Origin of the sequence: Kribbella solani, assembly GCF_014205295.1 — a bacterium.
In the GTDB taxonomy this organism is placed as follows: Bacteria; Actinomycetota; Actinomycetes; order Propionibacteriales; family Kribbellaceae; genus Kribbella; species Kribbella solani.
In genome coordinates, this window is sequence record NZ_JACHNF010000001.1 from 4,011,215 (window position 1) to 4,066,048 (window position 54,834).

Consider the following 54,834-nt stretch of genomic DNA (forward strand, 5'->3'; position numbering starts at 1 on the left):
GGCGGGTACATCTGGCGCGGTTGGCAACTCGCTCGGTGCGGTTGGTACGCCTGCTGGGACACCCGCGGCGAGTTCTGACGGTTCTGCGAACTCTTCAGCATCCGAAGCCCCGGCGGCTGAACCTTCCGATGAGGCAGTCGCGCCTTCTGCCCCGTACAAGCCATCGCCACCCCACGAGTCGCCAGCCGGGCACGAGCCGCCGGCCGCGTACGAAGGTTCTGCCGCATACGAGTCAGCTGCCGCGTACGAAGATCCTGCTGGGCATGAGTCACCCGCTGCGTACAAGGGTCCTGCCGCGCATGAGTCGCCCGCTGCGTACGAAGGTCCTGCCGGGTATGCGGGTTCTGCGTACGAGGCCGAGCAGGTCGCGAGTGACGGGCGGATGGGGGCCGCGGGGCTGGTTCCTGGCTTTGACGCACCTGGTGCCGGGGCTGATGTACCCGGTGCCGAGGTTGGGCGGCGGTTGTCGGGCGCGGATGCGCCCGGAGACAGCGGCCTTCGCGGACGCGCGGAAGTACGCGGAGATGCAAGCGCTCGCGGGGATGTCGGTACTCCGCCGGACGCGGGTCGGTTTGCGGACGGGGCTCGTGTCGGTGCGCCTGCGGGCGGTGGGGCTCGTGGGTCGGCTAACAGCCGCATCATCGAGCCGGCGGGTGTGGGGGACCGCGGGGATGACGTGGTGGGGGATGTGCGGTTGGTTCGGGTGCTGGCGGTGGCCGGTGCGATTGTGGGGGTTGGGTTGATTGTGAACCTGATCATCACGTTCGGGTCGGGTGGGCCTGGGGGTGTGTTGCGGTGGTTGGTGCCGCCAGGGATCGCGTTGGTGGTGGGGATGGTGCTGGCGCTGCTCGACGCGGCGGCGCCGGTCTCGTCGGTGGCGCGCGGGGTTCCGGGTGCGGCGGGAGAAACAAGCAGCGAGGGCGACGTAGGCGTCCGAGGTGCGACCGACCACGGTGCCGGCGTTCGCGGTGTGGGCGACGGTGCCAGCGGTCAAAGCGCTGGCAGTCGCGGTGCGGGCGACGAGGGCGCCGACGGTCAACGTGCGGGCGGTCGCGGTGTGGGTGGCGGTGACGGCGGTCCCGGTGTTGTTGGGCGTGGTGCGGGTGGTCGGGGGGTGGGGCGGTTTGAGGTTTCGGTATTGGTGGCTGTGGGGGTGGTGCTGGCGGGGGTTGGTGTAGGTGGGTTCGCGTTGAGTGCAGGTGTCGAGTACGTCGCCGGCTACATGAGTGGCAATGAGTCTGGCGAGGATCGGCTGGTGAAGCCGGTTTCGCGGACCTCTTCGGGTATCACGGTCACGGTCGAGAACGTCACGTACACGAGTCATTTCACCCGGGTCGAGGTGCGGCTGAAGAATGCGGCCAAGCAGGCGGTGACGATTCCGATCGACGGTACGGCGCTGACCGCGGCCGGTGGTGCGGGGCTGCGTGCCGACAGTGGGCGGAGCAGTTGGCCGGGGAAGGTCGCGGCGAGTGGTACGGAGCACGGCACGATCACGTTCAAGGGCAAACTGCCCGACAGCGCGACGTCAGCCGTACTGACGTTCAAGTCCGGCAGCACCACCTTCTCCGTACCGGGTATCGCAGTCACCAACTAATCACCACCAAGCAGCAGCCGTCACCAGCTGATCACTAGTTGAGGGCCGCGCCCGGCGCGGAGCGGTTAGTTGTCGGTTTGGAGGCGGCCGTGGATGTGCCAGTCGTGCCAGCCGTCGGTGTGTTTGATTGCTTGCCGTAGCGTGCCTTCCAGGCGGTAGCCGGAGCGTTCCGCTACCCGGCAGGATGCGGCGTTCGCGATGGAGTGTGAGACGTTCAGCCGGTTGAAGCCGATGACGTGGAAAGCCCAATCGGACAAGGCGTTCACCGACCGCGTGGCGACCGAGCGTCCGCGTGCGGCGGGGGTGACCCAGTACGAGACCGAGGCTGAGCCTTCCGCGAGTGAGATGCCGCGCAGGCCGACCTGGGCGAGTGGCTGGTCGTCCGCGTCGGCGACTGCCCAGCTCGCGGCGGTTTCGGCGTCCCAGCCGTCGGCCCACTGGCCTACCCATTCGGTGGCTTCGTCGAGGGTGTCGAGGCGGCGTACGTGCCAGCGCTGGATGTCCGCGCAGCCGAACGCGGTCCGTACCGCGGCGGCGTCACCGCGGCGCCACGACCGGAGGACGAGACCGTCGGCGGCCAGTCGCGGCTGGGCGGCGTCGCGCAGCGTTCCCGGTGGGAGGGCCGGTTCCACGAGCAAAGGCATCCCGTGATGCTAGTGCGGATCGATATACATCGAAATTTGATATAGCTCTCCGGACCGGGCGGACCGGGCGGACCGGGCGGACCGGGCGGACCGGGCGGACCGGGCGGACCGGGCGGACCGGGCGGACCGGGCGGACCGGGCGGACCGGGCGGACCGGGCGGACCGGGCGGACCGGGCGGACCGGGCGGACCGGAGGTGGAGGATGGGCGAGTTGGACGTCGATCGATTGACGACGGTGATCGAGGACTTCAACACGATCTTCATTCGGCTGCCGGCGGTGCGCCGGCTCAACTTCTCCGCGTTGTCGGTGTTACACACCCTCGATCGCAACGGCCCGCTCCGGTTGACGGATCTGCTGGCGACCGAGCAGCTCAAGCAGCCCGCACTGACCAGCCTGATCGCGAAGCTGGAGCAGGACGGTCTGCTCGAGCGCCGAGCCGACCCAACCGACGGGCGCGCCAGCCTCATTTCACTGACCGCCGCCGGCGCCGAGATCGTCAACTCCCGGCACGCCCACCGCGTCAGCAAACTCGCTCACCTCGTCGACCAGCTCACCCCGGACGAGCGCGCCGTACTCGCCAGCTCCGTCGACGTACTCCACAGACTGACTGAAATCTCCCGAGAGGACGCAGAGTGATCCCGACCCCGATCCACGTTCCCGACGAGGTCCTGGACGACCTGCGCCGCCGGCTGCGCGCCACCAAATGGCAGCTCGACGCCGGCAACGAGGACGGCTTCTACGGCGTACCGCGGTCCCGCCTGCAACCACTGGTCGAGTACTGGGCCGACGGGTACGACTGGCGCGCCACCGAGCGTGCGATGAACGTGTACGCCAACTATCGCGTCGATGTCAGTGGTATACCAGTGCACTTCCTGCATCGCCCCGGCGTCGGCCCGCGCCCGATTCCGCTGATCCTGAGTCACGGCTGGCCGTGGACGTTCTGGCACTGGTCGAAGGTGATCGACCGGCTCGCGGACCCGGCGGCGTACGGCGGTGATCCGGCCGACGCGTTCGACGTGATCGTGCCGTCGCTGCCAGGGTTCGGTTTCTCGACCCCGACCCGGCCGGACATGAACTTCTGGAAGATCGCCGACGTCTGGCACGAGTTGATGACCGACGTCCTCGGCCACCAGAAGTACGCGGCGGCCGGTTGCGATGTCGGTGCGCTGGTGACTGGGCAACTGGCACACAAGTACGCCGGCGAGCTGTACGGAATCCACATCGGATCGGCGCTGAAGCTGTCGTTCTTCAACGGCGACCGCGGTTGGGACCTGAGCGGCGGCCGGCCGATCCCGCCCGAGCTACCGACGGATCTGCGCGAAGGCCTGGTCGCGTTCGAGCGCCGCTTCGCCGGCCACCTCGCCGCGCACGTGCTGCACCCAGGCACCCTCGGGTACGGCCTGGCCGATTCCCCCGTCGGCATGCTCGCGTGGATCATGGAGCGCTGGCTGAGCTGGTCGGAAGGCGAGCCGTTCAGTGACGACGACCTGCTCACGCACGCGACGATCTACTGGGCCGGCAACGGGATCGACACCTCGATCCGTACGTACGCGAACAACAACCGCTACCCGTGGACACCGTCACACGACCGCAAACCGGTGATCGAGGCCCCGACCGGAATCACCTTCGTCGGCTACGAGAACCCGCCTGGCGTGCGTACGCCGGAGGAACGCGTGCAGAACTTCCTCGGCGGCGATCGCGCCGAGTGGTACAACCACGTGAATGTCAACGCCCACCCGCGCGGCGGCCACTTCATCCCGTGGGAGGTTCCGAACGAGTGGACCGAGGATCTGCGGCGTACGTTCCGTGGGCGGCGCTGAGGGCGTACCAAGGACAGGTAGTGGTCCTCGGCTAGGTGGATTGGTGCGGTGCCTGGCGGTGCGGTCCCGCGTGAGCTCTTGCCGGGCGCGCTACCACTACCCGTTGTTCGGTACGCGGCGGAGGTAGGCGGCGGTCTGCTGGTCGGCCGGAAGGTAGGTTTCGATCGCGATCTCGTCGAGGGTGATGTCGAACGCGGTACCGAACGTGGTGACGGTGGTGAGAAACGTCAGCTCGGCACCCCGATGACGAATCCGAATCGGCAACGCAATCTCAGCCGGGTCGGGCACCCCCAGGTTCACCGCGTCCGCGCCGGATGCGGGACGGTCGGGTTCCGTCGTGTCGAAGGGGCTGTTGGCAACCAGTTCGTCGTGGAGGTGGTGTAGCTCGGGGTCGCCGCTTACGGCTGCCTGGTGAGCGAGTCTCGGCAGTAGGTAGGCGCGTACCTGCGCGAGGTTGCTGATTCGCGAAGCCAGTCCCCCGTCCGGGTGCAGGCCGAGGCGCATCAGGTTGATTGGTGCCTTGCGCAACTTCGGGTCGAGACTGTCCAGAAACCGATTGAACGGATCGTTGGCCAGCAGCAGATTCCAGCGCCGATCGACGGCCAGCGCCGGGTACGGCGAATGCGCTTGGAGGACCTGTTCCAGCGCGGCCCGGACCCCTGACATGTCCGGGTCGTCGAGCGGGGTCTGCCGGAAGACCGGCGCATGCCCGGCGGCGACGAGCAGCCGATTGCGTTCCCGGAGCGGTACGGCGAGGTGCTCCGCTAGGTGCAGCACCATCGCGGCGCTCGGCGTCGTACGCCCCGTCTCCACGAAGCTCACGTGGCGCGACGACACCTCCGCCCGGATCGCAAGCTCAAGCTGACTCAACTTCCGCCGCCGCCGCCACTCCCGAAGCAACCCACCAACCGACCCATCACTCACCACTCACCACCACCCAAGATCCACTCGCCAACCGACCCCACTGCTCACCACCCCCACCCACAAACAACTCACCACCCGACCCGACCACACACCACCCCCGCCCCACAAGCAATTCGCCAACCGACCCGGCCGTACCGCCGCGCTCACGACCAACTCGCCAACCGGCCCGACCGCTCACCACTCACCACGCATCGCCATCCCAGAGCAACTCGCCGACCAGCGGCTCCTCACCGCCGCCACCCTGCGGAGCGGCTCGCCGGCACTCATTCGGTGCTTGAGTATCGGGGGTGGCGTTCGCCGCGGACGAGGTAGCGGCGGATTTGTTCCGCGATTGTGTCGGGGGCATTCTCGTCCGGGGCGTTGTGGTCGAGGCCGGGCAGGATCGTGTAGTCCGCGTCGGGCAGGAGTCCGGCCAGCCGTGGGAGTACGCCGGTCAGGTACGTGGGCGACTTCGCCCCGCCGAGCAGCAGGGTCCGCGACGCGATCGCGGCGTACCGGCTGCCGTCCGAGTCCAGCCGCACGATCTCGCCGAGCTCGGCCGGGGTGAGCGGCATCATCTCCCGGGCCTCGTGGCTGCCCGGTCCGCGCAGCATCAGCCAGGAGATTGCCCACAGCAACGGCCGGGTCTTGAACGGCAGCAGCCCGGTCTCGCGCAGGAACGTCGTCATCGCCGCGACCTGCCGCCCGTCCTCGACCTGCCGGTTGAATTCGGGCATCCAGCTCGCGCCGAACGATCCGTCCAGGCTCACGCCCGGCTCGTACACGATCAGCCCGTCCACCGGCTGCCGCAACCCGGCGTGCAGCGCGACCAACCCACCGTAACTGTGCCCGAACAGCACCCGCGAACCGGTGTGTTCCAGCACCGCGAGCACATCGTCGGCGTCACTCTCCACGGTGTACGCCGGGTCGCGGCCCGCGCTTTCCCCACGCCCGCGCCGCTCGATCACATGAACCTCATGCGCCCCTGAAAGCGCCCGTGCCAACCGCCCGTAGTGATGCGCTCGCCGATTGTTCCCCGGCACCACGACCATCCCCGGCCCGGACCCGATCGTCTCGACCGCGACCCCACCCACACGCGCCATCCCGGCACCTCCCTCGTCAGCCCTACTCTCCCCAACGCCGCTGACATGCCGCTGCCTTCCCGCTGACATGAATCGCGATCAGAACGATCGCCAGCACAGCGGTGACCGTCGCGGCCAGGAGAGCGGCAACGACGAGACCACGGGTGTACGCGGCGAAGGCCGCGTCGAGAAGGCCGATCGCGTTGCCGCCGGCAGCGACCGCGCCGGTGACCGACTCGAGAGCGGCGGGAGGTACGCCGTCACCCATCGTGTTGCGATAGACGGTACTGGCGATGGTGCCGAGCGTCGCGATCCCGACGGCCGCACCGAGCATCGTCGCGGTTTCGGAGATTCCGGATGCGGCGCCGGCGCGGTCGGGTGGAGCACTGGTGAGTACGAGCGAGTTGGCGATCGTAGCGGTCAGCCCGACGCCGTACGTGAGGACGACGTACCCGGCCAGGAAGACCCAGAGGCCCGTTCGCGAGTCGAGCGTGACGATCACCACGAAGCCGGCGGTCGCGGCGAGCATTCCGGTGATCAGCAAGGCGGCCGACGTGAACCGTTCCGCGAGCGCGGCAGCGGAGGCGGTACCAACGAACGAGCCCACCAACGTTGGCAACGCCCACAATGCGGAGTCGAGCGGCGTGAGGCCATGCACGTTCTGCATAAAGGGAAACGCGAGTACGCCCAGCCCTGCCGTCACGAGCGCGACGACCGTGTTCGTCGCGACCGCCGTGGAGAAGCCAGGGCTGCGGAACAGACTGAGGTCGATCAGCGGATGCGATGCCCGGACCTGCCGGATGCCGAAGACCGTCCCGGCCGCGATCCCGGCACCGGCCCCGGCGATCGCGGCGGGAGTGAGACCGTCTCGCGGGATCTGGGTCGCGGCGAAGACCAGACCGAGGATCGCAACCAGCGATGTCCCGGCACCGACCAGATCGAAGCGAACCGGCTCCGCACTCTTCCGCTCGTCGATCAGGAACGGCGCCACGATGAGCAGTACGAGCATGACCGGAACATTGATCAGGAACACCGCTCCCCACCAGAAATGGTTGAGCAGTACCCCGCCGACGATCGGGCCCGCGACCGCGCCGCCGGTGAAGGCGGCGGTCCACGCGCCGACCGCCATGCGACGCTGACGTTCCACGTCGAACATGCCCCTGATCAGCGACAACGTCGACGGCGCGAGCGTGGCACCGCCGATCGCCATCAGCGCGCGGGCGAGGATCAGCAGCTCCGGGTTTGGCGCGTACGCGACCAGAACCGAGACACCGCCGAATACTGCCGCGCCGATCAGCAACAACCGCTTGCGGCCGATCCGGTCGCCGAGGCTGCCCACGGTCATCAGCAGGCCGGCCATCACGAAGTGGTAGATGTCCATGGCCCACAGCCACTGCTCGGAGGTCGGATGGAGCGCTGCCGAGATCGCGGGTCCGGCGACGAAGAGCAGTGACGCGTCCATCGAGGTCAGCAGCGCCGGGCAGAGCAGCACCAGCAAACCGCACCAGGTGCGTACGTGGTTCCGATCGGGTCGCATGGTCGCGATCGTACGTACGTACAGATTTGATTGGCAATATGTACGTACGTCCAAATTGGTATCGTGCTGGGTATGGGACAACGGGAAGACCTGATGGCGGGGGCGCGGACGTGTCTGGTCGAGAAGGGGTACCACCGGACCACGGCGCGGGATATCGCGACCGCGTCCGGCGCGCATCTGGCGTCGATCGGATACCACTACGGGTCGAAGGACGGCCTGATGAGCGCGGCCGTGCTGGAAGCGCAGGGCGAGTGGGGCGACGCGGTTGACGCGGCGGTGCTGGCGGCGGGGAAGGTGAGTCCGTCGCGGCGGCTGCAGGTCTGTATCGATGAGCTGATCAAGGCGATGGACGGGCAGCGGGCGGTGCTGATCGCGAGCGTGCAGGCGTACGCGCAGGCTGCTTTCGCAGCGGAGATCCGGTCGATGATCGCTGCTGCGACCGCGGGTGCGCGGAGGGACCTGGCCGCGATGGTGCTCGGGCGACCGGTTGAGGAGATCGACGACGCCACCGCGCAAGGGCTGGGCGGCGTCGTCCATTCGATCATCGTCGGCCTGTCGATGCAGGCCCTGCTCGACCCGGACTCCCTGCCGACCGGCGGGCAGGTGACCGACGCCCTCCGCGTCCTCGGGTAGGCCGGACGTGCAGCACTCACCAACCTCGCGTACGGCCGGGCATCGAGCCTCGAGTGAGCGCGGCACCCGCCGACCGGCGCGAGTTCGTGAGTGGCACAGGTCCGCGACCCGGCCAGCCGGCGTGGGTGGTGCAGGTCCGCGACCCCGTCAGCCGGCGTGGGTTGGGTGCGGGTTTCGCGGTTAGTTGGTGGTGTCCAGGCGGGTGTCGATCGTGGTGATCGGCTCGCCTTGGCCGTGGGCGCGGAAGGTGGCGCCGATCAGGCCGGATGCGGCGGTGACGATGACCATCAGCACGACCAGCGTGCTGAAGCCGCCGTGCAGCAGCGTCGGGACGAAGACCAGGACGATCGCGGAGACGATCCGCGCCGCGCCGAAACTCAACCCGGTCGCCGTGCCGCGGAGCGTTGTCGGGAAGTTCTCCTGCGTCCACAGCTTGTAATGCGCCTCGCCCGCCAGCACGTTCGCGAACCCGTACAGCACGAAGACGCCGACCAGCGTTCCGGCCGTGACCGGCAGTACCAACAGACTCAGCCAAGCGACCACCTGCAACACGGCACCCATCGTGAAGATCGGCCCGTCGCGCCCGCGTGTCCATCACGAACATCATCACCGCGACCGTGATCACGATGATCGGAACCGCGATCAGCGACGCCAGCAGCGCCCGATCCGGAGCCAGTCCGCCGACGGTCTCCAGCGCGTACAAACCGAAGGAGCCATAGAAGTTCGTCCCGATGGTCAGCAGACCGTAGAACGCGATCATGGCCACGGTCGTACGCAGCAAGGCCGGACTGAACAGGTCCTGTACGCGGGTCCGGCGCCCGCTGGACTGTTGCCAGCTGACCGATTCGCGCATCCGGCGGCGGAGCGCCCACGTGACGATCGCCAGCAGCAGGAACTGCCCGAAGATCAACCTCGGCATCAAGTCGCCGTACTTCGTGGTCAGCAGGACCAGCACGATCACCACCAGCGGCCCGAGCCCCCACAAGAACCCGGTGAACGTTACGAACTTGCCCCGCTGCGCGGCCGGCGAGCTCTCGCCGACCAGCGCGAGCGCGGTGGGTACGTCGGCGCCGATCGCCAGCCCGACCACGATCACGCCGATGAAGAGCATTGGTATACCAGACGCAAACACCAACCACAGCAGGCCGAAAGCGTAGAGCAGCAGGTCGGCCGCGTACACCTTCTTCCGTCCGTACCGGTCCCCGATCCGTCCACCGACGATCGCGCCGATGCCGATACACACGGTCAGCGCGGCGGACAGGAAGCCGAGCTGCCAGGACGTCAATCCGAACTGCGATTCCCAGCGGCTGAGGCTCGCGGACACGCCGACGATCGTTCCGGCATCGAGGTACGACGCCATGCCCGCGAGCGCCGCCAGCCGCCATGGGCTGACGGCGGTGATCTCGGACTTGATCGCGGTCACTGGATGGCCTTCCAGGCAACGGTTTGAGCGGCCAGGAGCTCGGACAGGTTGCCTAGCGCAAGGTTGTAGTCGGCAACATGGAGCCCGAGCGCCGAGGTCGACGCGCTAGCAGGAAGGATGTTGGCACCGCCATCGATCTGCAGCCAACTGGCATTCGCGGTACGCCGGCACTGCCCGGTGAGCGTCGACGCATAATGCGCGAATCCGGTGCTGAAGCTGGTCAGGTCGTAGCCGAGCAACTCCAGCCAGAGGTGGCCGTTCGGGTTCAGAATGTTGCCTTGAACAAGCGTCCTGGTCGGCATGTAAGTGTTCAGCGAAGTCACTGCACCAGGATCCGCACCAGCCACGAGCGCCGCCGGATTGACGCACGCGATCTGATGGTTCGGGTCGTTGCTCCAGGCAAGACTTCCGCTGCCAGGTGCAGTGCCTTCCGCCTGCTGGTACGAGGAGTACGCCACAACGCACCCGACCGGCACCGACGTACCACGTTGGCAGAGTGGCAGATGCTGGAAGGTCGATCCTGGGTCAGCTCCCCCGCCGGCGACGCCTCCGGTCGGTACCGTCACCGCGCCGCCCAGCAGCACGGCACTCACCAGTTGCCGGGTCACCTCCGGGTTGCCGTCGATCGACGCCTGGATCATCCGCTCCAGCGCGACGCTGCCCTGCGAATGACCGAGCAGGATCACGCCGCGACGCTTGCCCGTCGCCGGGTCGAGGTTGTCGTGGTTCCAGTAGTAGTTCCAGGCCTGTTGAACATCGGCGAATCCTTCACCCAGGTACGGGTCGGCGCCGGTCAGCACGCCGACCGCAAGATCCGGCAGCGTCGCCTGGCGGTACAGCGGCGCGAACATCCGGCATCCGCTGGTGAACCGGGCGGCCTGGGTGAGCATCACCGCGGCCTCTTCCGGGCGAGCGACCGGCGGGTTCGAACCCAGGTTCAGCAAGGGATTCGCGAGCAGGTCGACGGTCGGGTACACGTAGAAGCAGTCGACCGGCGGATCGGCCTGCGCCGTGAACCGTTCGACACCGGCCGGCGCACCGCCGACCACATTCGTCGTGTCCAGCGTGACGAGACTTCCGTCTGGGTACCGAGCGGTTCCGGCGGACTCGACCGGGTTGCCGTTCGCGTCCTGGTTGCACGGGTTCGCCGGCATCCCCGGCCGGCACAACCACACCGGTGTGACCAGCGGATCGGCCGCGGCAGTCGATGCGCCGACGACGGCTTGTGCTGGCACGAGCGCGACGCTGGCCGCGCAGGCAATCAACCTTCTCCGGAACGACGTCATGGCTCAACTCCTGTCGAGTATGCGAACGGATCAGATCTCGGCGTCGAAGCGCCCGGCCGGATGGCGGGTGGTGCGGCCCGATCGGCTCACGAGCTCGACGGGGAGCGGCGAATCCACCTCGACCCGCTGCCCGGTGACGGCGACCGAGATCACGCCGTACGGGGTCGGCGCGGCGCCCTTCGCGTGGGTCAGGTGACCGAGCCGAGGCGCGACGCGGACCGTGGTGAAGCCAGGTTCGGCCGGGCTGATGCCGAGGGTGTAGCGGACCAGGTCACGGGTGGGCGTCGCCGACCAGCCGTGACAGTACGAGCCGCCTTCCCAGCATTCGCGAAAGGCAGTCGGAGCGTCCTTGAGCAGCGCGATCCAGTCCAGGCACAGCGGCGCGATCTCGTCTGCGGCACCGAGCAGGGCAAGCGCGTCGTGGACGACGTACCGGAAGAACGGCTGGGCGCCGACCACGAGGCGTTTGGTATCCCATTCCGGGTCGGGGCGCGCGGAGACCGGCTGACCGTCGACCGGACCGCGGGCGTCGCCGCCGTGGTCGGCCAGCGGGCTGTCGGTGAACATCGCGTCGCGGTCGAGCAGCAGGCGGCGGACATCGTCTTTCCGCTCCGCCGGAACCAGATCGCCGCAGATCGCCGCGGCCGCGACGTGCTCGCTGACCGACGAGCCGATCCGCCCGGCGACGAGATTGTCGCGGTACGCGCGTCGGTCCGCGTCCCAGAAAGCTTCGAAACCTGTTCGCAGCCGATCGTGGAAAGTACGCGCCCACTCTGCGCGGCCGGTGTCTCCGAGCCAGTCCGACATTTCGGCGAAGTCCAGTAGGCCGCGCGCTACCAGTGCGTTCAGGGCCGCGCTCGCGCCTCGTACCTGAACTGGCGACCAGTCGATCAGGACCCAGCCTGGTACGTTGCTGATCACCTCGCGCTCGTCGACGTACGGTTCGAACCAGCGCAGGATGCCCTCCGCCGTACCGAGGAGGCTCGCGACGAGAGCGCGGTCGCCGGTGTGCGTGTACAGGTTGTGCACCGAACGGATCCAGTGCAGTGACCAGTCCGGGATGGTCGGGATGTTCGGGGTCGCGAAGTCGCCGGCCACCACCATCGGCAGCAGGCCGTCCACCCGGGGTTGAGCGAGCAGCCGCGGGTTCCAGCGCGCCAAACTCCAGTCCTGGTTGGCGATCAGGTCGACTGACTGGTGTACGACGGCATCGCCCGTCCAGGCGCGCTGCTCCCGCGTTGGGCAATCGACGTACGCGTCGTGTGCGGTGAGATCGACGGTACGAAGACCGATGCGGTAGATCTCGTCGAGGCGCTCGTCGCTGGAGCTGAACGGGGGGACGGGTACGCGCGGGCGCAACTGCTCCTTCAGCTGGATCTCCGTGATTTCGGTGCCTTCAGCAACTACAAGCACCAGGTACCGACCGCCGACCGAGTCGGTCGAGTTGTAGCGATCGTTCGATCCGCGGATGGTATACCGAAACACCGGGCTGCTGTCGAGCGCCGCAACCGTTGGCACTTCCAGCAAGGCACCGTCGATCACGGAGCCTTCCGGCGCCACGACCTCCAGGTCGATCCGCCCACTGACCACCATTCCGAAGTCCGCCACCACCAAGCGATTCCTGCCATGGTCGATCGGCGTGGAGTCCAACGCGGTACGCAAGTTGGTGCGCGGGTCATCCTCAGCGGACTGGGTGCAGGGGTGACTCGAGAGGATGGTTGCGGTGCGGGTCTCGCCGTCCAGGTGCGGGATCGGCCGGGCGCTCAGTACGCCCCACGGCTCGGTCGGCGGACGAGTCGCTCCGCTCGCGCCGACGATCGAATGCTCAGCCAGGACAGTTGCCTGCAGCCACTGACTGTCATCGAACCCGGCCTCGGTCCACGCCGGATCGAGCAGCCGCGCGTCGAGCACCTCGGGTAGCTGAGTGACCAGAACGCCCATCGGCTCGCCCGGCTGCCAAGCATCACCCGGCTGGTAGCGCCAGCTCTCGTCCGACCCGATGACCTCGTCATCCAGCGCCAGCTCGGCGACCAGTCCGCCACCACCCATCGTGAAGCTCGGCGGTGACGGCTCCCACCACGGGACCGGATGCCCGTAGAAGCGTGCCAGTACTGCGATCACGTTGCGCCCTTGCTGGAGTGCGGGCAGTACGTCGTACGCGTCGTACGACAACTGGCGGGGGCCGTGGCGTACCGGGCCGGTGCCGATCTCCTGCCCGTTGAGGTACAGGAGGTAGCGCGCGTCCGCGCTGATCCGCAGCGCGGCGGCATCCGGCAGCGTTGCCAGGTCGAACGTCTTACGGAACAGCACCCGCCGATCGAACCGCGACCGATCAAGCGCCCCGTACGGCTGCGCCGCCGTCGGCCCACCCAACGCCGTCTCCCCCGCCCAAACCCACTGCCCAACCCACCGCGCCCGCCCGGTCCGGTCGCCCAGCCCATTCCAGTCGCCCTGCCCGGTCCACTGCCCAGCCGGGTGCCCGTCTGCTGGCTCCGTCGACCCCATCCGCCTCACATCCTCCTGCTCGGTGGACAGGAATTCTACTTACCACTAGGTAGAATTCAAGAGGATGCGATAGGAAGGATCCATGGCAACCAACCGCGCCGGCCGCAAAGTACAACCCCGGGGCGAGTCCCGGCGCGAGGAGCTGCTGAAGGCGGCCGCCACGCTGTTCGCCGAGCGCGGGTACGCGAGCACCAGCATCAGCGACGTCGCGTCCGCCGTCGGCGTCACCCAGCAGGCGCTGCTGTACTACTTCGGCAACAAGGCCGGCCTGCTCCACGCGGTGATCGACCAGCGCGACGGCATCAGCCTCGAGTTCGCCCGCGAGCTGGCCGAGCTCGGCGGGGTGGCGGCGCTCGAACAGCTCCCCCGGTACGCCCATCGCAATGTCGCCGACCCGGACCTGGCCCGCCTCTTCACCGTCCTGGTCACCGAAAACCTGCAGCCCGGCGACGTCGCCCACGACCATTTCGTCACCCGCTACCGCAACCTACGGGCCCTGATCGAACAAATGATCACCACCGGCCAGCAAACCGGCGACTTCTCCGCCGCCGTCGACCCACGACTGAAAGCCACCGAAATCCTCGCCTTCATCGAAGGCCTGAACACCCAATGGCTCCTCGACCCAGCCTCGGTAGACCTGGTCGCCACCACCGAAAACTTCGTCACCGACCTGATCCAAACCCTCACCAAACCAGCCTGACCCACGGGCGCGGTTACCCAACCGCCCCCAGACAGCAAAACGCGCGGGCCAGCCGAGGCCTGCTGGCCGTGCCTCCTATCGCCGGCCTCTACTGCTGGTTCGGTGCAGCAACCTGCGATGACATGGGAAACGACAGGACACACACGCTTCGGTCGACCAGTCGTGGGCCGATACCGCATTCCGATGCCGACACCCGACTGGCGGGAGGACTGGCCACAGGTCAAGAAGTAGGGAGCTGGTACTGGCCGAGCGTGCGGGTGAGAAGTGCGCGTGCTTCGCCGCCGTAGACGGCGGCGTTGGCTAGGTGTCCGAAGGAACGTTCGTACGCTCCGATCTCGCCGGCTTGGCTGACGTTGAGCACCGCGGTGAATAGCTCGACGAGGACCAGTTTGTCGTCGTAGAGATAGAAGCCGTGAATTGGTGCGACGGCGAGCGGAGCGCCGAATGGAATAACCCCGACACGGATCGTCGGCAGAGTCGTCATCGAGATGAGGTGACCGATCTGGCCGGTCATGACGTCCGGCGGACAGACTTGATATCTGAGTACAGCCTCGGTCATGACGAAGTGGAACTTCTTGTCGCCGCGGTGCAGAATTCGCTGGCGGTCCATACGGGCGGCGATCGCCTCGTCGAGCTCGGCTTCGCTCTTCGGAACTCCACGTTCGGACTCGTCGGGGTCGCCTTCCGCGAAGCGGTACCGGGCGTACTCCGCCGTCTGTAGTAGCCCCGGGACGAAGCACGGCTCGAAGTTGCGGGTCACGGTGGTACTGGCTTCGATGTCGGCGATCGACTTCTGCCGAGACGGTAACCCGGTCCTGAACATCCGGCGGAACTCGACGTACTGCTGCTCGAGCGAGCGAAGCGAAGCGGTCAGTTCAGGCACGACTTCGTCGCGATCGCAGATCCGTGCCCAGGCTGTCAGATCGGCGTCGGACGGTGTCTGCCGGCCAGCCTCGATCTTGGACACCTTCGACGGTCCCCAGCCAGCCGCGCCGGCAAGATCCCGGCCGGTGAGTTGGGCATCCAGCCTCATCTCCCGAAGGCGATTGCCGAGCGACTCTCGCGCTCGCTGGAAGCTGGACACCCACACCCGCTTACTTGTTGATCTGGTTCTTGCGAAGGAACTCGTCGTCAAACTGGTTGAGGTACGCGGCTCGCGGTACAGCGAACCGACGTGCGAGGTCACGGTAGCGCGCGTGCTCGACGACAACGGCGGGGTCCTGCACGACATCGGCGCCGAGCAACACGTCCTGATCGTCGAAGCGCAGAATTCCCATCGTGCTGGAGTCGAGAAGCCAGTAGTCGTACGTCGGCAGGCCGAGTTCGTCGGCGCGTTCGCGCGACAGGTACCGGATGTCCTCGCCGGCCGCGGTATTGAGCCTTGAAAGGTTCAGGCCAAATCGGGTGTAGTCCGACCAGGGCTCTGTGATCACCCGGACTCGCTCGATCCGCATGCCTTCGAGGGTCCGGCGGAGGACGAGGCCCATCCAGTCCTCCATCCACGCGCCGTCATCGGGTTCGCCGGCGAGGAACTTCTGAACGTGCTCGGCCTCGCCCTGGTCGGCGTAGTTGTCTCGCACCTCCAGCCGGTATGCCGTGTGCTCGTAACTGCGAGCGAACCGTATGAATTCAGGACCAACGGCAGCGAAGCTCGATTCGCTCACGCCGTCGTGCCGGTGTGATGCGCGACGATCAGGTCGGCAAGGGCCTTGGTGATGATGACCGCGTCCTCACCCTCCGGAAAGTTGACCAGCTGACCGCGGGCGTCCGCGCTCGTGAGCTTGTAGCCCTGCACGATGAACCGATCGCCGTCCTCGGTCGCATAGTACGACGGGCATCCGTCCTTCCCGCTGTTGCCGTCGGTAGCGAGGTGCTGGAGGTGTTCGGGCTGCTTGTGATCCATGAGTCGTTCTCCTGGCTGATTCTGATCGAGAGGGGATCTGCGTTGCTCACCCAGAGTGCGGACAGGACTACGCAAGAGTCAATGGATTCGCGAGAAATCTCAAGCAACTTTCTTCTACTGTCGGTGATTGCCTCCTAGCGTTGTGCTCACTCGGTCAGGGCGGTGGGCGAGCCAGTCGAGGCGCCGCAGGCTATGCGTGGCTCCCCCTGCCCTGTCGCCCTGGCCGTTCCAAGTCGGCGGTCCCTTCGAATGAGCGTTTCGAGGGACCGCCCCGCAGAGACGGAGGACGGGGCATGGAACAGGAAGCGCAGGGGACGCGGCCGTGGCCGGTGCTGCGGTCGGCGCAAGAAATCGAGTGCGACGGCTGGAATCCGTCGACCGGCCGGTCCTGTGTGCTGGGCTATCACCGGGGCTGCCATCGCGATGCCGACGGCGTCGAGTGGCTGGACAGGTAGCCCGTGGAGGTCCGGATCGGCCGGCATCGTCCCGGCGCGAACGTGGCGCCCGCCTTCATCCAGTACCGGAGCAGAACCGATCGGCACTGCGAGCACGGCTGCGGCCGCGGCATCGCGAAGGGCGACACCTACCGGCAGGTGAAGAGCAACGGGCAGCGGATCTGCCTGCCCTGCTGGGCCGAGTCCTGGCCCCGGACGTAGAGCGACGGAGCGTGTGGGTCGATCCCTGCATCCGCACGCGTTCGCTCACCAACTCTCCCGAAGCAGTAGCTGACGATGGACGTGAACTTTGGACGGGCGTGGCGTGCGCGGCGGTACTCAACCGCGGCGGCGCACGGCGATCGTTCATGGCCTCAGACAGCAAAACGCGCAGGTCAGACGGGGCTGACCTGCGCGTTTTCAAGGGGTGGAGGTGGCGGGAATCGAACCCGCGTCCTTCGGCGTTGCTTCAAGGCTTCTCCGGGCGCAGTCTGAATGGCGCTTTTCTCAGCCCCAGCGTTTGTACAGACATCTCGCTGACAGGCTCAGTCACTGTAAATGTCCCGAACTAACCCCGTGACCGGGCTAGCACAGCAAGCTCTCTGAATGAGGCCAGGAACCGGGGCGAGAGCATCCCCGGGCTGACCACCTCTTTAAGTGCTCAGGCCGTCAGGCGGCGAGAGCGAGGTCAGTGCGCTTTGTATTGGCACTTATTGGTTTCCAGGGATCGTTTACGAGATAACCCTGGATCCTCGGCCCGCTTCCCTTGGAACATACGTCCAAAGTCGAAACCGTTCACCCCCTGTTGAGTTTTCAAACTCCCACCGGCCCCGGAGGGTTGGTGGAAGGTCCACAGTACCAAGTCCAACCGGCGAACCGCATCCCACATTCCCGCGGCGGGCCTACTTGATCAGGCGCAGCGTGAACGGGTACCGGAACTTGCCGCTGGCCGCGGTGGCGAGGCCGCCGATGCCGGTGAGCATGAACCAGAGGATGCCGAGGATCGGGAACAGGAACCCGGTGAACCCGTGGGTGAAACCGGAGATGACGCCGAGCAGCGCGAACGCGCCGGTCGCGGTGAGCTGGAAGTTCAGCGCCTCGACCGCGTGTTTGCGTACGGCCGGGTTCTTCTGGCCGGCGGTGGCGACGACGAGGGCCGGGCCGACGAAGAACGTCGGGTACCCGAGCCAGTGCGCGATCGTGCCCATGCCGCGGCCGTCACCCTGGTACTGCTGCAACGGCGCGGGCCGGGTGAACGCGGCCGGGGCGAAGGTCGGTACCGGGCGCGCGACCAGGCCGTCGAACGTGCTGTTCAGCTCGGCGCGGGTGCGGGCGTTGAGGGCCTTGTCCAGCCGGAGGTCGAACTCCGTGTGGTCGAGGCGGCCGTCGGCGTACATCTCTTTGAGGATCTCGACGGCCCGATCCCGCTGCGCCGAGGTCACCAGCAACTCTGAAGTGGACATACCTCTACTGTGCGCGCCCCAGCCCGCCCACCCCATCCGGTTCAGCCCGGACCAGCCCCTGACCCGACCCCAACCCCGCCACGGGCACCGTCCCGGCGGGGTTCTCCACCGTTGTTGTGGGTTCTCCACCCGCACAAGAGTGGAGAACCCACAACACAAGTGGATATCCCACTGCGGGAGAGACGGTTATCGGCTGTCAGTGGCGGTTTCGGTCGGAGAGGGCTCGTTGGGCTTCTCGGTTGGCTTGGCGTTCGGCCAGGGCGTGGCGTTTGTCGTAGTCCTTCTTGCCGCGGCCGGTGGCCAGTTCGACCTTGGCGTAGCCGTCCTTGAAGTACAGGGACAGCGGGATCAGCGAGACACCCTGCGCCTCGACTGCGCGGATGAGTTTCTGCACCTCGTCCTTGTGCAGCAGCAGCTTCCGGGTACGCCGTGGCTCGTGGTTGGTCCAGGTCCCGTGTTTGTACTCGGGGATGTGCATGCCCTGCAGCCAGAGCTCGTTCCCGCGGACCGCAGCGAACGCGTCGACGAGGGAGGCCCGGCCTTGCCGCAGGGACTTGACCTCGGTCCCGGTCAGCACCAGCCCGGCCTCCACCACGTCCTCGATGTGGTAGTCGTGTCGCGCCTTACGGTTCTGCGCGATCGGCTTGTCCCGGCCGGTCTGTTTCACCATCCGACCAGTATCGCAGGTAGCCAGCGGTCGTCGCCTCCATTTCCTTCAGCACCAGCGGCGTCCAGGTGGGTGCATCGCAAGGCGGAAGGCGAGCCTCGATGCGGTGTTCATCGTGGCTCGCCTTCCAACGCGGCGAGGTGCCCGCCTGGGCGTCGCTGGTGCGAAGGAAATGGAGGCGGCGACCGCTTAGAGCCACCCCATCGGATTAACGACGTTGCCGTCCTTGTAGACCATGAAGTGGAGGTGGCAGCCGGTCGAGTAGCCGGTGGTGCCGGACCAGGCGATGATTTCGCCCTTGCGTACGCGCTCGCCGACCCGGGCCTTGTACTTGGACAGGTGGTTGTACACCGTGGTGATCGACGACCCGCTCATCACGCCGTGTGAAATGAACAACCGGTTCCCGTAACCGCCGTTGAAGTACTTGTCGGTCACGACCCCGTCGGCCGCGGCACGGACCGGCGTACCGCAGGGTGCGCGGAAGTCGGTGCCGTCGTGCAGCTTCCAGTAGTGCAGTACGGGGTGGAAGCGCATCCCGTACGGCGACGTGATGTAACTGCTGACCGGATACCCCAGCCGCCCGCCACCGTTCGACACCGGGTCCGGGACGTGCCGCGGCGGCCGGTTCTCCTTGCGCGCCTTCTCGGCCTCGGCCTTCTGGGCAGCCGCCTTCCGACGCGCCGCGGCCGCCTTCTCCGCCTTCGCGCGGGCGGCCAGCATCGCCTCGACCCGGCCCCGCTCCCGCAGCAGTGAGTTGTACTGCGCGAGCTCGCTGTTCTTCTCCTTCTCGGCCGCCTTGTACGCGACCAGCTTCACCTTCGCCACCGTCGCCGCCTCGGCCTTGTCGGCCGCGACCTGCTTGGTCAGCTCGGTGACCTTGCGTACCGTCGCCGCCGAGGCCGCCCGCGCGGCCGCGGCGTCCTTCTCCGCGGCGGCGACCTTGACCCGCCTGCTGGCGAGCTGCGCCTGGGCGTTGTTCAGGTTCGTGATCGCGTTGCTCTGGATGCCGAACACGTTCCGCTGGACCTGCATACCGGTGGCGATGTCGGCCGGCGCGGCGCCGCGGAGCGCGATCGACAACCCGACCAGCGTGTTCTGCTGCTGGTACGCCGAGCGGACCGCGCGACCGGCGACCGCGCGCTTCTCGGCGATCTGCTTCTCACCGGCCTCGACGTCGGCGATCGCGGTCTTCAGCGCCGCCTCGGCGGCCGCGAGCTTGCCCGCGGCAACGGCATCGGCGGCCTTCGCGGCGGCCAGCTGACCCTGCGCGGCGGCATACCGGGCCTGGACGGCCTGGTACTTCGTCTCGGCCTGGTTGTACGCGGCAACGGATTTGCCGAGCTGGTCGGACGCGTCGTCGAGATCAGCCTTCTGCTGGTTGATCTTCGAGTCGAGTTGCTTCTTCTTGGCGGCTGGATCCGGCGGTTTCGCTTCCGCGAACGGCGCGGACGGAACCGCCGCCAGAACTCCGGCGGACAGGGACAGGACAAGGCAGCAGGCGGCAACCACCGTTGGCCGGCCCTGCGGTCGCAAACGTGATCGCGGGTACGGCGCGGCGGGGGTACCGGTGCTGTCGTCTCGCTGGATGCGCTCCCGCTCAGGCGGGTTCGCACCGGGGAAGTGCGGGACCACAGGTCGACCCCTTGCTGTGGATGAAATTGTGCGGTGCAGGAGTCACGGCTGGTGCTGCTGTGACTCCTGATACTGCACGATAGGTCACCCGGGTCAGACTTTGAGGTATTTCCGCGTTGTCAGGAATGTCGGGATCACGGCCAGGATCAGGCCGGCCACGACCATGATCAGGGTGGCGCGGAAGGTTTCGGTGGCGCCCACCCACTGCCAGACCCGGAAGGTTTCCTGGGCCCGCTGCATGACCACGAAGTACACGCCGACCCAGAGGGTCGCGCAGGCAAAGATCGCGCCCACCAAGGCGGCCAGCACCGCCTCCAGCAGGAACGGCAGCTGGATGTAGAAGTTCGAGGCGCCCACCAGGCGCATGATGCCTATCTCCCGTCTCCGGGCGTACGCCGCCAGCCGGATCGTGTTGGAGATCTGCATCAGCGCCGCGACCAGCAACAGACCGGCCGCTATCAGCGCGCCGACTTGCAAGCCGTTGAGTGCCTTGAACAACGGATCCAGGTACTGCCGGAGGTCCTGGACGGTATCCACCCCGGGCAGTCCGGCGACCGCACTGACCAGGTTCTGGTACTTCTGAGGATCTTTCAGCTTGACCCGGAAGGACTCCTGCATCTGGTCCTGGGTGACCGTGCTGACGATCGGCGAGTCCTTGTACAGCTTCTTGAACGACTCGAACGCCTGCGCCTTCGACTCGGTGAAGACGCCGTCCGGAGCGGTGTCCGGGTTCGTCTCGATCACCTGCTGGATCCGGTTCTTCTGCTCCTGGGTCACCTCGGTGCCGGAGCAGCCGCGGCCGCCGGAGTCCTTGGTGCAGAGGAAGACCGAGATCTGGATCTTGTCGTACCAGTTCCCCTTCATCAGGTCGACCTGCTCGCGGGCGAGCAGCGCGCTGCCGAACAGCGACAGCGAGACCCAGATGGTGACGACGACCGCGATCGTCATCGACAGGTTCCGCTTCAGGCCGATCCCGAGGTCGGAGAGGATGTAGTTCAAGCGCATCTGTTAGTCAGTCCCCTGGTCAGTGCTGGTAGCCGTAGACGCCACGCGACTCGTCGCGGACGACATGACCGTTCTCCAGCTCGATCACGCGCTTGCGCATCTGGTCGACGATGGACACGTCGTGGGTGGCCATCACGACGGTGGTGCCGGTCCGGTTGATCCGGTCCAGCAGCTTCATGATGCCCACCGACGTACCCGGGTCCAGGTTTCCGGTCGGCTCGTCGGCGATCAGGATCATCGGCCGGTTCACGAACGCGCGGGCGATCGCGACCCGCTGCTGCTCACCACCGGACAGCTCGTCCGGGAGCCGGTCCTCCTTGCCGTCCAGACCGACCAGCTCGAGTACCTCGGGCACGGTCTTGCGGATGTGCGAGCGCGGCTTGCCGATCACCTGCAGCGCGAACGCGACGTTCTCCGCGACGGTCTTGTTCGGCAGCAGCCGGAAGTCCTGGAACACGGTTCCGATCTGCCGGCGCATCTGCGGAATCCGCCAGCTGGCCAGCCGGTTCAGGTCCTTGCCGGCCACCATGATGTGGCCCTTGGAGGTCCGGTGCTCTCGCAGCACCAGGCGCAGGAACGTCGACTTGCCGGACCCGGAGGTACCGACCAGGAAGACGAACTCGCCTTTTTCGATCTCGACGTTGACGTTCAGCAGAGCGGCCCTGGTCTGGCCCTCGTACGTCTTGGAGACATTCTCGAAGCGGATCACGGATTCATCCGGCCGTGGTCGGGAACAGGGAGTAGCGCGACGGTAACCACGAAGGGCACCGTACGCCACCGGAGCGGCCGGCGATCAGTCTAGGCGTTCCCGGGCGTGCCGCCGACCAGGCGTGCCGCTCCGTACGGCCACGTCCGATACCCGGTAACGATGCGCGGCGCGGTGATGGCGCCGCCGGTAAAGGTGCGGCCGGGGCGCGGGTCGCGTACGCTTGCCGGCATGTCGTTCCTTCGTGACTGACGGTGGCTCCCGTGGGCGCATTCGCGCGCGCGGTCGAGCCCATTCCGTCACGAATCTCCAGGAGCGTTCCCGTGTCCGGCACCCCTCGTGCCGGGAGCTACCGCGACGTCCTGCTGCTGCCGTCGGCGCCGCGCACCTTCGTGCCCGCGCTGTTCGGCCGGCTGGCGTACGGCCTGCTCCCGCTGTCCTTGCTCATCACTGTCCGTCAATCCACCGACTCGTTCGCGACGGCCGGCGCGGCGGTCGCCGTGTTCGGTCTGATGTCGTTGTCGATGCCGTACAAGGCGCGGCTCGTCGACCGGTACAGCCAGCGCCGCGTACTCCCCGTCCTCGCCGCCGGCGCGTCCGCCGGTCTTGTCGGCATCACCACATTCGGCACGACGCGTACGCCCGTGCTGCTCCTGGTCGGCATAACCGGATTGCTCGCTCCTCCTTTGGGACCGTCGATGCGGGCGAACTGGCGTCGGCTCACTGAGCATTCAGTACTGAAAGAACGTGCGTACGCGCTCGATGCGGTTGCCGAGGAATGTCTTTTCCTTGGCGGACCACTGATCGCGGGCACGCTGATCAGCTGGGTGTCCGCGGCGGCTGCTCTCAACTGTTCGGCCGCGCTGCTCTTCATCGGAACGGTCGCGATGGTGACGAGTCCGGTGACGACACGGACCGCGGCACCGGCGCCGAGCCGGCATCCGCTCGGTCCGCTGGTACTTCCCGGGTTGCGGCGGATTCTGCTTGTCATCATGGCTACCGCGTCAGGCGTCAGTGCCGCGTACTTGTGCGTGGCCGGTGTCGCGCAGCACGCCGGGCGCCCCGGGGCAGCCGGGTACGTCGAGGCCGCGATCGCTGCCGGCAGTGTGGTCGGCGGCGTACTTTGGGCGCGCCGGACGCACACGCGTACCTGGTCCACTCACCTTGGCGGACTGATCGCCGTACTGGCGGCCGGACTGATCGCGGCATCGTTCGTGACCGACCTGGTCGTGCTTGGTGTCGTGCTCGGGATCGCTGGGGTCGCGGTGGCTCCTTGTTTCGTCGTGGCGTATCTGGCGGCCGACGAGGTCACGCCGCCGCACCAGCGCACCGAGGCGAGTACGTGGATCAACACCGCGAACAACCTCGGCGCCGCCACCGGCGCGGCACTCGCCGGACTCGTACTCGACCGCGCCGCACCGTCGTGGGGATTCTTGGGCGGCGGCGTCCTGCTGCTCGTCGTCGCCACGCTGTGCTGGTCCGGCGCGGGAGCACGCCGATCGGATGTCGGACCGGGTGGGGCGGAGGGCGCGCCGGGTCAGTCAGGCGTCGGAGAGACGGGCGATGGTGGCGGAGGCGCGGCGGACGATCGGGACCGGGCCGGCGGGGAGTACGTCGCCGATGAAGGCGTAGTGCCGGAGGATGTCGGGGTCGACGCCGCCGGGGCGGTGCCGGCTGTGGTCGCGGACCCAGTCGATGATGTCGCCCCAGCCGGGCGCCGCGAGCGAACCACCGAAGTGCTGCACCGACAACCCGGCGCACAAGTTGCCGAAGGCAAGGCGATGGGCGAGCGGCCAGCCGCGCAGCGTGCCGAGTACGAGTGAGGCAAGGAAGACGTCGCCGGCGCCGGTCGGGTCGTAGGACCGGACCGGCAACGCCGGCACCTGCTCCTCCTCGCCGGTCGCCGAGTCGATCGCGAGCACACCGTCGGCACCGTTCGTGACGACGGCCAGCGGCACCCGCTCGGCCAGCTTGTGCAGCGCCGCCTTGGGCGTGTCGGTCCGCGTGTACGCCATCGCCTCGGTCGCGTTCGGGGTGAACGCGTGGAACCCGTCCAGGACATCGAGCACCGCCGGCGACCATTCGTCGGTCGGGTCCCAGCCGACGTCGCCGAACAGCAGCGCGCCGGACTCGCGGGCCTCGACCGTCCAGCCCGGCAGCTCGTCGGCGACCGGCACGATCGCGGACGTGGTGTTCAGACCGGGACCGACCAGTTTGCTCGGGTCGCCCGGCGCCTCGTGCGCGTGCGTCACCATCGCCCGGTCCCGGTCGATCGACATCGACACCGTGACCGGCGAATGCCAGTGCCCGATCCGCCGCGAATGCGAAAGATCGACCCCTTCCTGATCCGCCAGCGTCCGCCAGCAGAAGTCGGCGTACGCGTCGTCGCCGAAAACCGCCGCCAGCCCGGTCCGCAGCCCGAGCCGGGCGGCCGCGATCGCGAAGTTCGCGACGCCGCCCGGACACGACCCCATCCCCTCGGCGAAGATCTCGGTACCGGTGGTCGGGGCCGTCTCCAGACCGGTCATCACGATGTCGAGGAACACGGTCCCCTGTACGAATACGTCGTAGCGATCCGGATCGTCCGTCACGGTGAGCCTGCTCCTTGTCATCCTGGTCGCCTGCCGCGCCGCCTGTCGGTGGCGGGTGGAATGCTTCTTCGTAGCATCTTCGGCGGCTCAAGGCCACGTCATTCCCGGACAGTTCGAGGAGTCGTATGCGTACCTGGATGTGCTTGTGATTCCGACCTGGATCTCGGTCGTCGGGGTGGTGATGACCGTGCTGAGTCCGCTGCTCGCTCTCGGTGGCGTGATGCTGGGCGCGTACCTGACCCGGAAGTCCGACCGGGAGCTGGACACCTGGCGGCACCGCGAGGAGACGATGCGGATGGTCCGGTGGGCGGTCGAGCAGATCCTGGAGGGCGAGGACGCCGGCACGGACGCCGGTGTGGTGACGCTGCGTTCACTGATGCGATCCGAACTGTTACAGCCGGAGGACTACGACCTGGTCGCCGCGCTGACCGCCGCCGTCGCGATCGACCGGGTCGGCCCGGCCGCGTACGCTGATATCGCGGACACCGATATCGAGGTCGTCGAGGGAGACAGTGACCATGGCTGAGAAGAAGACCGTGAAGGTCTCCCGCCAGGCCGTCGAGCTGGCCCGCTTGCACGTCGAGGCCGCCCGCCGCGCCGGCCGCAAACCCGACGAAGCCGTCGCCCGCATCGCCGGTGCCCGCCCCGCCCCCGGCCCCGGCACCCCCGCCCCAGCCCCCGCCTGATCCCGTCCTCTTCTGTCGCGTACGGCGCGATCGCCCTGTCTGTTCCATCACCTGTCACTTCCCCACGCACGACCGCCCGGCCGTGTGACGGGGCGGCGCGGGTGCGTTCGGTGGGCGGGATTGGCGGGTGACTGGGCCTGGGTGGTTCTAGGCTCGGGTCGATGCGCGGGCTGTGGGACCGTGCCGGGACGGAGGAACGCGAGATGGCGGGTGCTGGGATCAGCCGGCGGGGCGTGCTCGGGCTGGGTGCCGGGCTGGCGGCGATGGCGGTAGCTGGGTGCGGGTCCAATTCGGGGCGGCCGTCGTCGGGCGGATCGGGCGGGTCCGGCGACAAGGCGACGCTTCAGCAGTGGTACCACCAGTACGGCGAGGCGGGTACGCAGCAGGCCGTCGAGCGGTACGCGAAGGCGTACCCGGACGCGACCGTGACGGTGCAGTGGTCACCGGGTGACTACGACAAGAAGGTGTCGACGTCGCTGCTGACCGACCAGGGTCCGGACATCTTCGAGTACGGGAACGGCCCGACGATCGACATGATCAAGGGCAAGCAGGTGGTCGACCTGTCCGACCTGCTCGGCGACGCGCGCGGTGATTTCAACTCGGCGCTGCTCGACCGGATGTCGTACCAGGGCAAGCTGTACGGCATCCCGCAGGTGATCGACATGCAGCTGCTCGTGTACCGCAAGAGCCTGCTCAGCGCGGCCGGCGTGCAACCGCCGCAGACCGTCGACGAGCTGCTGGATGCCGCGAAGAAGCTGACCACCGACAAGGTCAAGGGCCTGTTCGTCGGCAACGACGGCGGGGTCGGCGTACTCGGCGGACCCGCGATCTGGTCGGCCGGACTGGACTACCTGACCGTCGACCACGAGTTCGGCTTCGACGCACCGACCGCGTACGAGTCGCTGAGCAAGCTGCGGCAACTGTGGACGTCGAAGGTTCTGTTGCTCGGGGCACCGACCGACTGGTCCGACCCGTCCGCGTTCACGCAGGGCCTGACCGCGATGCAGTTCACCGGGTTGTGGACGCTGCCGGTGATCGAGAAGGCGTTGCCGGGCGACTACGGCGTACTCCCCTGGCCCAAGCTGAATGCCACCGTCGGCGAGCCGAGCGTCCCGGTCGGCGCGTACGGGGCGTGCGTGAACGGGAAGTCGAAGAACGTGGAGGCGGCGAAGAAGTTCGTGAAGTGGTTGTGGGTCGACCAGACCGATGACCAACTGGACTTCGCCCAGTCCTACGGGTTCCACATCCCGGCGCGGAAGAGCCTGTCGGACAAGGCAGAGAAGCTGAAGTCCGGCCCGGCCGCGGACGCGGTAAAGCTGCTGAACGACCACGGCCACCCGCAAAACCCACTCCTCTGGTCACCAAAGGCGGGCACCGCGTACACCGACGCCCTGAGCCGCATCATCCGCAGCGGCGCCGACCCAGCCACTGAGATCAAGGCCGTCAAGTCAGTAGCCGACGCCGAACTGAAGCGAATCACCAGCAGCTGATCCACCGGCTGGTCGACCGGCTGATGTACCGGCTGGTCGACCGGCCGCTTCGTGGGTGGTGTGGGAGAGTTGGCGACATGTTGAGTATGGATCCGTTGACTGATGATGACCGGGAGCTGATCGAGCTCGCGCGGCAGACGGTTGATGCGAATACCGACGGACCGGACGGCGTGTACACGATGGGCGCCGCGGTCCGCGGCGCCGACGGCCGGATGTACGCCGGCATCAACCTGTACCACTTCACCGGCGGCCCCTGCGCCGAGCTGGTGGCTCTCGGCCGGGCCCGCGCCGACGGTGCCCGTGAGCTCACCACAATCGTGGCTGTAGGCAACGAAGGCCGTGGCGTGGTCGGCCCGTGCGGCCGCGACCGTCAGGTCCTGGTCGACTACCACCCCACCATCCGCGTCATCCTCCCCACCCCCGACGGCCCCCGCTCCGTCCTCGCCACCGACCTACTCCCCGGCGCCTACCGCTGGGCCCCATAACCGACTCTATGACCGGCTTCGTCGTGGGCTGTGTTTCCGGCGGTTATTGCAGCGCCGGCAGCACGTTCTTCCCGTATGCGGCGAGGGTTTTCTCCTTGGCGTCGTGTTGTAGGTACAGGGCGAACTGGTCCACCCCGAGCTCCTTGAGCTCGGTCAGACGTGCCAAGTGGTTCTCGACCGGACCAAGAATGCAGAACCGGTCCACGACCTCGTCCGGCACGAAATCTGTGTGTGTGTTCCCCGCCCGACCATGCTCGGCGTAGTCGTACCCTTTCCGTCCCTCGATGTACTCGGTCAGCGCCCGCGGCACCGCCCCGGACGCCCCGTACCGGGCGACGATGTCCGCGACGTGGTTCCCGACCATCCCGCCGAACCAGCGCGTCTGCTCACGCTGATGCGCCACGTCATCACCGACGTACGCGGGCGCCGCCACGCAGAACTTGATCGCCATCGGATCCCGCCCGGCCTGCTCCGCGGACCTTCGTACTGCCGCGATCATCCACGCCGCGATATCCGGGTCGGCCAATTGCAGGATGTACCCGTCGCCGACTTCACCGGTCGCCTTCAAAGCACGTGGCCCGTACGCGGCGACCCAGACATCCAGCGCGCCGTTCTCGATCCACGGGAACTTCAGCTGTTGCCCGCGGTACGAAACGCTCTCGCCACGCGCGAGCCCACGCACTACCTCGACGCACTGTTCCAACTCGTCGACCGTGCCCGGTTGCGCGCCGAGCGTACGCAACGCCGAGTCGCCGCGACCGATCCCGCAGATCGTCCGCGGGCCGAACATCTCGTTCAGGGTCGCGAACTGGGACGCGATCACGGTCCAGTCCCGCGTCCCAGGGTTCGTCACCATCGGCCCGACGATCACCCGCTGCGTACTGGCCAGGATCTGGGTGTAGATCACGAACGGCTCCTGCCAGAGCAGATGCGAGTCGAACGTCCACACGTACCCGAACCCGGCGTCCTCCGCCTTCCGCGCCAGCTCCACCACCGCGGACGCCGGCGGATCACACTGGAACACCACACCGAAGTCCATTGGTCTCCCTCCAGGTTGGGTCTGATGGTCACACGCCGTAGCGAGCAGGTGCTCGGTGCGGTAGCTCGCCGTCCTGGAGTGAAGGCCTCGATGCGGTTCCATCGTGGCCTTTGCTCCAGGGCGGCGAGGTGCCGTGCCGAGTGCCGCGCAGTAGGCGTGTGACCATCAGACCCAACCTAAATCAGATAAGACGACAGGCCGCGTTCGAGGAACTTACCGCGACCCTTCCGGCCGTGGTAGTTGCCGTCGGCCACGATCACCTCGCCGCGGGAGATCACCGTACCGACCCGGCCCTTGATCTCGACCCCTTCGTACGCGGAGTAGTCCATGTTCATGTGGTGCGTCGCGGTACCGATCCGGGTCGCGCCGTTCGGGTCGTAGATGACCAGGTCCGCGTCCGATCCCGGCTGCACGATCCCCTTCCGCGGGTACAGGCCGAACATCCGCGCCGGTGTGGTCGCGATCGTCTCGACCCAGCGCTCCAGTGACAACTGGCCGTCGACCACGCCCTGGAATACCAGATCGACCCGGTGCTCGACGCCGCCGATCCCGTTCGGGATCTTCGAGAAGTCGCCCAGGCCGAGCTCCTTCTGGTCCTTCATGCAGAACGGGCAGTGGTCGGTGGACACGATCGCGAGATCGTTGTTCCGCAGCCCTTTCCACAGGTCCCGCTGATGCGACTCGTGTTTGCTCCGCAGCGGCGTCGAGCAAACCCACTTCGCGCCTTCGAACCCGGGCGCGCCGAGCTGGTCCTCCAGCGTCAGGTACAGGTACTGCGGGCAGGTCTCGGCGAACACGTTCCGGCCCTGGTCGCGGGCCTCGGCGACCTTCGCCAGCGCCTGACTCGCGGACAGGTGCACGATGTACAGCGGGCAGTCCTGAGCCACCTCGGCCAGCGCGATCGCCCGGTTCGTCGCCTCCGCCTCGAGCGCGGCCGGGCGGGTGATGCCGTGGTAGATCGGGTCGGTCTCGCCGCGTTCCAGCGCCTGCTGGACGAGTACGTCGATGGCGATCCCGTTCTCCGCGTGCATCATGATCAGCGCGCCGTTCTCGCGGGCGGCCTGCATCGCGCGCAGGATCTGGCCGTCGTCGGAGTAGAACACCCCCGGGTACGCCATGAACAGCTTGAAGCTGGTGATGCCCTCGTCGGCAACGAGTCGGTCCATCGCCTTCAGCGCGTCGGCGTCGACGCCGCCGAGGATCATGTGGAACGCATAGTCGATGTGGCACTCGCCCGCGGTCTTCGCGTGCCAGGCCGCGAGACCGTCCTGTACGACCTCGCCGGTGCGCTGGATGGCGAAGTCGATGATCGTGGTGGTGCCGCCGTACGCCGCGGCGCGGGTGCCGGTGTCGAACGTGTCGCTGGCCGAGGTACCACCGAACGGCATCTCCATGTGCGTGTGTGCGTCGATCCCGCCCGGAATCACATACTTGCCGGCGGCATCGATCACCTCGTTCACGGTGATCCGCGGGGTGTACGACGGGTCGAGTACGGCGACGATCTTCTCGCCCTCGACCAGTACGTCGGCGACCCTGGTCCCGGTCGGTCCGACGACGGTTCCACCTTTGACCAGCAAAGACATGCTGTCCCCTTACGGCTCGGGCCGCGGCTACGGCTTGGTGAGGTCTCCGTACGCGTCCGGGCGGCGGTCGCGGTAGAACTGCCAGCGGTCCCGGACCGTGTCCAGCAGCCCGAGGTCCAGGTCGCGGACAATCAGTTCCGGATTGTGGTCATCGCCGACCTCGCCGACGAACTTGCCCTCCGGGTCGACGAAGTACGACGTCCCGTAGAAGTCGTTGTCGCCGAACTCGGACTCGATCCCGACCCGGTTGATCGCGCCGATGAAGTACTCGTTCGCGACCGCGCTCGCGGGCTGTTCCAGCTTCCACAGGTACGCCGAGAGGCCGCGGCTGGTCGCGGACGGGTTGAACACGATCTTCGCGCCGGCCAGCCCGAGCGCCCGCCAGCCCTCCGGGAAGTGGCGGTCGTAACAGATGTACACGCCGATCCGGCCGACCGCGGTGTCGAACACCGGGTACCCGAGGTTGCCCGGCCGGAAGTAGAACTTCTCCCAGAACCCCTTCACCTGTGGGATGTGGTGCTTCCGGTACTTCCCCAGGTAGGTGCCGTCGGCATCTATCACGGCGGCGGTGTTGTACAGCACGCCCGGCTGCTCCTGCTCGTACACCGGCAGCACCATCACCATCCCGAGCTCCCGCGCCAGCGCCGCGAACCGCTCGGTCGTCGGCCCGGGTACGGACTCGGCGTACTCGTAATACTCGGCGTCCTGCTGCTGACAGAAGTACGGCCCGTAGAACAACTCCTGAAAGCAGATCACCTTGGCGCCCTGCGCGGCCGCCGACCGCGCGTACTCCTCGTGCGCCTTGACCATGGACTCCTTGTCACCCGTCCAAGACGTCTGAACAAGCGCGGCCCGCACAACCTCCGCCACCAGAACCTCCCCAAGTAGCCGAGCACTCATCCTCCATCCGCACCCCGGAAGGAGTCAACGGACAGAATCCACGGTGAGGCTCAGGCTTCTCAACGTCAGCGCAAGGCCGTAGTTCAGTACGAGCGTGTCGACGCCTCCCTCGACGAACGTCGCACCGGCCTGGTCCGACCAGGGCCCGAGTGACTAGGCCGGCCGCAGGACAACTCCCCGAGGTATCCCTGCCGCGATCCGCTCGTACTCCGCCGGGGTCAACTGCAGCCACGCGTCGTCTTCCTGGGCTACCGTTCCGAGCACCACCGACCCATCCGACCGCAAGAAGTGCAAATCTTCAGGCAGCCTTGGGTTCACCCAGTCATACAGGCTCGAGGCCGAGGACACCAACACCTCCAGCGAGTCGGAGTCGAGCCGGAACAAGAACCTTTCGACGGTTGTCCGGCCGACGATCTGAGATCCTGGCCAGGCCTGCGTGTCCATGGCTTCGATCAGGTGCCCGCCGAGCCGTTCAAGCACTTTCCGGGCCGACTCGTGCAGGGCCGCGAACGGAACCTGAACAATCAACCCGAAGTCGGCCGCAACCGGCGACAGCACCCGCAGCAGCTCGCCATAATCGTCACCGCTCACCGGCGCAGCGATGTTGTACGTCGTCAACTCAATCAAGGCCACACCAGTCAGCTCCCCTGCCGCGGCTCGTCCAACCGCAGCATCGTCCCCCGGTCTTCCCAACGGCCGCCCGGCACCATCCGTCAGCTGGACCTGGCCCCGAATTCCGCGGTGTAATCCGCACCCTCGGCAACGAAGCTCTCCACAATCTCCGAAAAGAAGCCTTCACCAACCGAAATCAAAAACGCACCCTTCATCCCAGCTCCAGGTCCGCAAGGCTCAACCGACGGGGTCACCGGGAAGCAGGGCCCGCCACCAGCGCGTGCCGAGGTACCGGTCGTACCGGGCTTCTTGTTGTTCGACTGTCCCCGTTGTGTTCGGTGGCGCGTAATCGAACATCCAGGCTCTGTGCTGAACACCCAGGAGAGTACGACGGGTCAAAAGATAGACCTCGTCGTTGTTCCGGTCGCGGGCCTTCCGCATGATCGCGTCGATCCTTGCGCCGGCGCAGCACAGCCGGTAGCCAAGCGGTTCGATCTGACGGCGGAGATCCAAGAACGTGTTCCACAGACCCTGCACGGCCTCGGTCCAGGCCGACCCGTCCGGAGCAGCGAGGACCAGCGTCCATTGCGACTCCTGATCCGCCCGACGGTCCAGCGACCAGGTCGTCTCGACGCCGTCGGTGCAGACGACGACCGGGTTCACGACGTGATACTCGTCCTGCTCGCTCATCCACCACCACCGAAACCTGGATTCTTGACAGCCGGCCCATCCCATTCTCCCCACTTGGTCGGCCGCGCGGACTTAACGTAACTGCCGGGGATGCTGCCTTTGAAACTGATCTCCTTCTCGCCGCGGAGAAACCGCGGAAACCGTGGGGTGACACGGCGCGGATCGATGCCATTACCGGGGTCGGCAATCTCGTAGACCCAGCCACGGCGGCTGTTCGGATCCGTCGCAGAGAAGTCTTTAGCGATCCTTTCGGATCTCGACGTCGACACCCAGTTGCCGTCACCCTTGCCGAACACGTAGTCCCGATAGCCGGCCTCGCCGCCTTTGGCCACGAAGCCCTCTGGCGTGAACAGCTTGCCGGGTCCACGGGTATCGCCTCGGAAGAGGGTGCGGGTGGTGGACGCGGCTCCGCTCGTGGACTTCCCGAGCAGGGCCTTGCCGACACTCGAAGCCGCCGCGCCGGCGCCGATGCCCATCGCGCTGCCGGCGGCGCCGGTTGCGGCGCCGGCGGCGATCAGGCAGCCGATGCCGACGGTGGCGCCACAGAAGGCGGCTACGCCGACTACGGCGACGGTGATGGCGACGGCTTGGCCGATTTCGGAAGCGTGGCCCTTGGCCCAGTCGTGGGCCTCGTCGACCTTGTCCTTGACGTCGTTGACGCGTTTCTTGACCCAGCCGCCGACGCCGCCCTTCTTCTTCTCCTTGTGGTGGCCGCCGTTGTCGTTGTTGGTGCCGCCGCCGTCATCGCCGCGGTCCGCAACGAGGCCTTGAAGATCTTCTGGTTGGTGAACGCCCTGGTGTCGAACATGAAGAACGACCGGACGATCCGGCGCGGGTACCGCCGAACTGCATCAGCGACCGTTTCGCCTTCCCCGAAGGGCCTTCGCCGACGGCGGCCGCGACGCTCGCCTTGGCCTTGCTGCTCGCCCCGGCCGAGTCCCACATCAGTGCCTCACCGACGGTCAGCACCTGCCGCCCGGATCGGTCGACGTACGCGGGCCGGCCGGGTTGCGTGGTACGCAGCTCCAGGTTCCGCGTGGTCACCGGGAAGTTCACGCTGCGCAGCGCCGGGTTCGCGGCCGCCTCGCGGGTCTTGACGACCAGGTTGTAGCTGAAGCCGTCCTTGGTGGCCGCCAGCACCAGGTCCACGCCGGGTAGGACAGCGGCGTACGTCGCCGTGCTGCCCGTGATCGCCGGAGCCGCGAGTGGCCAGGGCGATCGCAGTTCGTGACAGAGTTGGGGCGCGAGGCTGGCGCCAGGGGTGAAGATGTGCTGCCGCGGGGTCGGCGGCTCGGACCGGCCGCGCCTTCGCCTGCGCGGCGACGAGGTCAGCGGCGGGTCAGCGCGGACGTCAGCGGTGGGTCAGAGGACTGCGATCGCGGCGATGACGGCGATCAGGATCACGACGGCGCCGATGACGGCGAGGATGCGGCCGTTGAGTTTGGGTTCGGACTTGGCCTCGGTCTGTGCCTCGTTGACGAAGGCGCGGAACATCTGGGTGTTCGCGCCCGGGTCCTGCTCGTTCTCCACGTTGTTCTGGTCAGCCATGGCCCAAGACCTTACCTGCCGTGGGTATCCGCGAGCCGACCGCCCGCCGAAGCCGTACCAACTGCTGATGTACCATTTGGTACATGCGCTTCGATCACTCCACCACGATCCAGGCCTCGCCCGAGCGGGTCTGGGAGATCTTCAGCAACGTCGAGCGGTGGCCCGACTGGACCCCGACGGTCGAGTCCGTCGAGCGGCTGGACGCGGGCCGGCTGCACCTCGGCGCCAAGACCCGGCTCCGGCAGCCCAAGCTCCCGGTCGCGGTCTGGGAGGTGACCAAGTTCGAGGACGGGCAGTACTTCGAGTGGGTCTCCAAGGCCCCGGGTGTCACCACCACGGGCGGCCACCGGGTGATCAGTACGCCGGACGGCACGGTCGCGACCGCCACCCTGATCCAGGAGGGCCCGCTCAGCTGGCTGGTCGGCCGGCTGTACGCCAAACTCACGATGAGCTACATCACCACGGAGACCGAGAGGCTGAAGGAGGCATGCGAGTGAAGGAGCGGAGCGAGTTCGCTCCGAGAACACAGCGTGACCGCGGCTCAGCCGCGGCCGGAGCGAAGCGAGGACGTGGTTGAGTCGCGAGAGTCTGCTGGCTGAGGCAGTTGGGCATTTCACGGCGAACGGGGTCGGGGACGCGAGTCTGCGGAGTATCGCGTCGTCGATCGGTACCAGTCATCGAATGCTGATCTACCACTTCGGCTCCCGCGAGGGTCTGCTCGCCGAAGTGGTACGGACGGTCGAGCAGCAGCAACGCGACCTGCTGGCCGACGTGCTGGCGACAGATCTCCCGATCGCCGAGCAGAGCGAACGATTCTGGCGCCGGGTGAGCGAGTCCGCCCTCGTGTACGGGCCGTTGTTCTTCGAGTTGAGCGCCCACGCGATGCAGGACCTCCCGTACACGGAGCCGCTCAAGGCCGACCTGATCAACGTCTGGCTGCCGCCGCTGATCGACCTGTGCATCCGCGCCGGCATCCCGGCCGACGCCGCGCCCGCGTACGCGCGCCTGGGCCTGGCCGCGTCGCGCGGACTGCTCTTCGACCTGCTGCTGACCGGGGATCAGGCGGGTGTCGACGAGGCATCCGCGCTGCTCACCCGGCTGTTCACGCTCCCGGTCAGGTAGGCGTCTTACGCCCCCGGTTCGGTAGGCGTCTATGCTCCCGGTTCGGTCGGCCGCTCGATCCAGCCGGCCACGATCGGCAACCGCGACTCGCGCAGTACGGCGGCGAACGCGAACGGCCGATCGAGCGTCACCTCGAGCCGGCGCTGCTTCCGGCTGACCATCGCGGCGCGGGTCATCGCCATCGCCGTCACCGCCGCGGCTTCGAACCCAGTCGCGAAAAACCGGGCGAGCACCTTCTGCTTCGCCTGCCCGAGCCGCAGCGCGGTCGGGCTGAGGGCGCTGAAGTGCCCGCGCTCGCCGGGGTTCGACGTCACCGCGTTCAGCCCGAACAGCTCCCGCGACGCGAGCAGATCGTGCTCGGCCTCGACACTGAACGACGGCAGCGACAACTTCACCTCCGGTCGCGAGCTGGTCGTCTGCCCGATCCGCACGCCGGGCGCGACCTCCGCACCTACGTCACCCTGCTCGATCAACGCCGCACCGGAGACTCCGTTGCCCGGTTGCGCCAAGGCGTCGAGCAAGCCGGTGAGTACGTCGGCCCGGGCGGTCTCCGGTTGCCCGATTCCGAGCAGTACGTCGACGTCGGCATCGCCCGCGACCGTGGCAACCGTGAGGTTGGCGGATGCGTGTTCGATGCTCGCGAGTTCCGGCGTGGTTCGTTCCAGCCAGTGCCATGAACCGGCCCACGGGCCGTCGGGGACACGGCGGATCTGCTCGGCGAATTCGTGCATCCAGGTCGTACGCAGCAGCAGCGCCGACGCCAGTACCAGCTGGATGTTCTGATCGAGCTCCAGCGGCAGTTCGCGGATCAGATCATCGGTGTGCTCGGCGGCCCAGGCGTCGAGCTTCGGCTTGTCCACCACCGGGTTTCCGGTGAGCACGCCGACCAGCGGCGCGGGCATCACGCTGTCGAACGTCTCGGCCAGCTTGAGGTTCTCGTTCACCCAGACGCCCAGCGCTGCCTGCAGATCGGCGGACGCCTCGATCGACTCGATCAGGCGGACCGCATCCGTCGCGGCGGTGGTGGGGTCGACGCCGGCCGCGGCGGAAAGCTCCGAGCGGCCCGGCTCGTCCGCGCCGGTCGCCAGCAGGGCGAGCAACGGCCAGAGCCCGAGCCCGGACACCACGCTGCTGCCCGCGGGCAGGCTCCGAACCCAGCGGGAGGTCAGGTCGTTGACTGCGCGCACCACGTCGGCGTCCATACCCCCAGCCTGCCACGATCCGGACCCTCGCCCCGCCCCAAACCGGTTTGGGGAGCCCAACAGCCCGTTCCGGGTAGGCAGGCCGCCCCAAACCGGTTTGGGGCGGGTGGAGCGTCGCTCCCCGAACCGGTTTGGGGTGGGTGGTGGAGTCGGCGGCGGGTTGACGCTGATTTTCATTTCCACGCGGTTTCTGCCAGCATTCCGGCCATGACGACGGCGAAGCAGGAGACCTCGTCCGGGTCTTCGATCGCGTTCACCACCACGCTGGTACTGCTGGTCGGCCTGGCCTTGTTCGGGCGCCGGCTCTTCACCGGCTGGTTCAGCGCGGACGGCGTACGCACCTGGGCGACGATGTTCGTCGGCGTCACCGTCCAGGCGATGCCGTTCCTGGTGCTCGGCGTACTCCTCTCGGCCGCGCTGACCGCGTTCGTACCAGCCTCGTTCTTCGCCAAGGCACTCCCGAAGCACCCGGCGCTCGCGGTACCGGTGGCGAGCGCGTCCGGTGTCGTACTGCCTGGGTGCGAATGCGCGTCCGTACCGGTCTCGGCCGCCTTGATGAACCGTGGCGTGACACCGGCCGCGGCGATCGCGTTCCTGCTGTCCGCGCCGGCGATCAACCCGGTCGTGCTGGCTTCGACCGCGGTCGCCTTCCCCGGCCAGCCGAAGGTCGTGGTCGCGCGGGCCGTGACCTCGCTCGGGGTGTCGATGGTGCTGGGCTGGCTGTGGTTGCTGACCGGCAAGGGCAGTTCGTGGCTGAAGCTGCCGAAGAATCGGCACGCGCACGACGCCGGCCGGCTGGAGACGTTCCGGTCCGCGATGCTGCACGACTTCCTGCACGCGGGCGGCTTCCTCGTCGTCGGCGCGGCGGCCGCGGCCACGCTGAACGTGGTCGTCCCGCGGACTTGGCTCGACCACGTCGCCGGAAGCCTCCTGCTGTCCGTACTGATCCTCGGGCTGCTCGCCGTTCTGCTCGCGATCTGCTCCGAGGCGGACGCGTTCGTGGCGGCGAGCCTGACGCAGTTCTCACTGACCGCGCGGCTCGCGTTCATGGTGGTCGGGCCGATCGTGGACGTGAAGCTGATCGCCTTGCAGACCGGGACGTTCGGGCCGAAGTTCGCGATCCGGTTCGCGCCCGCGACCTTCGCGATCGCCTTGCTGGCAAGCCTTCTGGTCGGATGGTGGTTGCTGTGAAGCGGAACGTCGCCGGGCTGGTGATCGTGTTCGTCGGGGCCGCGCTGCTGCAGCTCGCGATCTCCGGGACCTACCTGCGGTACGTGAAACCCGGCATGCGCTGGATGCTGATCGCGGCCGGGATCGTCCTGATCGCGCTCGCGGTGATCGACGTTCTTTCCGAGACTCGCAGGGCCGGGACCGGTCATCACGGCCTGCCCCGCGCTGCTTGGCTGCTACTGATACCGGTGTTCGCCTTGCTGGTCGTCGATCCGCCCGCGCTCGGCGCCGACGCCGCGCAAAGGCAGTCCCCGGTCGCGGCGAAGCCAGTCAAACCTGTTGAGCCAAAGTCCAATTCGTCCTGGCTGGGCGAGGCCTCGTACGCGCCGACGCCGCTGACCGTCCGCGACTACGCGGTCTGGGCGGTGTGGGAGAAGCAGCGCATGCAGGGCCGATCGTTCCAGCTCACCGGCTTCGTCACGCCGGCGAAGAACGGCGTCTGGTACGTGACCCGCATCGGCCTGACCTGTTGCGTCGCGGACGGTACGGCGTTCATGGTCGAGGCCCGCGGCCAGGCCGCGCCGCCGAAGAACCAATGGGTGACGGTCACCGGCAAGTGGGCCGAGCCGAGCAAGCGCGCCGACGGTGATGTCGCCGCTCTCACCGTCGAGACCGTCACACCGGTTGCCGCACCCGTGAATCCGTACGAGTGACCACCCGCGGCCGCCGGATGATCGTGCACGCCATCCCGCCGATCACCAGCACCGACGCGATCGCCTGCTGCGGACCGACCGCCTCGCCGCGCAGTACCCAGGCCGCCGACATCCCGACGACCGGTACGAGCAGGGAGAACGGCGCGACGGTGCTGGCGTCGTACTGGCGCAGCAGATAGCCCCAGATCCCGAAGCCGAACAGCGTTGCCGCGAAGGCCAGGAAAGCGATCGCGCCGACACCGCTCAGGTCGATCCCGCGCAGCGCGTCCAGGTCGGCGCGCGGCCCTTCCGTGATCAGCGACAGAATCAGCAGCGGTACGACGGCGACCGCGCTCACCCACACCATGAACCGCAGCGTGTCCGACGGCTTCGCGTACCGGGTGATCGTGTTCGACACGCCCCAGCACGCGCCGGCCACGATCACCAGCAGGAGCGCACCGAGCGGCGCGGACAGTTTCCGGTCCAGCACGATCAGCACGATCCCCACGCACGCGATCACGATGCCGAGGAGTTGCACCGGTCGCGGGCGTTCGCGCAGTACGACGATCGCGAAGAGCACCGTGAAGATCACCTGGCATTGCAGGACGAGCGACGCCAGCCCGGCCGGTACGCCGTGGTCCATCGCGATGAAGAGCAGGCCGAACTTCGCCACGCCGAGCGCCAGCCCGACGCCGACGACGTACCGCCAGGGCACTCGTGGTTTGCCGAGCAAGAAGATGGCCGGTACGGCGGCGAAGAAGAAGCGCAAAGCCGACAGCAGCAACGGCGGCACGCCCTCCAGGCCGACCTCGATGACGACGAAGTTGATGCCCCAGACGGTTACGGCGGCGAGCGCGAGGAGCAGGTCACGAGGCTTCATACGGACCAGTGTCGACGGGCGTACACTTAAGGACCAGCACCGATTACTATCGCTATCAATGTAGGAGTGCTACATGATCGATCTCGGCCGGCTGCGCGCACTGCACGCGGTCGCACAGTACGGTTCGGTCAACCGCGCGGCCGAAGTGCTCGGGTACACGCCGTCCGCGGTGTCGCAGCAGCTGACCAAACTGGAGCGCGAGACGCGGACCACGCTGATCGAGCGGCAGGGACGCGGGATCGTGCTCACCGACGCGGCGACCCAGCTGGCGGCGACCGCGGCGCGGATTCTGGAGCTGGTCGAGGACGCCGAGCTGACCCTGGAAGAGCAGCGTGGACAGGCGATCGGGACGCTCCGGATCGCGGCGTTCCCGACCGCGGCGCGGGGTTTGTTGCCGTCGGCACTGACGCGGCTGATCGACGACCACGAAGGGCTGGACGTACGGGTGACCGAGACCGATCCGTTCGAAGCCGTTGCCGCGGTCAACCGTGGTGAGACCGACATCGCGATCGTGCATGACTGGCAGAACACGCCGCTCGGCCTGCCGGAGGGCCTGTCCCGGGTGAAGGTCGGGGTCGATCCGGCCGACGTACTGGTACCGGCCTCGCATCGGCTGGCCGGCAAGGAGTTCGTACGCGCGGAGGACCTGGTCGGCGAGCGCTGGATCTGCCAGCCGGTCGGCTCGATCTGTCACGAATGGCTGATCCGGACGATGCGCCGGGCCGGCGTCGAGCCCGACGTGCGGTACTCGGTCGCCGAGTACCAGACCCAGCTGGCAATGCTGGCGCGCGGGATCGGCATCGGCCTGCTCCCCCGGCTCGGGCGCGGCCCGGTCCCGGATGGCGTCGTTGCCCTGCCGTTGCAGCCCGCCCCGAGCCGCCGGTTGTATGCGGTCTGGCGGACCACCACCTCGCGCCGCCCGGCGATCGCGGTCACGCTCGCGACGCTGAAGGCCGCTTGGCCGGACCGCGACACCGCGTGAATGGTTGACAACCCTCCGCGATGAGCACTAGGTTCGCCGGAACTATTAGGAAACCTTCCTAATGATTCTCCCTCGACGCCCCGGAGGAAGAACATGTTCCGTACTCTCGTCGCCGGCGCCCTGCTGGCTGCTTCGACCTTGCTCCCCAGCACCGCCCACGCCGCCCCCACCCCCGCCGTCGACACCCCGGTTGGACGCAACGGTCAGTTGCATGTCTGCGGTACCAAGCTCTGCAACGAACGCAACGAACCGGTGCAGCTCCGCGGCATGAGCACGCACGGCCTGCAGTGGTACGCCAACTGCGTGAAAACCGCCTCCCTCGACGCGCTGGCCAACGACTGGAAGGCCGACATCCTCCGGATCTCCATGTACGTGCAGGAGGGCGGTTACGAAACCGACCCGCGCAAGTACACCGATCTGGTCAACACGTACATCGAGGAAGCCACCAAGCGCGGTTTGTACGCACTGGTCGACTGGCATCAGCTCGACCCGGGTGATCCGAACCAGAACCTCCGGCTGGCGAAGACGTTCTTCACCGAGATCGCCCAGCGGCACAAGGACAAGAAGAACATCATCTACGACATCGCGAACGAGCCGAACGGCGTCAGCTGGGCCGGCATCAAGTCGTACGCGGAGCAGCTGGTGCCGGTGATCCGGGCCAAGGATCCCGACGGCGTGATCTTCGTCGGGACGCACGGCTGGGCCTCGCTGGGCGTCTCCGACGGCCGGACCGAGGCCGATATTGTCAACAATCCGGTGAACGCGACGAACCTGATGTACACGTTCCACTTCTACGCCGCGTCGCACAAACAGGAGTACTTCGACGCACTGTCCCGCGCGGCCGCGAAGCTCCCGTTGTTCGTCACCGAGTTCGGCACCCAGACGTACACCGGTGACGGCGGCAACGACTTCACCTGGTCGCAGAAGTACCTGGACTTCCTGAACAGCAAGCAGATCGGCTGGACGAACTGGAACTTCTCCGACGACTTCCGCTCCGGCGCGGTCTTCAAGGAAGGCACGTGCGCCGGCAACGACTTCAGCGGTACGTCGGTGCTGAAGCCGGCCGGGGTGTGGATTCGCGACAAGCTGCGCAACCGAACCCTCGCCGCGGCCGACGTGAGCACCTCGGCCGAACTGAAGGCCGCGCTGGCCAACGCGAAACCCGGTGACACCATCAAGCTTGCCGACGGCACCTATACCGGGAACTTCAAGACCACGGTGAAAGGTACGGCCTCGGCACCGATCACGCTGACCGGGTCTGCGGGCGCCGTGCTGAAAGCGAGCGGCGGGTACGGCCTGCACCTGAACGGCGCGTCCTACTGGAACGTCCGCGGAATCACCGTGACCGGCGGCCAGAAAGGCATCATGATCGACAGCGCCACGCACGTCACGATCGACGGCGTCACCGTGCACGGCCTCGACATGGAAGGCGTGCACTTCCGCAACAGCAGCACGTACGGCGTGATCAGGAACTCGCGCGTCTACGACACCGGCAACGACGGCCGCGGCATGGGCGAAGGCGTGTACGTCGGCAGCGCCGGCGGTACCTCGGACAAGTCCGACCACGTGCAGATCGTCGGCAACACGATCGGACCGGACGTCGGCGGCGAGGCGATCGATCTGAAGGAAGGCACCACCGGCGGACTCGTCTCCGGGAACAGCTTCGACGGCCGCGGCCTCACCGGCGCGCACTTCGACGACAGCTGGGTCGATGTCAAGGGCAACAATTACCTGATCGAGAACAACACCGGCAAGAACACCACGAACAACGGGTACGAGACGCACACCCAGCAGTCCGGCTGGGGTTGCGGGACGGTGTTCCGCGGCAACAAGTCCGACCTGACCGGCGCCACCGGCAGCGGGCGGTACGCGTTCAACATCACCAACTACAACGCGTCCAGCTGCAAGGTCACCATCGACCGCGGCAACACGATCACCGGCGGCAAGGCGCTGACCAATCCAGGCATCCCAGTCAGCTGACCGGCACTCCAACTCCCCGGCTACTCAGCTGACCGGCACTCCGACTCCTCGGCTGCTCAGCTCGGCGGCCGGGGACCGGCCCGGCTGACCCGCCCCGGCAGCCGGGCCGGCAAGAACGCGTAGCTTCGCCTCGGTCTCCTCGTCGGCAGCCGTGTAGACGGTCGCACGCAGCTGACCGAGCTGGGACAGCCACAGATTCACCGGCTCGATCCGCAGTACGCCGCCGGTCGCGCTCGCCAGCAGTTTGATCCGGGTACTCGGCGCGCCCACCTCGTACCGCTCCCAGAGCTCCGCGAACAGCGGTGAACCAGCGAGCAGCCGCTCGACCAGATCCTGCCAAGCAGGCTCACCGACGTGATCGGCCATCGCGGCCCGGAAGCCCGCGACCATGTGCACCTTCATCGACTCAGACTCGACGAAACTGCACCGCCACTCCCGCGAGACGAACGTCACCCAGAGCATGTTCCGTTCCTCGACCGGGATCTCCCGCAGATCGATCACCACGCGGCAGTACGCCTCGTTGAACGCGAGGATGTCGTACCGGGCGTTCAGCACCAGCGCCGGGTACGGCGTGACCGCGTCGAGCGTCTTCTGGACGGACGCCGGCAGCACCGCGCATTCACTACTGGCCGGACCGACCTGCACCCCGGCCAGCGTGAACAGGTGGTTCCGCTCCTGCCGGTCGAGTCGCAGCGTGTCAGCGACCGCTTCGAGCACCTGCGCCGACACGTTGATGTCCCGGCCCTGCTCCAGCCAGGTGTACCAAGTCACGCCGACTCCAGCCAGCAGGGCGACCTCCTCGCGGCGCAGACCGGGCGTACGCCGCCGGCCTCCCGGAGCGAACCCCACTTCGTCCGGCCGGATGCGCTCCCGGCGGCTGCGCAGGAACACCCCCAGCTCACGTCGCTGCTCGCCCCGGTCAGTCCTCATGACACCATCATGACGACTGACACAGCGTGGTTCCAGGTGGTGCCAATACCAGGATAAGCAGACTCTTAGTACCTGGCTGCCGGCGCGTGCAGGCTGGAGGCATGACAGACCAGCTCCAAGCCGCTGCCCGCCCGGGCGTGAAGGCCGCGCCGCTCGGCCCGGTAGCGCTGACCACGCTACTCTTCGGCGCGTTCCTGCCGATGCTCTCCTTCTTCATCCTCAACGTCGCGCTGCCCGCGATCGGCTCGGACCTGCACGCCAGCTCCGGTGAACTCCAGCTCGTCGTCGGCAGCTACGGCATCGCGAACGCCACCCTGCTGGTCGTCGGCGGCCGCCTCGGCGACGGACTCGGCCGCAAGCGGCTGTTCCTGATCGGTCTGACCGGGTTCACCATCATGTCGCTGATCTGCGCGATCGCGCCGACCATCGGCGTACTGCTGGCCGCTCGCGTCGTCCAGGGCGCTACCGCGGCAGCCATGACACCGCAGGTGCTGGCGTCCATCTCCGCACTGCTCACCGGCGAGCAGCGCGCCCGCGCGATGGCCATGTTCGGCGTCGCCGGCGGTGCGGCCTCGGCACTCGGTCAGATCCTCGGTGGCGTACTGGTGGAGGCCAACGTCTTCGACCTCGGCTGGCGAAGCGTGTTCCTGGTGAACGTCCCGATCGGCGTGCTGGCGATCGCTGCGGCGTTCCGGCTGCTGCCTGAGACCAAAGCGGACCGTGCACAGCGAGTGGATCTGGTTGGTGCCACGCTGCTCGCGCTGGCGTTGGTATTGCTGCTACTGCCACTAACAGAAGGCCGTCCGCTCGGCTGGCCGCTCTGGACGTGGATCTGCCTCGCGGCGACCATCCCAGCCGTCGCTGTTCTCGGACTGCACCAGCACCGGTCAGAGCGTTCCGGCCAGGACCCACTGATCCCACCGACCGTACTGCGGTTGCGCGCGATGCGGATCGGTCTACTGCTGGCCGTAGCGTTCTTCACCACGTTCGGTGGCTTCATGTTCGTGTTCGCACTTGCAACCCAAGGCGAAGCGCACATGTCGCCGTTGGAAGGCGGTCTGAGCCTGCTACCGATGGCTGTCGGCTTCCTGATCACCTCGGTCTACGGACCCAGGCTGCAAGCCCGGTACGGTGCTGGGCTCATCTTGCGCGGCTGGATCATCCAGGCCGTTGGCTACGCACTACTAGCCGTTGTTGCACTGACCCTTTGGCCGCACGTAGACCCGTGGCGTTTGGCCATCCCCATGCTGGTCGCTGGGTTCGGTGCCGGCCTGGTCATGGTCCCGCTGATCGGCGTAGTGCTCAGCCAAGTCCCACCAGCTCAGGCTGGTCTAGGCAGTGGCATCCTGCTCACCAGCCAGCAGACCTGCCTAGCTCTGGGCGCCGCAACCGTTGGCACTGCCTACCTGTCCCTGGCCGGCTCCTCCTGGGGCCAAGGCAAGGCACTGGCAGCGGTAGCGCTGACCATCACCGCCATCTCGCTGCTGATGACCCCCATCACCCACCAGCTCCGCTCCCGCCAGCTACCAGTGTGACGGGCGGGTCAGTGCGGTCGGGAGTTTGGTGGACTCGTCACCGCGAGCAGCGTTGACCTGTGACTGAGTGAGGAAAAGCGCGCCGGTCAGGTCAGCGCCGCGGACATCGGCGTCGCGCAGGTCGGCGCCGATCAGGTCGGCCTGGCGCAGGTTTGCTTCACGGAGATCGGCGGCTATCAAGTACGCCCCGCGCAGGTTCGCCTTGGCCAGATCGGCGCCGCGAAGGCGGGCTCCGATCAGATCAGCGCCGCGGCGATCCTTCTTCTTGGGCTGGTTGCCGCGAACCTTCTTGCTGATCGTCAGCAGCAGCTCGTTGACGACAGCACGCTCGGCCGCCACGTCCACAGTGCTCAGATCCGCCGTCCGGCTCACCGCCTCGACCCGGTCGATCGCGGGTTGCACATTCCGGTCGTACTCAAGGGCTTCGGTGAGGTACCAGAGCAGCTCGTGCAGCTGGCGGAGGACCGGCAGCGCGGCGAACATCGCCTGTCCCGGCTGGTCGCGCCAGCTCGTACCGGCTCGGCGGGAAAGCTCCTGGCCGGCGCCGAAGCAGTCGTACACCGTGCAGCCCTGGAAACCCTTGGTCCGCAGGTTCGCGTGGATCGAGCAGCGGAAGTCCGTGCTCAGGTTCGGGCACGGCTCGCCGGCCGGTTTGTCCAGCGCGAAGTCCGCCGACCTCGCGAACGTCAGCGCGACGCAGCACAGGCCGAAGCAGCTACCGCAGTCGGCGCTCAGCCTGCTCCGCGGATCCGTCCTGCCGCTGGGATCAGTTCTGCTCGGCAACCGTCTGGCCGGTCCGGCGCCAGCGGATGCCGGCCTCGATGAAGTCGTCGATCTCACCGTCGAAGACACCTGACGTGTTCCCCGACTCGTACTGCGTCCGCAGGTCCTTGACCATCTGGTACGGGTGCAGGACGTACGAGCGCATCTGATCGCCCCACGAGCCGGCCACGTCACCACGCAGCGCGTCCAGTTGGGCCCGCTCCTCCGCCTTCTTCAGCGCGAGCAGCTTCGCCTTCAGGATCACCATCGCGCTCGCCTTGTTCTGCAGCTGCGACTTCTCGTTCTGGCAGGAGACCACGGTGCCGGTCGGAAGGTGCGTGATCCGAACCGCCGAGTCGGTCGTGTTGACGCTCTGACCACCCGGACCGGACGAGCGGTACACGTCGATCCGCAGCTCTTCCTCGGGTACGTCGATCTCGTCGGTCTGCTCCAGCACCGGAACAACCTCGACGGCCGCGAACGACGTCTGCCGGCGACCCTGGTTGTCGAAGGGCGAGATCCGCACCAGGCGGTGCGTACCCGACTCGACACTCAGCGTTCCGTACGCGTACGGCGCCTTCACCCCGAAGGTGGTCGACTTGATCCCGGCCTCCTCGGCGTACGAGGTGTCGTACACCTCGGTCGGGTAGCCGTGCCGCTCGGCGTACCGCAGGTACATCCGCTGCAGCATCTCGGCGAAGTCCGCGGCGTCGACACCACCCGCGCCGGAACGGATCGTCACCAGCGCCTCGCGCTCGTCGTACTCACCGGACAGCAGCGTACGGACCTCGAGCGACTGGATCGCCTTCGCGACCGAGCTCAGCTCCTTCTCTGCCTCGGCCAGACTGTCCGCGTCGTTCTCCTCACGGCCCAGCTCGACCAGCACGGACAGGTCGTCGAGCCGGCCGCGCAGCCGGGTCACCCGCTCCACGTCGGCCTGCAGGCTGGACAGCCGCGACGTCACCTTCTGCGCGTTCGCCTGGTCGTCCCAGAGGTCGGGCGCGGCGACCTGCTCGCCGAGCGCTTCGATCTCCTTGCGCAACGCAGGGAGATCGAGCACCTTCTCGATCGAGGTCATCGTCGCGTCGAGCTGTTTCAGCTCCGCGTCAAAATCCAGTCCAGCCACAACTAAGCAGCTTAGCTCAGCCAAGTCCGCGACGGAGAACGGCAAAGACCTGGCGTACCGCCTGCTCCAGCTCCGCCTGCGCGGACGTGAGCTGTTCCGGTCCCGGATCGTCGGGCAGAACCTGCATCAAACGCTCTTCGAGCACCTTCTGCGCGGCCGCGTACAAGGCGGCGATCAGCCGGTTGCGCAGGTGATCGGGGTCGCGGTCGTCGAGGGCCACGGTGAGCGAGGTCTCCAGCTCGGCCGCGACCAGCCGCCGCCTGGCCAGCAACGCCGGGCTGTTGTCGATCGTGCGCATGAACTGCTTCCAGGTGACCAGATGCCCGACGTTGACGCGATCCCGGGTCTCGGCCAGGTAGGTCGACTCCAGCACATCGACCGGGTTCGCGTCCGCCGGCGCCGCCCGGATCGCCCGGGCCGGCCCCTGCCACCACTCCGACTCGTCGAAGAACAGGTCCTCCTTCGCCGGGAAGTGGTTGAACACCGTCTGCACGGCGACATCCGCCGCCCGCGCCACCTCGGCGACCGTCACGGCGTCGAACCCACGCTCCAGGAACAGCGTGGTGGCCACCGCCGAGATGGCCTGCCGCGTCTGCTGCTTCTTCCGTTCCCGCCGCCCGAGCTCCATTGCACGAGGGTAGGGCATCTGCTTTACTGATTCCATTATTGTAGTCACTACATTTTTGGAGCGCATCCAATGACTATCCTCGTCACCGGCGGCCGCGGCGCCATCGCCCGCGCCGTCACCGCCGGCCTGATCGACGCCGGCCAGGACGTCCGCGTCGCCAGCCGCGAGCCGTCCGCGCTGCCCTCCGCGGTCGCGTACGACCCCGCCGACCCGGCCGCCGCCCTGGACGGCATCAGCCAGGTCTTCCTGTACTCGAACCCGTCCTCGGCACCCGCTTTCGTCGCCGCGGCCGACGCCGCCGGGGTGAAGCAGGTAGTACTGCTCTCGTCGCTGTCATCCCTCGGCGGACCGGACGATCCCCACGCGAAGACCGAGCAGGTGATCACCACCGGCGCGTACGCCACCACGCGACTCCAGCCCGGCGCGTTCATGAGCAACGCCAAGTACTGGGCGCACCAGGTCCGCGCGACCGGCCAGATCCGCCTCCCGTACCTCGACGCCGAGGAAGCCCCCATCCACGAACAGGACATCGCCGACGCCGCCATCCGAGTCCTCCTCGACGGCCCCGGCAACACCCACGACGGCCGCGGCTATCCCATGACCGGCCCCGAGTCGATGACCCGCCGCCACCAGATCGCCCTCATCACCCAGATCACCGGCGTACCCGTCGAAGCCGTAGAACTCACCCCCGACCAGGCCCGAGCCGAAATGCCCATGCCCGACAAAGCCCAACGCGAAACCCTCCTCGCCTACTGGTCCGCCCAAGTAGGCAACCCCCAACCCATCGAACCCACCATCGAACTCCTCACCACCCACACCCCCCGCCCCTTCACCACCTGGCTAACCAACCACCCAGGCCTGTTCGGCTAACGGATCGGGACGGTGGCGGCGGCTTCGGAGGTGATGGTGGGGGTGGTTGGGCGGCCGGGGGGATTGAAGGGGAGGGGGGTGGTGGAGGTCAGGTGAACCTTGACGGTGGTGCCTTCTACGGTTACTGACCAGGTCAGGTTGTCGAAGGTGGTGGTGGCGGCGATCTGGTCGAGGTAGTCGGCGGTCAGGCGGGAGGCTTGGTCTGGGTCGATGGTGGCGTCGCGGCCGGGGCCGGGTTGGGCGGTTACGGTGGCCAGGCCGTTGGCGGCCGCGAGGACGGCGCCGTCGGCGGTGGCGTCGAGGTCGCGGCGGACCAGGAAGACCTTGGAGATGTCGGTTACCACGACGATCATCAGCAGGATGACGGCGGTGAAACCGATGATCAGGACAGTCATTTGACCGGATTCACCACGCGGGCGGGCGGAATGTACGCGGTGGTTGCGCGGGCTTGGTCGGTGGTGGGTGGGTGGGTTCATCCGTTGCCCTTGGGTTCGCGGTAGTTGCCGTAGGGCTCGGTGTGTTGGGCGGTGACGTGTACGGCGGGTGGCTCGCCGCCGAGGGCGTCGGGGATGAGGGGCAGGCGGACCTTGGTGTGCAGGGCGACGGTCACTGTGGAGCCGGGTTGCAGGCACGCGGGAGCGCAGGTGATCTTCAGGTCGTCGGTGTTCAGGTCCATGCCTTGATCGCGCATCGCGACGCGGGCGGCCGCGTACGCGCGTGCTCGCGCCTCGTCCTCCGACATGCCGTCCGGCACGATCACGAAAGCGCGGCCGGCGGCGCGGGTCGCGGCAGTCGCGCCGTACGACGCTCGCTGGACGTCGAACACGCCGAGCATCACGTACGCCAACGGAACCATCAGCAGAATCGCCAGCCAGGAGAACTCCACAACCGCGTTCCCACGCTCATCCCGGCGGCGGGTCACTCGCCGGTTTCCTTCACCGCGTGTCCTGCGACGGTGAACGAGATGCCGGGGCCCCACAGGCCGAGTGGTGGCAGGTGCGCGCGGACGGACACCTCGACGCCGGGCTGGCCGTCGAGATCGGTCTCCACCGCCGTCACCGAGTCGATCAGCTGATCACGCACCACGCCGCGGATCAGCTCGCGGGTACGCGTCTCGCCGTCGGCCGGTGCACGGTTCAGTACGGCCGCGTACGCCGCGCCCTCGGAGGCCGCGGCGGTCACCGTGTTCCGGATGTACAGGAACAGGCCGACCTGGAGAATCCCGAGAAACAACGGCACCACGAGCATCGCCACCAACACAAAGTCGACAACCGCCGCACCCCACTCACCACGCCGGCGCCTTCGCGCCCGCCTGTCGTGTGGTCGCATTACTTGTTGGCGACGGAGTCCAGGGCGTCCTGCAGCATGCGGGTGAGCTGGGGACCGGCGAGCGTCCAGATCGCGATGACCAGGCCGGCGGTCATCACGGTGATCAGCACCCAGCCGGGTACGTCGCCGCGCTCCGCCCGCGCGGGGCGTGGCCCAGCCAGCCTCGCCAGCAGCAATCTCGTCAGGTGTAGGGACATGACCTCTCCTCGATTCATCCGGCGATCATCCGGAATCCGACAGCGCCCGGGTAGAAGGCGAACGCGATCGTCACCGGCAGGATCAGGAAGATCACCGGGACCATCATGGCTACCTCGCGGCGCGCGCCGGATTCGATCAGCTCGCGCCGGCCTGCCTCACGGATGTCGCCGGCCTGCGCCCGCAGGACGTCGGCCAACGGGGTACCACGCTCGAGCGCAACCGCCAGCCCGTCCGCGAAGCGGGACAACGCCGGCAACCCCGTTCGGTCCGCGAGCGCGTCGAGCGCGCGGACCAGTGTCTCCCCCGCCCTGGTCTCCGCCAGGACACGTTTCAGCTCGTCGGCCAGCTCGCCCTGGCAGGACCGCGACACCCGATCGAGCGCGGCCGCCGGACCCTCACCGGCGGCGACCGACAACGCCAGCAGGTCCGCGACGGTCGGCAGCTCCGCGAGCAACCGGCGTTCGCGGCGCCGGACCTGCGCGGTGAGATAGGTGTCGCGGGCAAGCACTCCGAGGATGCCGGCGATCGCGCAGAACGCCAGCATGCCGACCGGGTTCCCGCGGCCCGAGGCGAACGCGACGATCGAGATCACCAGCCCGGCCGCGAACGCGAGTGTCCCCCACAGCAACTGCTCGATCCGGAATTCCTCGACGGTCCGCTCCAGCCCGGCGCGCTGCATCCGCCGCCGGATCGTGCCGGCGCCGCCGAGGATCCGCTCCAGCCGGCGCGCCGCCGACCGCAGCGATGGACCGAACAACCGCAGGATCGCGTAGAACGGCGACCGCGAGTCGACCACGTCGACGAAGACATCCGGCGCGCCGAGATCCCGCAGGTACGGCGAGACCCGTTCGTCCACTGTCGGTTTGCGCAGGAAAGGCAAGCGCAGTACGACGAGCAGCGCCCCGGCGCCGAGCAATGCGCCGAGGAAACTGCCCAGCAGCATCGGGTTCATCGCAGCACCCGCTCCGGCTCGGGTAGGCGGCCGATCCGGAGCATCAGCCGGTACGCGACTATGCAGACGGCTGCACCGGCACCGATGACCACCGCGCCGACCGGTGTGTTGTACCGCTTGATCACATCGCCTTGGAAGGACAACATCGCCAGTACGAGCCAGGGCGCCGCCACCGCGACCCGCGCTCCGTTGACCGACCAGGACTGCCGCGACTCGAGCTCGGATCTGGTCCGTGCCTCGTCGCGCAGGAACGTGGACAGCGAGCGCAGCAGCCGCCCGAGATCACCGCCGCCGACCTCACGCGCGATCCGCAGCGCCTCGACCACCCGATCACCAACTGGATCGGCCAGCCGTGCCTTCAACCGGTCCAGCGATTCGGCGAACCGTCCGGTCGACGCGTAGTCCGCGCCGAACCGCCGGAACGGCTCGCGCAACCGCGGCGGCCCGCGCTCACCCACTTGGGCCAGCGCTTCGGACAACGACAACCCCGCGCGTACCGCGGATGCGACGTTGTCCACCACATCCGGCCACAGCTCGCGGAACTCGGCCAACCGACGGCGCGCCCGGCTTCGTACCAGCGCGATCGGCATCCAACCGGCCATCAGCCCGAACACCACGCCGACCGGCAACGCGCCAGACACCAGGAACATCAGCAGAAACCCTGCGAGCCCGGTGACGATGCAGGCACCGATGAACGCGCCCGGCGTGAGCCCTTCGATCCCCGCTCTCGCGAGCAACGCCCGGCTCCGGCCACGCAGCCGGCCCTCCGCAGCGGCTTCGGCCTCCGACGGCGCCACGAATGCCGCGATGATCAGCAGCAGACCGACGCCGAAGACCAGCCCCAGCAGCATCCCCATCACGCCACCCCGCGCGGCAGCTCGGTCAGCAGACCGGCCACGTTGTACCCGGCTTGCTGGAAGCGTTCCGGATGCGGCAGATGCCCTTCGGCGCGGCGCAGATAGCCGTCGTGCGTCGCGAACAGCGTCTCGGTCTCGATCGCCTGCTCCTCCACCCGCCCGGTGACGGCGACGATCTCCCGCACCCGTCGATGCCCGTCGGCCGCGATGCCGAGGTGTACGACGATGTCGACGCAGCCGGCAACCGTCGGCAGTACGAACCGGGAACCGATGTTCGAGCCGGCCAGCAGCGGCAACGTACACATCTTGGTCAGCGCTTCGCGGGCCGAATTCGCATGGACAGTGCACATGCCAGGTAATCCACTGTTCAAAGCCAGCAGGAGATCAAGGCACTCCTCGCCGCGGACCTCGCCGACGATCACCCGGGACGGCCGCATCCGCAGAGATTCCTTGACCAGATCACGCAGCCGCACCTCGCCGGTGCCCTCGAGCCCGGCCTGGCGGGTCTGCATCGACACCCAGTCGGGGATCGGCAGCTTGATCTCGAAAACCTCTTCGCAGCTGATCACCCGCTCGCTGCCGGGGATCGACCCGGCCAGCGCGTTCAGCATCGTGGTCTTGCCTGCCTGCGTACCACCGGAGACCAGCACATTGAGGCCGACGGCAACGGATGCCTCCAGCACCGCGGCCGCGTGCGGTGTCAGCGATCCGAGCTGGACCAGGTCGCTCAACCGGGTCGCGCGGACGGTGAACTTCCTGATGTTGATCGCCGCGAAGCGATGGGTGATACCACCGAGCACGATGTGTACGCGGCTACCGTCCGGCAGGCGCGCGTCCGTGAACGGCTGCGAGACGTCGACCCGGCGGCCGGTGGTCTTCAGCATCCGCTCGACCAGGTCGCTGACCTCCTCTTCGGTCAATACCGTCGTGGTCAGCTCGTGCCTGCCCTCGCGCGCGATGAAGACGCGACTCGGCTCGTTGATCCAGATCTCCTCGACACCGGGATCGTCCAGATAACGCTGCAACGGGCCGAAGCCGGCCACCCGGTCGTGCACCTCGCGGCTGATCGCGGCCAGGTCACCGATCGGCGGCACCACGCCGGCCAGGCTGCGCTCGTCGTACTCCCGGACGACGGTCGCGACGATCGTGTTCACCGCACCGGGATCGCGGAGCGGGTCGATGCCTTCCCGGCGGACCACATCCCGCACCTGGGCGTCGATCAGCTCGATGGCACCGTCCCAGCCCGACTGGTACAGGTCGAGTCTGTCCGTCGTCATCGATCCCCCCCGTGTCCGTGCCGGCCGGCGACCATCCGGTCACCATGCGCGACCATCCTGTCAACCGTGGGACATCCCGCGCCACCCGCTTCCGCGGCTCTGTGGATAACCGAGCCAGAACGGGAAGTCACTCAGAGTATCCATCAGATTACGCACTGGTCCAGAAAATCGCAGCTTGTTGCGATCCCGCAACCCCAGAAGCAGGTGCTGTCAGGCGCATGCCCCCGCAACTGCAGGGTTGCCCCCTGGAAATTCGAGGGGGCAACCCTGTGGTTGTGAACTGGTCCCCGAAAGTTGGACTGGCTGGGTAGGGAGCCTATGCCGTGAGGGTCTGGGTGCGGTATTGCACTGGGCTCAGGCCCTTGAGTGTTGTTGAGGTGCGGTGGTTGTTGTACCAGTGGATGTAGTCGGCGAGTGCGGTGGTGAACGCGTCGGCGCTGGTGAAGGTGGTGTGGTGGAAGAGTTCTTCTTTGAGGTGTCCGAAGAAGTTCTCGATGATGGCGTTGTCGTAGCAGTTGGCTTTGCGGGACATCGACTGGGTCGCGCGGGCGGTGGTGAGTAGGGCCTGCCAGGAGTGGTGCTGGTATTGGAAGCCTTGGTCGGAGTGGACCAGCAGGCCGGGGCTGGGGCGCTGGGTGGTGAGTGCTTGTTGCAGGCTGGAGTTGGTGAGTTGCAGGTTAGGTGAGTCGCTGGTTGTGTAGGCGATGATCTGGCGGTCGAACAGGTCCATGACCGGCGACAGGTAGAGCTTGCGGCCGGCGATGGCGAACTCGGTCACATCGGTGACCCACTTGCGGTTCGGAGCGGTGGCGGTGAAGTCACGGGCCAGCAGGTTCGGTGCGGTCTTGCCAGTCGCGCCGGTCGTGCTGGTCTGGCCTTTGAACGAGTTGTAGCGGCGGCGGCGCCGGACCAGGCAGACCAGCCCGAGGCGCCGCATCAGCGCCAGGACGGTCTTCTTCGCGACCCGCCAGCCGGCGGTCACCAGTTCGCGGTGGACGCGACGATGCCCGTAACGGCCTTTGTTGTTCTCGAACACTTCCCGGATGGCGGTCTTCAGGGCGGCGCGTGGGTCCGGCGAGGCGAGGCGGGCCTGGTGGTAGAAGAACGTCGACCGGGCCAGACCAGCAACCTCCAGCAATACCTCGAGGCGGTGGTCAGCCTTGAGAGCGGTGACGGCCTGGGCCTTCAGCGTCGTTGCTGGGCTCTCAAGGCACGCAATTTTCCCAGGTAGGCGTTTTCGGCCCGCAGCCGCTCGTTCTCGCGACGCAACCGCTCCAACTCACTCACCTCACCCAATTCACCCGCAGACCGGCCACGATCACCACCACCGGCACCCGGTGGGCGGCCCGGACGTTTCGGGCGCAACCCGTCATCACCCTCGTCGCGGTACTTACGGGCCCAGTTCTCGATCAATTTCGGCGACGACAACTCGAACTCCCGCGCGAGCGCGACCTTCGTCTCGCCCGCGAGAAACCGCCGGACCACCTCGCGCTTGACCTCGAACGAGAAGACCCGTTTCCCCGGCATCGCCACCAACGCTCCCGTACCTCGAACACGCCACCGGTCGTACAACCGGTTCACCGCTGAAGCACTCCCACTCAGCCGCACCGCGACCGCCTGCCGGCCCCAGCCAGCCTCGAACAACGCTACCGCCTCACACCGCTGCTCCTCAGACAACGAACTACCACCACGCATACAACCACTCCCCAGAATCAGAACTGAATTTCTCAGTCCAACTTCTGGGGAGCAGTTCATTGCGGGGATACCCCATCAAGAAGAGGGTTAGCGGTGTACGAGGGTGTGCTCGAACGAGTAGCGGCTCGCGCGGTACAGATGCGAGCCGTACTCGACCGGCTGGCCGTGGTCGTCGTACGTGATGCGCGTCGTCGCGAGAAGCGGCGAACCGGGTTCCTCCGTCAGCAGCCGCGCTTGCTCAGGCGTAGCCGGGATAGCGGAGATCGTCTGATGCGCCACCTTCAGCCGGACTCCTTCGGCTCGTAGTAGCTGGTAGAGCCCGCGGTCGGCCAGTGTGGACGGGTCGGTCTCCAGGATCTCCGGTGGCAGCCAGTTGCGCATCAGCGCCAGCGGCTCGTCGTCAGCGCGCCGCAGCCGCTCCAGCCGTAGTACTCGATCGCCCTGTTCGCACTGGAGTGCGGCAGCGACCTCTCTGGTTGCTGGTGAGATACCGAAGCGCAGCACGTCGGTCTGTGGCTTGCGGTGCGCCGCGATCAGGTCGTCGTACAGACTGGTCAGCTCCAGCGAGCGGCGTACCTGTCCGGAGTTACCGACGACCTGAGTACCGACACCGCGCTTGCGGACCAGTAGTCCTTGGTCGACCAGCCGGGCGATCGCCTGGCGTACGGTCGGCCGGCTCAACCCGTACGCCTCGGCCAGATCGACTTCGTTGCTCAGTCGCGACCCGACCGGCAGATCACCGCCCTGGATGGCCGCTTCCAGCTGCTGTGCGAGCTGCACGTGCAACGGCGTACGGCTGTTCCGATCGACCTGGATCTGGACGGTACTCATGGGCACATCCTGAAGCCTGGACCGGCTGCCGTCGACCTTCGGCCCCGATTTGATCAGACCCGGAGGACCACCGGAGCCGGGCGGCGAGCACGTGAACGTTCGGTGAACCGGAGTCCGGATCACGGGCAGCCGGTGTCGGCACGCACTGCCCGTCAGGCAGGATGGCGCGTTCGCCGCCGGCGCCGGGAGCTACCCTTACCGGCGGAACCCGCCCCTTTCCGACCGCCTCTTGACGCCCTTTTGGACCCATTGCC

Annotated in this window: 59 protein-coding genes, 1 other RNA gene and 3 pseudogenes; 20 read left to right on the forward strand and 43 right to left on the reverse strand. The window is 67.4% G+C overall.

Annotation, left to right across the window (positions count from 1 at the left end; genetic code table 11):
- Positions 1–1,141 precede the first annotated feature (1,141 nt).
- A complete protein-coding gene (locus tag HDA44_RS37305; RefSeq protein WP_238353600.1) occupies positions 1,142–1,594 on the forward strand; it encodes a hypothetical protein in 453 nt (150 codons plus the stop codon).
- 65 nt (positions 1,595–1,659) lie between these two features.
- On the opposite strand, the gene HDA44_RS18210 is transcribed toward HDA44_RS37305, so the two are convergent.
- On the reverse strand, positions 1,660–2,238 hold the full coding sequence (locus HDA44_RS18210) for a GNAT family N-acetyltransferase (protein WP_184835972.1): 579 nt from the start codon (positions 2,236–2,238) through the stop codon (positions 1,660–1,662).
- Positions 2,239–2,440: 202 nt separating this feature from the next.
- Between HDA44_RS18210 and HDA44_RS18220 the strand changes: the two genes are divergently transcribed.
- Both HDA44_RS18220 and HDA44_RS18225 read left to right on the forward strand, forming a co-directional pair.
- Entirely contained in the window at positions 2,441–2,875 is a 435-nt protein-coding gene (locus HDA44_RS18220) for a MarR family winged helix-turn-helix transcriptional regulator (protein WP_184835974.1), read from the forward strand.
- Positions 2,872–4,059: an alpha/beta fold hydrolase gene (locus HDA44_RS18225; protein WP_184835976.1), complete on the forward strand. Its 1,188-nt coding sequence runs from the start codon at positions 2,872–2,874 to the stop codon at positions 4,057–4,059. The genes HDA44_RS18220 and HDA44_RS18225 overlap by 4 nt, the downstream gene beginning before the upstream one ends.
- A gap of 96 nt (positions 4,060–4,155) precedes the next feature.
- Here the strand turns inward: HDA44_RS18225 and HDA44_RS18230 are convergent, their stop codons facing one another.
- The 3 genes from HDA44_RS18230 to HDA44_RS18240 form a co-directional block, all read right to left on the reverse strand.
- Complete coding sequence (locus tag HDA44_RS18230; protein ID WP_337906100.1) at positions 4,156–4,983, reverse strand: helix-turn-helix domain-containing protein; 828 nt, start codon at positions 4,981–4,983, stop codon at positions 4,156–4,158.
- A gap of 263 nt (positions 4,984–5,246) precedes the next feature.
- On the reverse strand, positions 5,247–6,065 hold the full coding sequence (locus HDA44_RS18235) for an alpha/beta fold hydrolase (RefSeq protein WP_184835980.1): 819 nt from the start codon (positions 6,063–6,065) through the stop codon (positions 5,247–5,249).
- A gap of 22 nt (positions 6,066–6,087) precedes the next feature.
- Positions 6,088–7,581 (reverse strand): MFS transporter, encoded by a 1,494-nt coding sequence (locus HDA44_RS18240; protein ID WP_184835982.1) that lies wholly within the window; start codon positions 7,579–7,581, stop codon positions 6,088–6,090.
- A gap of 72 nt (positions 7,582–7,653) precedes the next feature.
- Here HDA44_RS18240 and HDA44_RS18245 point away from each other — a divergent pair, with 72 nt between their 5' ends.
- Positions 7,654–8,214, forward strand: a complete 561-nt coding sequence (locus HDA44_RS18245; protein ID WP_184835984.1) for a TetR/AcrR family transcriptional regulator — start codon at positions 7,654–7,656, stop codon at positions 8,212–8,214.
- Between the two features lie 180 nt (positions 8,215–8,394).
- Here the strand turns inward: HDA44_RS18245 and HDA44_RS37310 are convergent, their stop codons facing one another.
- From HDA44_RS37310 to HDA44_RS18260, 4 genes and pseudogenes are all read right to left on the reverse strand, one after another.
- Positions 8,395–8,775 carry an MFS transporter gene (locus tag HDA44_RS37310; protein WP_238352481.1) on the reverse strand — a complete coding sequence of 127 codons (381 nt, stop codon included), beginning with the start codon at positions 8,773–8,775 and terminating at the stop codon, positions 8,395–8,397.
- Between the two features lie 85 nt (positions 8,776–8,860).
- Positions 8,861–9,574 (reverse strand): annotated as a pseudogene (locus tag HDA44_RS38915) (MFS transporter); the annotation flags it as partial.
- 59 nt (positions 9,575–9,633) lie between these two features.
- Positions 9,634–10,923, reverse strand: coding sequence for a DUF3089 domain-containing protein (locus tag HDA44_RS18255; protein ID WP_184835988.1), 1,290 nt, complete (start codon positions 10,921–10,923; stop codon positions 9,634–9,636).
- A gap of 30 nt (positions 10,924–10,953) precedes the next feature.
- A complete protein-coding gene (locus HDA44_RS18260; RefSeq protein WP_184835990.1) occupies positions 10,954–13,428 on the reverse strand; it encodes an alpha-L-rhamnosidase-related protein in 2,475 nt (824 codons plus the stop codon).
- A gap of 82 nt (positions 13,429–13,510) precedes the next feature.
- Between HDA44_RS18260 and HDA44_RS18265 the strand changes: the two genes are divergently transcribed.
- Positions 13,511–14,128 carry a TetR/AcrR family transcriptional regulator gene (locus HDA44_RS18265; RefSeq protein WP_184835993.1) on the forward strand — a complete coding sequence of 206 codons (618 nt, stop codon included), beginning with the start codon at positions 13,511–13,513 and terminating at the stop codon, positions 14,126–14,128.
- 220 nt (positions 14,129–14,348) lie between these two features.
- On the opposite strand, the gene HDA44_RS18270 is transcribed toward HDA44_RS18265, so the two are convergent.
- Genes HDA44_RS18270 through HDA44_RS18280 form a run of 3 tightly spaced genes read right to left on the reverse strand, consistent with a single transcriptional unit; the run spans position 14,349 to position 16,031 of the window.
- Positions 14,349–15,314, reverse strand: a complete 966-nt coding sequence (locus HDA44_RS18270) for a helix-turn-helix domain-containing protein (protein ID WP_337906103.1) — start codon at positions 15,312–15,314, stop codon at positions 14,349–14,351.
- The gene (locus HDA44_RS38580; RefSeq protein WP_337906104.1) at positions 15,223–15,792 is read right to left on the reverse strand and encodes a DUF6879 family protein; all 570 of its coding nucleotides are present in this window, start codon (positions 15,790–15,792) and stop codon (positions 15,223–15,225) included. The genes HDA44_RS18270 and HDA44_RS38580 overlap by 92 nt, the downstream gene beginning before the upstream one ends.
- Entirely contained in the window at positions 15,789–16,031 is a 243-nt protein-coding gene (locus HDA44_RS18280) for a hypothetical protein (protein ID WP_184835997.1), read from the reverse strand. Before HDA44_RS18280 ends, HDA44_RS38580 begins: the two co-directional genes overlap by 4 nt.
- A 293-nt stretch (positions 16,032–16,324) precedes the next feature.
- Here HDA44_RS18280 and HDA44_RS18285 point away from each other — a divergent pair, with 293 nt between their 5' ends.
- Positions 16,325–16,486, forward strand: a complete 162-nt coding sequence (locus HDA44_RS18285; protein ID WP_184835999.1) for a hypothetical protein — start codon at positions 16,325–16,327, stop codon at positions 16,484–16,486.
- A 3-nt stretch (positions 16,487–16,489) separates the two neighbouring features.
- Positions 16,490–16,687: a hypothetical protein gene (locus HDA44_RS18290; RefSeq protein WP_184836001.1), complete on the forward strand. Its 198-nt coding sequence runs from the start codon at positions 16,490–16,492 to the stop codon at positions 16,685–16,687.
- Positions 16,688–16,890: 203 nt separating this feature from the next.
- Here HDA44_RS18290 and ssrA read toward each other — a convergent pair.
- From ssrA to ftsE, 6 genes are all read right to left on the reverse strand, one after another.
- Positions 16,891–17,268: a transfer-messenger RNA gene (gene ssrA, locus HDA44_RS18295) on the reverse strand.
- A gap of 99 nt (positions 17,269–17,367) precedes the next feature.
- Positions 17,368–17,928, reverse strand: coding sequence for a DUF1707 and DUF4870 domain-containing protein (locus HDA44_RS18300; RefSeq protein WP_184836003.1), 561 nt, complete (start codon positions 17,926–17,928; stop codon positions 17,368–17,370).
- A gap of 196 nt (positions 17,929–18,124) precedes the next feature.
- Positions 18,125–18,598: an SsrA-binding protein SmpB gene (smpB, locus tag HDA44_RS18305; protein ID WP_184836005.1), complete on the reverse strand. Its 474-nt coding sequence runs from the start codon at positions 18,596–18,598 to the stop codon at positions 18,125–18,127.
- Between the two features lie 186 nt (positions 18,599–18,784).
- The gene (locus HDA44_RS38585) at positions 18,785–20,227 is read right to left on the reverse strand and encodes a peptidoglycan DD-metalloendopeptidase family protein (RefSeq protein WP_184836007.1); all 1,443 of its coding nucleotides are present in this window, start codon (positions 20,225–20,227) and stop codon (positions 18,785–18,787) included.
- Positions 20,228–20,320: 93 nt separating this feature from the next.
- Positions 20,321–21,232: a permease-like cell division protein FtsX gene (ftsX, locus tag HDA44_RS18315; protein ID WP_238352483.1), complete on the reverse strand. Its 912-nt coding sequence runs from the start codon at positions 21,230–21,232 to the stop codon at positions 20,321–20,323.
- A gap of 19 nt (positions 21,233–21,251) precedes the next feature.
- A complete protein-coding gene (gene ftsE, locus HDA44_RS18320; RefSeq protein WP_184836010.1) occupies positions 21,252–21,941 on the reverse strand; it encodes a cell division ATP-binding protein FtsE in 690 nt (229 codons plus the stop codon).
- 389 nt (positions 21,942–22,330) lie between these two features.
- Here ftsE and HDA44_RS38590 point away from each other — a divergent pair.
- Positions 22,331–23,407: pseudogene (locus HDA44_RS38590) on the forward strand (MFS transporter); the annotation flags it as partial.
- 72 nt (positions 23,408–23,479) lie between these two features.
- On the opposite strand, the gene HDA44_RS18325 reads toward HDA44_RS38590, so the two are convergent.
- The gene (locus HDA44_RS18325; protein WP_319045032.1) at positions 23,480–24,529 is read right to left on the reverse strand and encodes a carbohydrate kinase family protein; all 1,050 of its coding nucleotides are present in this window, start codon (positions 24,527–24,529) and stop codon (positions 23,480–23,482) included.
- Between the two features lies 1 nt (position 24,530).
- Between HDA44_RS18325 and HDA44_RS18330 the strand changes: the two genes are divergently transcribed.
- The 4 genes from HDA44_RS18330 to HDA44_RS18345 all read left to right on the forward strand — a co-directional run bounded on the left by HDA44_RS18330 (position 24,531) and on the right by HDA44_RS18345 (position 27,190).
- Positions 24,531–25,055, forward strand: a complete 525-nt coding sequence (locus HDA44_RS18330) for a hypothetical protein (protein ID WP_238352484.1) — start codon at positions 24,531–24,533, stop codon at positions 25,053–25,055.
- Positions 25,048–25,215 carry a hypothetical protein gene (locus HDA44_RS18335; RefSeq protein ID WP_184836014.1) on the forward strand — a complete coding sequence of 56 codons (168 nt, stop codon included), beginning with the start codon at positions 25,048–25,050 and terminating at the stop codon, positions 25,213–25,215. The genes HDA44_RS18330 and HDA44_RS18335 overlap by 8 nt, the downstream gene beginning before the upstream one ends.
- Positions 25,216–25,376: 161 nt before the next feature.
- Positions 25,377–26,705: an ABC transporter substrate-binding protein gene (locus HDA44_RS18340; protein ID WP_337906105.1), complete on the forward strand. Its 1,329-nt coding sequence runs from the start codon at positions 25,377–25,379 to the stop codon at positions 26,703–26,705.
- A gap of 86 nt (positions 26,706–26,791) precedes the next feature.
- Positions 26,792–27,190, forward strand: coding sequence for a cytidine deaminase family protein (locus HDA44_RS18345; RefSeq protein ID WP_238353147.1), 399 nt, complete (start codon positions 26,792–26,794; stop codon positions 27,188–27,190).
- 43 nt (positions 27,191–27,233) lie between these two features.
- Here HDA44_RS18345 and HDA44_RS18350 read toward each other — a convergent pair whose 3' ends face one another.
- The 8 genes from HDA44_RS18350 to HDA44_RS18385 all read right to left on the reverse strand — a co-directional run bounded on the left by HDA44_RS18350 (position 27,234) and on the right by HDA44_RS18385 (position 33,562).
- Positions 27,234–28,229, reverse strand: coding sequence for a TIGR03842 family LLM class F420-dependent oxidoreductase (locus tag HDA44_RS18350; RefSeq protein ID WP_184836018.1), 996 nt, complete (start codon positions 28,227–28,229; stop codon positions 27,234–27,236).
- 176 nt (positions 28,230–28,405) lie between these two features.
- Positions 28,406–29,812, reverse strand: coding sequence for a dihydropyrimidinase (gene hydA, locus HDA44_RS18355; RefSeq protein WP_184836020.1), 1,407 nt, complete (start codon positions 29,810–29,812; stop codon positions 28,406–28,408).
- Positions 29,813–29,839: 27 nt separating this feature from the next.
- On the reverse strand, positions 29,840–30,682 hold the full coding sequence (locus tag HDA44_RS18360; protein WP_319039123.1) for a nitrilase-related carbon-nitrogen hydrolase: 843 nt from the start codon (positions 30,680–30,682) through the stop codon (positions 29,840–29,842).
- A gap of 183 nt (positions 30,683–30,865) precedes the next feature.
- Positions 30,866–31,345, reverse strand: a complete 480-nt coding sequence (locus tag HDA44_RS18365) for a hypothetical protein (RefSeq protein WP_184836024.1) — start codon at positions 31,343–31,345, stop codon at positions 30,866–30,868.
- Between the two features lie 216 nt (positions 31,346–31,561).
- The gene (locus HDA44_RS18370; RefSeq protein ID WP_184836026.1) at positions 31,562–32,014 is read right to left on the reverse strand and encodes a hypothetical protein; all 453 of its coding nucleotides are present in this window, start codon (positions 32,012–32,014) and stop codon (positions 31,562–31,564) included.
- On the reverse strand, positions 32,011–32,490 hold the full coding sequence (locus HDA44_RS18375) for a scabin-related ADP-ribosyltransferase (protein WP_184836028.1): 480 nt from the start codon (positions 32,488–32,490) through the stop codon (positions 32,011–32,013). The genes HDA44_RS18370 and HDA44_RS18375 overlap by 4 nt, the downstream gene beginning before the upstream one ends.
- A gap of 265 nt (positions 32,491–32,755) precedes the next feature.
- The gene (locus tag HDA44_RS18380; protein WP_184836030.1) at positions 32,756–33,163 is read right to left on the reverse strand and encodes a hypothetical protein; all 408 of its coding nucleotides are present in this window, start codon (positions 33,161–33,163) and stop codon (positions 32,756–32,758) included.
- A 213-nt stretch (positions 33,164–33,376) separates the two neighbouring features.
- Entirely contained in the window at positions 33,377–33,562 is a 186-nt protein-coding gene (locus tag HDA44_RS18385) for a hypothetical protein (RefSeq protein ID WP_184836032.1), read from the reverse strand.
- A gap of 83 nt (positions 33,563–33,645) precedes the next feature.
- Here HDA44_RS18385 and HDA44_RS18390 point away from each other — a divergent pair, with 83 nt between their 5' ends.
- Together HDA44_RS18390 and HDA44_RS18395 are read left to right on the forward strand one after the other, a co-directional pair.
- Positions 33,646–34,059: an SRPBCC family protein gene (locus HDA44_RS18390; protein ID WP_184836034.1), complete on the forward strand. Its 414-nt coding sequence runs from the start codon at positions 33,646–33,648 to the stop codon at positions 34,057–34,059.
- A 76-nt stretch (positions 34,060–34,135) separates the two neighbouring features.
- Positions 34,136–34,684: a TetR/AcrR family transcriptional regulator gene (locus HDA44_RS18395; RefSeq protein ID WP_184836036.1), complete on the forward strand. Its 549-nt coding sequence runs from the start codon at positions 34,136–34,138 to the stop codon at positions 34,682–34,684.
- Positions 34,685–34,713: 29 nt separating this feature from the next.
- Here the strand turns inward: HDA44_RS18395 and HDA44_RS18400 are convergent, their stop codons facing one another.
- Positions 34,714–35,886: a serpin family protein gene (locus HDA44_RS18400; protein ID WP_184836038.1), complete on the reverse strand. Its 1,173-nt coding sequence runs from the start codon at positions 35,884–35,886 to the stop codon at positions 34,714–34,716.
- A 207-nt stretch (positions 35,887–36,093) separates the two neighbouring features.
- Here HDA44_RS18400 and HDA44_RS18405 point away from each other — a divergent pair, with 207 nt between their 5' ends.
- Both HDA44_RS18405 and HDA44_RS18410 read left to right on the forward strand, forming a co-directional pair.
- Complete coding sequence (locus HDA44_RS18405; protein WP_184836040.1) at positions 36,094–37,077, forward strand: permease; 984 nt, start codon at positions 36,094–36,096, stop codon at positions 37,075–37,077.
- Positions 37,074–37,769, forward strand: coding sequence for a TIGR03943 family putative permease subunit (locus HDA44_RS18410; protein ID WP_337906106.1), 696 nt, complete (start codon positions 37,074–37,076; stop codon positions 37,767–37,769). The genes HDA44_RS18405 and HDA44_RS18410 overlap by 4 nt, the downstream gene beginning before the upstream one ends.
- Here the strand turns inward: HDA44_RS18410 and HDA44_RS18415 are convergent.
- Positions 37,732–38,628, reverse strand: coding sequence for an EamA family transporter (locus tag HDA44_RS18415; protein ID WP_184836045.1), 897 nt, complete (start codon positions 38,626–38,628; stop codon positions 37,732–37,734). The genes HDA44_RS18410 and HDA44_RS18415 overlap by 38 nt on opposite strands.
- Positions 38,629–38,701: 73 nt before the next feature.
- Here HDA44_RS18415 and HDA44_RS18420 point away from each other — a divergent pair, with 73 nt between their 5' ends.
- Positions 38,702–39,610: a LysR family transcriptional regulator gene (locus HDA44_RS18420; protein WP_184836047.1), complete on the forward strand. Its 909-nt coding sequence runs from the start codon at positions 38,702–38,704 to the stop codon at positions 39,608–39,610.
- A 93-nt stretch (positions 39,611–39,703) separates the two neighbouring features.
- A complete protein-coding gene (locus tag HDA44_RS36725; RefSeq protein WP_202887423.1) occupies positions 39,704–41,590 on the forward strand; it encodes a cellulase family glycosylhydrolase in 1,887 nt (628 codons plus the stop codon).
- 24 nt (positions 41,591–41,614) lie between these two features.
- Here the strand turns inward: HDA44_RS36725 and HDA44_RS18430 are convergent, their stop codons facing one another.
- Positions 41,615–42,520: a helix-turn-helix transcriptional regulator gene (locus HDA44_RS18430; protein ID WP_184836049.1), complete on the reverse strand. Its 906-nt coding sequence runs from the start codon at positions 42,518–42,520 to the stop codon at positions 41,615–41,617.
- Between the two features lie 101 nt (positions 42,521–42,621).
- On the opposite strand from HDA44_RS18430, the gene HDA44_RS18435 reads away from it, so the two are divergent.
- Entirely contained in the window at positions 42,622–44,055 is a 1,434-nt protein-coding gene (locus tag HDA44_RS18435; RefSeq protein ID WP_184836051.1) for an MFS transporter, read from the forward strand.
- Here HDA44_RS18435 and HDA44_RS18440 read toward each other — a convergent pair.
- Genes HDA44_RS18440 through HDA44_RS18450 form a run of 3 tightly spaced genes read right to left on the reverse strand, consistent with a single transcriptional unit; the run spans position 44,044 to position 46,571 of the window.
- A complete protein-coding gene (locus tag HDA44_RS18440; protein ID WP_184836053.1) occupies positions 44,044–44,838 on the reverse strand; it encodes a pentapeptide repeat-containing protein in 795 nt (264 codons plus the stop codon). The genes HDA44_RS18435 and HDA44_RS18440 overlap by 12 nt on opposite strands.
- Positions 44,822–45,943 carry a peptide chain release factor 2 gene (gene prfB, locus HDA44_RS18445; protein WP_184836055.1) on the reverse strand — a complete coding sequence of 374 codons (1,122 nt, stop codon included), beginning with the start codon at positions 45,941–45,943 and terminating at the stop codon, positions 44,822–44,824. Before prfB ends, HDA44_RS18440 begins: the two co-directional genes overlap by 17 nt.
- A 16-nt stretch (positions 45,944–45,959) precedes the next feature.
- A complete protein-coding gene (locus tag HDA44_RS18450; protein ID WP_184836057.1) occupies positions 45,960–46,571 on the reverse strand; it encodes a TetR/AcrR family transcriptional regulator in 612 nt (203 codons plus the stop codon).
- Positions 46,572–46,640: 69 nt separating this feature from the next.
- Here HDA44_RS18450 and HDA44_RS18455 point away from each other — a divergent pair, with 69 nt between their 5' ends.
- Entirely contained in the window at positions 46,641–47,441 is an 801-nt protein-coding gene (locus tag HDA44_RS18455) for an SDR family oxidoreductase (protein ID WP_184836059.1), read from the forward strand.
- On the opposite strand, the gene HDA44_RS18460 is transcribed toward HDA44_RS18455, so the two are convergent.
- The 11 genes and pseudogenes from HDA44_RS18460 to HDA44_RS18500 all read right to left on the reverse strand — a co-directional run bounded on the left by HDA44_RS18460 (position 47,438) and on the right by HDA44_RS18500 (position 54,580).
- The gene (locus HDA44_RS18460; RefSeq protein WP_184836061.1) at positions 47,438–47,836 is read right to left on the reverse strand and encodes a Tad domain-containing protein; all 399 of its coding nucleotides are present in this window, start codon (positions 47,834–47,836) and stop codon (positions 47,438–47,440) included. The genes HDA44_RS18455 and HDA44_RS18460 overlap by 4 nt on opposite strands.
- Before the next feature lie 77 nt (positions 47,837–47,913).
- Entirely contained in the window at positions 47,914–48,363 is a 450-nt protein-coding gene (locus HDA44_RS18465) for a hypothetical protein (protein WP_184836063.1), read from the reverse strand.
- Entirely contained in the window at positions 48,360–48,770 is a 411-nt protein-coding gene (locus HDA44_RS18470) for a TadE family protein (RefSeq protein WP_184836065.1), read from the reverse strand. The genes HDA44_RS18465 and HDA44_RS18470 overlap by 4 nt, the downstream gene beginning before the upstream one ends.
- Positions 48,770–48,967 carry a hypothetical protein gene (locus tag HDA44_RS18475; RefSeq protein WP_184836067.1) on the reverse strand — a complete coding sequence of 66 codons (198 nt, stop codon included), beginning with the start codon at positions 48,965–48,967 and terminating at the stop codon, positions 48,770–48,772. Before HDA44_RS18475 ends, HDA44_RS18470 begins: the two co-directional genes overlap by 1 nt.
- Before the next feature lie 14 nt (positions 48,968–48,981).
- A complete protein-coding gene (locus HDA44_RS18480) occupies positions 48,982–49,920 on the reverse strand; it encodes a type II secretion system F family protein (protein WP_184836069.1) in 939 nt (312 codons plus the stop codon).
- Positions 49,917–50,777 (reverse strand): type II secretion system F family protein, encoded by an 861-nt coding sequence (locus HDA44_RS18485; protein WP_184836071.1) that lies wholly within the window; start codon positions 50,775–50,777, stop codon positions 49,917–49,919. The genes HDA44_RS18480 and HDA44_RS18485 overlap by 4 nt, the downstream gene beginning before the upstream one ends.
- On the reverse strand, positions 50,777–52,054 hold the full coding sequence (locus tag HDA44_RS18490; RefSeq protein WP_184836073.1) for a TadA family conjugal transfer-associated ATPase: 1,278 nt from the start codon (positions 52,052–52,054) through the stop codon (positions 50,777–50,779). The genes HDA44_RS18485 and HDA44_RS18490 overlap by 1 nt, the downstream gene beginning before the upstream one ends.
- 316 nt (positions 52,055–52,370) lie before the next feature.
- Positions 52,371–53,273 carry an IS3 family transposase gene (locus tag HDA44_RS18495; protein ID WP_337906823.1) on the reverse strand — a complete coding sequence of 301 codons (903 nt, stop codon included), beginning with the start codon at positions 53,271–53,273 and terminating at the stop codon, positions 52,371–52,373.
- Entirely contained in the window at positions 53,240–53,581 is a 342-nt protein-coding gene (locus tag HDA44_RS37325) for a helix-turn-helix domain-containing protein (RefSeq protein ID WP_238352485.1), read from the reverse strand. The genes HDA44_RS18495 and HDA44_RS37325 overlap by 34 nt, the downstream gene beginning before the upstream one ends.
- A gap of 30 nt (positions 53,582–53,611) precedes the next feature.
- Positions 53,612–53,809, reverse strand: a pseudogene (locus HDA44_RS38920) (helix-turn-helix domain-containing protein); the annotation flags it as partial.
- Positions 53,810–53,836: 27 nt separating this feature from the next.
- The gene (locus tag HDA44_RS18500) at positions 53,837–54,580 is read right to left on the reverse strand and encodes a GntR family transcriptional regulator (protein ID WP_184836075.1); all 744 of its coding nucleotides are present in this window, start codon (positions 54,578–54,580) and stop codon (positions 53,837–53,839) included.
- Positions 54,581–54,834 lie beyond the last annotated feature (254 nt).

Coding starts and splice junctions, on each gene's coding strand:
- HDA44_RS18370 (WP_184836026.1), bottom strand. CDS start 32,014: ATGAGCGAGCAGGACGAGTATCACGTCGTGAACCCGGTCGTCGTCTGC.
- HDA44_RS18390 (WP_184836034.1), top strand. CDS start 33,646: ATGCGCTTCGATCACTCCACCACGATCCAGGCCTCGCCCGAGCGGGTC.
- HDA44_RS18210 (WP_184835972.1), bottom strand. CDS start 2,238: ATGCCTTTGCTCGTGGAACCGGCCCTCCCACCGGGAACGCTGCGCGAC.
- HDA44_RS37310 (WP_238352481.1), bottom strand. CDS start 8,775: ATGGGTGCCGTGTTGCAGGTGGTCGCTTGGCTGAGTCTGTTGGTACTG.
- HDA44_RS18300 (WP_184836003.1), bottom strand. CDS start 17,928: ATGTCCACTTCAGAGTTGCTGGTGACCTCGGCGCAGCGGGATCGGGCC.
- HDA44_RS18470 (WP_184836065.1), bottom strand. CDS start 48,770: ATGCGACCACACGACAGGCGGGCGCGAAGGCGCCGGCGTGGTGAGTGG.
- HDA44_RS18260 (WP_184835990.1), bottom strand. CDS start 13,428: ATGGGGTCGACGGAGCCAGCAGACGGGCACCCGGCTGGGCAGTGGACC.
- HDA44_RS18475 (WP_184836067.1), bottom strand. CDS start 48,967: ATGTCCCTACACCTGACGAGATTGCTGCTGGCGAGGCTGGCTGGGCCA.
- HDA44_RS18500 (WP_184836075.1), bottom strand. CDS start 54,580: ATGAGTACCGTCCAGATCCAGGTCGATCGGAACAGCCGTACGCCGTTG.
- HDA44_RS18335 (WP_184836014.1), top strand. CDS start 25,048: ATGGCTGAGAAGAAGACCGTGAAGGTCTCCCGCCAGGCCGTCGAGCTG.
- HDA44_RS18400 (WP_184836038.1), bottom strand. CDS start 35,886: ATGGACGCCGACGTGGTGCGCGCAGTCAACGACCTGACCTCCCGCTGG.
- HDA44_RS18455 (WP_184836059.1), top strand. CDS start 46,641: ATGACTATCCTCGTCACCGGCGGCCGCGGCGCCATCGCCCGCGCCGTC.
- HDA44_RS36725 (WP_202887423.1), top strand. CDS start 39,704: ATGTTCCGTACTCTCGTCGCCGGCGCCCTGCTGGCTGCTTCGACCTTG.
- hydA (WP_184836020.1), bottom strand. CDS start 29,812: ATGTCTTTGCTGGTCAAAGGTGGAACCGTCGTCGGACCGACCGGGACC.
- HDA44_RS18235 (WP_184835980.1), bottom strand. CDS start 6,065: ATGGCGCGTGTGGGTGGGGTCGCGGTCGAGACGATCGGGTCCGGGCCG.
- HDA44_RS18450 (WP_184836057.1), bottom strand. CDS start 46,571: ATGGAGCTCGGGCGGCGGGAACGGAAGAAGCAGCAGACGCGGCAGGCC.
- HDA44_RS18220 (WP_184835974.1), top strand. CDS start 2,441: ATGGGCGAGTTGGACGTCGATCGATTGACGACGGTGATCGAGGACTTC.
- HDA44_RS18460 (WP_184836061.1), bottom strand. CDS start 47,836: ATGACTGTCCTGATCATCGGTTTCACCGCCGTCATCCTGCTGATGATC.
- HDA44_RS18350 (WP_184836018.1), bottom strand. CDS start 28,229: ATGGACTTCGGTGTGGTGTTCCAGTGTGATCCGCCGGCGTCCGCGGTG.
- HDA44_RS18340 (WP_337906105.1), top strand. CDS start 25,377: ATGCGCGGGCTGTGGGACCGTGCCGGGACGGAGGAACGCGAGATGGCG.
- HDA44_RS18240 (WP_184835982.1), bottom strand. CDS start 7,581: ATGCGACCCGATCGGAACCACGTACGCACCTGGTGCGGTTTGCTGGTG.
- HDA44_RS18375 (WP_184836028.1), bottom strand. CDS start 32,490: ATGGGCATCGGCGCCGGCGCGGCGGCTTCGAGTGTCGGCAAGGCCCTG.
- HDA44_RS18480 (WP_184836069.1), bottom strand. CDS start 49,920: ATGAACCCGATGCTGCTGGGCAGTTTCCTCGGCGCATTGCTCGGCGCC.
- HDA44_RS18265 (WP_184835993.1), top strand. CDS start 13,511: ATGGCAACCAACCGCGCCGGCCGCAAAGTACAACCCCGGGGCGAGTCC.
- HDA44_RS18385 (WP_184836032.1), bottom strand. CDS start 33,562: ATGGCTGACCAGAACAACGTGGAGAACGAGCAGGACCCGGGCGCGAAC.
- smpB (WP_184836005.1), bottom strand. CDS start 18,598: ATGGTGAAACAGACCGGCCGGGACAAGCCGATCGCGCAGAACCGTAAG.
- HDA44_RS18280 (WP_184835997.1), bottom strand. CDS start 16,031: ATGGATCACAAGCAGCCCGAACACCTCCAGCACCTCGCTACCGACGGC.
- HDA44_RS18485 (WP_184836071.1), bottom strand. CDS start 50,777: ATGGGGATGCTGCTGGGGCTGGTCTTCGGCGTCGGTCTGCTGCTGATC.
- HDA44_RS18435 (WP_184836051.1), top strand. CDS start 42,622: ATGACAGACCAGCTCCAAGCCGCTGCCCGCCCGGGCGTGAAGGCCGCG.
- ftsX (WP_238352483.1), bottom strand. CDS start 21,232: ATGCGCTTGAACTACATCCTCTCCGACCTCGGGATCGGCCTGAAGCGG.
- HDA44_RS18285 (WP_184835999.1), top strand. CDS start 16,325: ATGGAACAGGAAGCGCAGGGGACGCGGCCGTGGCCGGTGCTGCGGTCG.
- HDA44_RS18345 (WP_238353147.1), top strand. CDS start 26,792: ATGGATCCGTTGACTGATGATGACCGGGAGCTGATCGAGCTCGCGCGG.
- HDA44_RS18490 (WP_184836073.1), bottom strand. CDS start 52,054: ATGACGACGGACAGACTCGACCTGTACCAGTCGGGCTGGGACGGTGCC.
- HDA44_RS18405 (WP_184836040.1), top strand. CDS start 36,094: ATGACGACGGCGAAGCAGGAGACCTCGTCCGGGTCTTCGATCGCGTTC.
- HDA44_RS18255 (WP_184835988.1), bottom strand. CDS start 10,923: ATGACGTCGTTCCGGAGAAGGTTGATTGCCTGCGCGGCCAGCGTCGCG.
- HDA44_RS18415 (WP_184836045.1), bottom strand. CDS start 38,628: ATGAAGCCTCGTGACCTGCTCCTCGCGCTCGCCGCCGTAACCGTCTGG.
- HDA44_RS18245 (WP_184835984.1), top strand. CDS start 7,654: ATGGGACAACGGGAAGACCTGATGGCGGGGGCGCGGACGTGTCTGGTC.
- HDA44_RS18430 (WP_184836049.1), bottom strand. CDS start 42,520: ATGAGGACTGACCGGGGCGAGCAGCGACGTGAGCTGGGGGTGTTCCTG.
- HDA44_RS18420 (WP_184836047.1), top strand. CDS start 38,702: ATGATCGATCTCGGCCGGCTGCGCGCACTGCACGCGGTCGCACAGTAC.
- HDA44_RS37325 (WP_238352485.1), bottom strand. CDS start 53,581: ATGCCGGGGAAACGGGTCTTCTCGTTCGAGGTCAAGCGCGAGGTGGTC.